This window comes from Caballeronia sp. Lep1P3 (genome assembly GCF_022879595.1).
In the GTDB taxonomy this organism is placed as follows: Bacteria; Pseudomonadota; Gammaproteobacteria; order Burkholderiales; family Burkholderiaceae; genus Caballeronia.
On the sequence record NZ_CP084265.1, the window covers coordinates 1,307,434 to 1,365,104 of the forward strand.

Annotated in this window: 47 protein-coding genes, 7 tRNA genes and 1 pseudogene (1 of these 55 running past the window's edge); 33 read left to right on the forward strand and 22 right to left on the reverse strand. The window is 63.8% G+C overall.

The genetic code is table 11. The features are described 5' to 3' along the window. Positions 1–35: 35 nt before the first annotated feature. The gene (locus LDZ27_RS06155; RefSeq protein WP_244815812.1) at positions 36–980 is read right to left on the reverse strand and encodes a patatin-like phospholipase family protein; all 945 of its coding nucleotides are present in this window, start codon (positions 978–980) and stop codon (positions 36–38) included. Positions 981–1,260: 280 nt separating this feature from the next. On the opposite strand from LDZ27_RS06155, the gene gltX reads away from it, so the two are divergent. The 7 genes from gltX (at position 1,261) to LDZ27_RS06190 (ending at position 4,216) form a co-directional block, all read left to right on the forward strand. Then, positions 1,261–2,667, forward strand: coding sequence for a glutamate--tRNA ligase (gene gltX, locus LDZ27_RS06160; protein WP_244815813.1), 1,407 nt, complete (start codon positions 1,261–1,263; stop codon positions 2,665–2,667). Positions 2,668–2,808: 141 nt separating this feature from the next. Next, a tRNA-Ala gene (locus LDZ27_RS06165) sits at positions 2,809–2,884 on the forward strand. A 165-nt stretch (positions 2,885–3,049) separates the two neighbouring features. After that, positions 3,050–3,125 (forward strand) — tRNA-Glu (locus LDZ27_RS06170). Positions 3,126–3,200: 75 nt separating this feature from the next. Further along, positions 3,201–3,277: transfer RNA gene (locus LDZ27_RS06175), tRNA-Asp, on the forward strand. Between the two features lie 73 nt (positions 3,278–3,350). Next, positions 3,351–3,426, forward strand: a tRNA-Glu gene (locus LDZ27_RS06180). Between the two features lie 73 nt (positions 3,427–3,499). Further along, positions 3,500–3,576 (forward strand) — tRNA-Asp (locus LDZ27_RS06185). Positions 3,577–3,751: 175 nt separating this feature from the next. Further along, positions 3,752–4,216 carry a GNAT family N-acetyltransferase gene (locus LDZ27_RS06190; RefSeq protein ID WP_244815814.1) on the forward strand — a complete coding sequence of 155 codons (465 nt, stop codon included), beginning with the start codon at positions 3,752–3,754 and terminating at the stop codon, positions 4,214–4,216. A 25-nt stretch (positions 4,217–4,241) separates the two neighbouring features. Here LDZ27_RS06190 and LDZ27_RS06195 read toward each other — a convergent pair whose 3' ends face one another. After that, positions 4,242–5,075, reverse strand: coding sequence for a helix-turn-helix domain-containing protein (locus LDZ27_RS06195; RefSeq protein ID WP_244815815.1), 834 nt, complete (start codon positions 5,073–5,075; stop codon positions 4,242–4,244). Between the two features lie 148 nt (positions 5,076–5,223). Here LDZ27_RS06195 and LDZ27_RS06200 point away from each other — a divergent pair, with 148 nt between their 5' ends. Then, positions 5,224–5,643, forward strand: coding sequence for a gamma-glutamylcyclotransferase (locus tag LDZ27_RS06200; RefSeq protein ID WP_244815816.1), 420 nt, complete (start codon positions 5,224–5,226; stop codon positions 5,641–5,643). A 97-nt stretch (positions 5,644–5,740) separates the two neighbouring features. On the opposite strand, the gene LDZ27_RS06205 is transcribed toward LDZ27_RS06200, so the two are convergent. Next, positions 5,741–5,983: a hypothetical protein gene (locus tag LDZ27_RS06205; protein WP_244815817.1), complete on the reverse strand. Its 243-nt coding sequence runs from the start codon at positions 5,981–5,983 to the stop codon at positions 5,741–5,743. 267 nt (positions 5,984–6,250) lie between these two features. Beyond that, the gene (locus tag LDZ27_RS06210; RefSeq protein ID WP_244815818.1) at positions 6,251–6,883 is read right to left on the reverse strand and encodes a YdcF family protein; all 633 of its coding nucleotides are present in this window, start codon (positions 6,881–6,883) and stop codon (positions 6,251–6,253) included. Positions 6,884–7,249: 366 nt separating this feature from the next. Between LDZ27_RS06210 and LDZ27_RS06215 the strand changes: the two genes are divergently transcribed. After that, a complete protein-coding gene (locus LDZ27_RS06215) occupies positions 7,250–7,561 on the forward strand; it encodes a hypothetical protein (RefSeq protein ID WP_244815819.1) in 312 nt (103 codons plus the stop codon). Between the two features lie 199 nt (positions 7,562–7,760). Here LDZ27_RS06215 and LDZ27_RS06220 read toward each other — a convergent pair whose 3' ends face one another. Next, the gene (locus LDZ27_RS06220) at positions 7,761–8,015 is read right to left on the reverse strand and encodes a hypothetical protein (RefSeq protein ID WP_244815820.1); all 255 of its coding nucleotides are present in this window, start codon (positions 8,013–8,015) and stop codon (positions 7,761–7,763) included. A 214-nt stretch (positions 8,016–8,229) separates the two neighbouring features. After that, positions 8,230–8,625 (reverse strand): annotated as a pseudogene (locus tag LDZ27_RS06225) (transposase); the annotation flags it as partial. A 427-nt stretch (positions 8,626–9,052) separates the two neighbouring features. Between LDZ27_RS06225 and LDZ27_RS06230 the strand changes: the two are divergent. The 9 genes from LDZ27_RS06230 to truB all read left to right on the forward strand — a co-directional run bounded on the left by LDZ27_RS06230 (position 9,053) and on the right by truB (position 21,493). Further along, entirely contained in the window at positions 9,053–9,955 is a 903-nt protein-coding gene (locus LDZ27_RS06230; RefSeq protein ID WP_244816052.1) for a LysR family transcriptional regulator, read from the forward strand. A 64-nt stretch (positions 9,956–10,019) separates the two neighbouring features. Then, the gene (locus LDZ27_RS06235; RefSeq protein WP_244815822.1) at positions 10,020–11,315 is read left to right on the forward strand and encodes a pyridoxal phosphate-dependent aminotransferase; all 1,296 of its coding nucleotides are present in this window, start codon (positions 10,020–10,022) and stop codon (positions 11,313–11,315) included. A gap of 333 nt (positions 11,316–11,648) precedes the next feature. Then, entirely contained in the window at positions 11,649–12,614 is a 966-nt protein-coding gene (scpB, locus tag LDZ27_RS06240) for an SMC-Scp complex subunit ScpB (RefSeq protein ID WP_244815823.1), read from the forward strand. Between the two features lie 127 nt (positions 12,615–12,741). After that, positions 12,742–14,673, forward strand: coding sequence for a 23S rRNA pseudouridine(2605) synthase RluB (gene rluB / locus LDZ27_RS06245; RefSeq protein ID WP_244815824.1), 1,932 nt, complete (start codon positions 12,742–12,744; stop codon positions 14,671–14,673). Positions 14,674–15,064: 391 nt separating this feature from the next. After that, the gene (gene rimP / locus LDZ27_RS06250; RefSeq protein ID WP_244815825.1) at positions 15,065–15,523 is read left to right on the forward strand and encodes a ribosome maturation factor RimP; all 459 of its coding nucleotides are present in this window, start codon (positions 15,065–15,067) and stop codon (positions 15,521–15,523) included. Next, complete coding sequence (gene nusA, locus LDZ27_RS06255) at positions 15,520–16,995, forward strand: transcription termination factor NusA (RefSeq protein ID WP_244815826.1); 1,476 nt, start codon at positions 15,520–15,522, stop codon at positions 16,993–16,995. Before rimP ends, nusA begins: the two co-directional genes overlap by 4 nt. 93 nt (positions 16,996–17,088) lie before the next feature. Beyond that, positions 17,089–20,088 carry a translation initiation factor IF-2 gene (gene infB, locus LDZ27_RS06260; protein WP_244815827.1) on the forward strand — a complete coding sequence of 1,000 codons (3,000 nt, stop codon included), beginning with the start codon at positions 17,089–17,091 and terminating at the stop codon, positions 20,086–20,088. A 94-nt stretch (positions 20,089–20,182) separates the two neighbouring features. Further along, positions 20,183–20,569, forward strand: a complete 387-nt coding sequence (gene rbfA / locus LDZ27_RS06265; RefSeq protein ID WP_244815828.1) for a 30S ribosome-binding factor RbfA — start codon at positions 20,183–20,185, stop codon at positions 20,567–20,569. Continuing rightward, positions 20,570–21,493, forward strand: coding sequence for a tRNA pseudouridine(55) synthase TruB (truB, locus tag LDZ27_RS06270; RefSeq protein WP_244815829.1), 924 nt, complete (start codon positions 20,570–20,572; stop codon positions 21,491–21,493). A gap of 63 nt (positions 21,494–21,556) precedes the next feature. On the opposite strand, the gene LDZ27_RS06275 is transcribed toward truB, so the two are convergent. The 4 genes from LDZ27_RS06275 to LDZ27_RS06290 form a co-directional block, all read right to left on the reverse strand. Beyond that, positions 21,557–23,116, reverse strand: a complete 1,560-nt coding sequence (locus LDZ27_RS06275; protein WP_244815830.1) for a DHA2 family efflux MFS transporter permease subunit — start codon at positions 23,114–23,116, stop codon at positions 21,557–21,559. A 24-nt stretch (positions 23,117–23,140) separates the two neighbouring features. Next, positions 23,141–24,403, reverse strand: a complete 1,263-nt coding sequence (locus LDZ27_RS06280) for an efflux RND transporter periplasmic adaptor subunit (RefSeq protein ID WP_244815831.1) — start codon at positions 24,401–24,403, stop codon at positions 23,141–23,143. A 54-nt stretch (positions 24,404–24,457) separates the two neighbouring features. Then, the gene (locus tag LDZ27_RS06285) at positions 24,458–25,993 is read right to left on the reverse strand and encodes an efflux transporter outer membrane subunit (protein WP_244815832.1); all 1,536 of its coding nucleotides are present in this window, start codon (positions 25,991–25,993) and stop codon (positions 24,458–24,460) included. 86 nt (positions 25,994–26,079) lie between these two features. Next, positions 26,080–26,589: a MarR family winged helix-turn-helix transcriptional regulator gene (locus tag LDZ27_RS06290; RefSeq protein WP_244815833.1), complete on the reverse strand. Its 510-nt coding sequence runs from the start codon at positions 26,587–26,589 to the stop codon at positions 26,080–26,082. A gap of 329 nt (positions 26,590–26,918) precedes the next feature. Here LDZ27_RS06290 and typA point away from each other — a divergent pair, with 329 nt between their 5' ends. From typA to LDZ27_RS06320, 6 genes are all read left to right on the forward strand, one after another. Beyond that, positions 26,919–28,745: a translational GTPase TypA gene (gene typA, locus LDZ27_RS06295; RefSeq protein WP_244815834.1), complete on the forward strand. Its 1,827-nt coding sequence runs from the start codon at positions 26,919–26,921 to the stop codon at positions 28,743–28,745. A 354-nt stretch (positions 28,746–29,099) separates the two neighbouring features. Continuing rightward, a complete protein-coding gene (locus LDZ27_RS06300) occupies positions 29,100–31,961 on the forward strand; it encodes a 2-oxoglutarate dehydrogenase E1 component (protein ID WP_244815835.1) in 2,862 nt (953 codons plus the stop codon). An 84-nt stretch (positions 31,962–32,045) separates the two neighbouring features. Then, a complete protein-coding gene (gene odhB / locus LDZ27_RS06305) occupies positions 32,046–33,347 on the forward strand; it encodes a 2-oxoglutarate dehydrogenase complex dihydrolipoyllysine-residue succinyltransferase (protein WP_244815836.1) in 1,302 nt (433 codons plus the stop codon). Positions 33,348–33,438: 91 nt separating this feature from the next. Beyond that, entirely contained in the window at positions 33,439–34,869 is a 1,431-nt protein-coding gene (gene lpdA, locus LDZ27_RS06310) for a dihydrolipoyl dehydrogenase (RefSeq protein ID WP_244815837.1), read from the forward strand. Positions 34,870–34,954: 85 nt separating this feature from the next. Next, positions 34,955–36,052: a cell division protein ZapE gene (gene zapE, locus LDZ27_RS06315; protein ID WP_244815838.1), complete on the forward strand. Its 1,098-nt coding sequence runs from the start codon at positions 34,955–34,957 to the stop codon at positions 36,050–36,052. Between the two features lie 144 nt (positions 36,053–36,196). Continuing rightward, positions 36,197–36,613 (forward strand): transposase, encoded by a 417-nt coding sequence (locus LDZ27_RS06320; protein ID WP_244815839.1) that lies wholly within the window; start codon positions 36,197–36,199, stop codon positions 36,611–36,613. A 61-nt stretch (positions 36,614–36,674) separates the two neighbouring features. Here LDZ27_RS06320 and LDZ27_RS06325 read toward each other — a convergent pair whose 3' ends face one another. The 7 genes from LDZ27_RS06325 to LDZ27_RS06355 all read right to left on the reverse strand — a co-directional run bounded on the left by LDZ27_RS06325 (position 36,675) and on the right by LDZ27_RS06355 (position 42,300). After that, positions 36,675–37,136, reverse strand: coding sequence for a DUF2147 domain-containing protein (locus LDZ27_RS06325; protein WP_244815840.1), 462 nt, complete (start codon positions 37,134–37,136; stop codon positions 36,675–36,677). 104 nt (positions 37,137–37,240) lie between these two features. Then, the gene (gene surE, locus LDZ27_RS06330; RefSeq protein ID WP_244815841.1) at positions 37,241–38,035 is read right to left on the reverse strand and encodes a 5'/3'-nucleotidase SurE; all 795 of its coding nucleotides are present in this window, start codon (positions 38,033–38,035) and stop codon (positions 37,241–37,243) included. Positions 38,036–38,108: 73 nt separating this feature from the next. Then, a complete protein-coding gene (locus LDZ27_RS06335; RefSeq protein WP_244815842.1) occupies positions 38,109–38,348 on the reverse strand; it encodes a hypothetical protein in 240 nt (79 codons plus the stop codon). A 185-nt stretch (positions 38,349–38,533) separates the two neighbouring features. Further along, positions 38,534–39,430, reverse strand: a complete 897-nt coding sequence (locus tag LDZ27_RS06340; protein ID WP_244815843.1) for a DUF1571 domain-containing protein — start codon at positions 39,428–39,430, stop codon at positions 38,534–38,536. 986 nt (positions 39,431–40,416) lie between these two features. Next, entirely contained in the window at positions 40,417–41,637 is a 1,221-nt protein-coding gene (locus LDZ27_RS06345) for an MFS transporter (protein ID WP_244815844.1), read from the reverse strand. A 353-nt stretch (positions 41,638–41,990) separates the two neighbouring features. Continuing rightward, positions 41,991–42,077, reverse strand: a tRNA-Leu gene (locus LDZ27_RS06350). Between the two features lie 136 nt (positions 42,078–42,213). Beyond that, positions 42,214–42,300, reverse strand: a tRNA-Leu gene (locus LDZ27_RS06355). Between the two features lie 254 nt (positions 42,301–42,554). Here LDZ27_RS06355 and rnr point away from each other — a divergent pair. The 5 genes from rnr to rpiA all read left to right on the forward strand — a co-directional run bounded on the left by rnr (position 42,555) and on the right by rpiA (position 47,878). Then, on the forward strand, positions 42,555–45,011 hold the full coding sequence (gene rnr / locus LDZ27_RS06360) for a ribonuclease R (protein ID WP_244816053.1): 2,457 nt from the start codon (positions 42,555–42,557) through the stop codon (positions 45,009–45,011). A 111-nt stretch (positions 45,012–45,122) separates the two neighbouring features. Then, the gene (rlmB, locus tag LDZ27_RS06365; RefSeq protein ID WP_244815845.1) at positions 45,123–45,866 is read left to right on the forward strand and encodes a 23S rRNA (guanosine(2251)-2'-O)-methyltransferase RlmB; all 744 of its coding nucleotides are present in this window, start codon (positions 45,123–45,125) and stop codon (positions 45,864–45,866) included. Between the two features lies 1 nt (position 45,867). Then, a complete protein-coding gene (locus tag LDZ27_RS06370; RefSeq protein WP_244815846.1) occupies positions 45,868–46,701 on the forward strand; it encodes an N-acetylmuramoyl-L-alanine amidase in 834 nt (277 codons plus the stop codon). 16 nt (positions 46,702–46,717) lie between these two features. Next, positions 46,718–47,113: a SirB2 family protein gene (locus tag LDZ27_RS06375; protein WP_244815847.1), complete on the forward strand. Its 396-nt coding sequence runs from the start codon at positions 46,718–46,720 to the stop codon at positions 47,111–47,113. A gap of 78 nt (positions 47,114–47,191) precedes the next feature. Next, complete coding sequence (rpiA, locus tag LDZ27_RS06380) at positions 47,192–47,878, forward strand: ribose-5-phosphate isomerase RpiA (RefSeq protein WP_244815848.1); 687 nt, start codon at positions 47,192–47,194, stop codon at positions 47,876–47,878. 71 nt (positions 47,879–47,949) lie between these two features. Here the strand turns inward: rpiA and LDZ27_RS06385 are convergent, their stop codons facing one another. From LDZ27_RS06385 to LDZ27_RS06395, 3 genes are all read right to left on the reverse strand, one after another. Further along, positions 47,950–49,350 carry an undecaprenyl-phosphate glucose phosphotransferase gene (locus LDZ27_RS06385; protein ID WP_244816054.1) on the reverse strand — a complete coding sequence of 467 codons (1,401 nt, stop codon included), beginning with the start codon at positions 49,348–49,350 and terminating at the stop codon, positions 47,950–47,952. A 29-nt stretch (positions 49,351–49,379) separates the two neighbouring features. Further along, positions 49,380–50,126, reverse strand: a complete 747-nt coding sequence (locus tag LDZ27_RS06390; protein ID WP_244815849.1) for a Crp/Fnr family transcriptional regulator — start codon at positions 50,124–50,126, stop codon at positions 49,380–49,382. A gap of 981 nt (positions 50,127–51,107) precedes the next feature. Next, the gene (locus LDZ27_RS06395; RefSeq protein WP_244815850.1) at positions 51,108–52,142 is read right to left on the reverse strand and encodes a DUF1839 family protein; all 1,035 of its coding nucleotides are present in this window, start codon (positions 52,140–52,142) and stop codon (positions 51,108–51,110) included. A 387-nt stretch (positions 52,143–52,529) separates the two neighbouring features. Here LDZ27_RS06395 and LDZ27_RS06400 point away from each other — a divergent pair, with 387 nt between their 5' ends. From LDZ27_RS06400 to LDZ27_RS06415, 4 genes are all read left to right on the forward strand, one after another. Further along, positions 52,530–53,063: a GNAT family N-acetyltransferase gene (locus LDZ27_RS06400; RefSeq protein ID WP_244815851.1), complete on the forward strand. Its 534-nt coding sequence runs from the start codon at positions 52,530–52,532 to the stop codon at positions 53,061–53,063. Between the two features lie 127 nt (positions 53,064–53,190). Further along, positions 53,191–54,342 (forward strand): glycosyltransferase family 4 protein, encoded by a 1,152-nt coding sequence (locus LDZ27_RS06405; protein WP_244815852.1) that lies wholly within the window; start codon positions 53,191–53,193, stop codon positions 54,340–54,342. Positions 54,343–54,864: 522 nt separating this feature from the next. Continuing rightward, positions 54,865–55,617, forward strand: a complete 753-nt coding sequence (locus tag LDZ27_RS06410; protein ID WP_244815853.1) for a FadR/GntR family transcriptional regulator — start codon at positions 54,865–54,867, stop codon at positions 55,615–55,617. Between the two features lie 144 nt (positions 55,618–55,761). Continuing rightward, the gene (locus LDZ27_RS06415) at positions 55,762–56,733 is read left to right on the forward strand and encodes a Gfo/Idh/MocA family protein (RefSeq protein ID WP_244815854.1); all 972 of its coding nucleotides are present in this window, start codon (positions 55,762–55,764) and stop codon (positions 56,731–56,733) included. 20 nt (positions 56,734–56,753) lie between these two features. Here the strand turns inward: LDZ27_RS06415 and LDZ27_RS06420 are convergent, their stop codons facing one another. Both LDZ27_RS06420 and LDZ27_RS06425 read right to left on the reverse strand, forming a co-directional pair. Continuing rightward, a complete protein-coding gene (locus LDZ27_RS06420) occupies positions 56,754–57,413 on the reverse strand; it encodes an amino acid ABC transporter permease (protein WP_244815855.1) in 660 nt (219 codons plus the stop codon). A 149-nt stretch (positions 57,414–57,562) separates the two neighbouring features. Next, positions 57,563–57,671, reverse strand: the 3' portion of a protein-coding gene (locus tag LDZ27_RS06425) for a transporter substrate-binding domain-containing protein (RefSeq protein WP_244815856.1). The gene runs 692 nt beyond the window's last position; only the last 109 of its 801 coding nucleotides appear in the window; its start codon lies beyond the right edge, outside the window — the gene reads right to left on this strand; its stop codon occupies positions 57,563–57,565.

The window sequence follows — 57,671 nt, forward strand, 5'->3', positions numbered from 1 at the left end:
CACGCATTTGCGTGGCCTTCGTGCTTTCGCCGGGTTCAAACGCGCATGCCGCGCTCGGCGAGTTGCCGCTGCAGCGTCGGCCACATCTTCGCGACCGCTTCCTCGCCCGCGAGGATCGCCGCGTTGCGCTGGCTGAAGTCGCTGCTGCTCATTGCGTTGAGATTCGGGCGGATGACCGCGTTCGCGTACTTGTCGAGTTCGTAGGCCTTGATGGACTGGCCCATGATCGTGAAGGTCTGCATCAGCACGTCGAAGGAACTTTGCGTGAGTGCGGTCTCGGGCCGCGCCGAAATGTCCACGGCGATCACGAAATCCGCGCCCATCTTGTGCGCGAACGCGGCCGGAACCGGACTGACCAACCCGCCGTCGACGTATTCGTGGTCGCCAATTCTCACTGGTTCGAAGATCGACGGCACGCTGCAGGACGCGCGCACCGCGACGCCCGTATTGCCGCGCTGAAAGAGAATCGGCTGGCCGCTTCGCAGATCGGTCGCGACGATGCCGAGCGGCTTCACCATCTTTTCGATCGGGCGATTGTCGAGCGTCTTGTTGAGATAGTTCTGCAGCGCGACGCCTTGCAGGATGCCGCGCGCGCGAAAGGGCATCGCCCAGTCGCTGATGGACGCTTCGTCCATCGTCAGCGCGAGCTTGTTGATCGCGATGCCGTTCATCCCCGATGCATAGAGCGCCGCGATGACCGAGCCCGCGCTCGTGCCCGCGACGAGGTCCACGCGCACGTTGCGCGCTTCGAGCGCCTTGATGACGCCGATATGCGCGAAGCCGCGCGCCGCGCCGCCGCCGAGCGCAAGCCCGATGCGCGGCGGGCGCTGCGATTCGGTTTTCAGCGCGGTGTCGGCATTGGAGTTGGCGTTGGCGGGCGCAACGTTGCCGCCGCCGGTGCTCGTGCACGCGGCAAGAACGGACGATGCCGCCGCGAGCGAAAACGCGCGGCGCGAAAGGCGAGGTGACGATGATTTCAAGATGCGGCTCCAGCGATGCGGCGAGTGCGCGGCGGACGGTTTTCGATGCGTTTTTCCGTGCGGTCCGCGCGTGTCGAGAAAACGGCGCGCACATCATAAAACAAAAGGCGCGCGGGCCGGCACGAAGCGCCCGGCGAGTATAATTTCGTCTCATTTCAGGCGGCGCTCGCCGCGCTCTCGTGCCGGCGCCATCGGGCGTCCGGGCGATCGGTTCAAGCGCTTCCGGCGCACGCGGCGGCTCTCGCCAGCGCCAATCATCGAGTCCATCGAGAACACAGCAATGACCCAAGTCCGTACACGCTTCGCTCCCAGCCCGACCGGCTTCATCCATCTCGGCAACATTCGCTCCGCGCTTTATCCGTGGGCGTTCGCCCGCAAGATGAAGGGAACCTTCGTGCTGCGTATCGAGGATACGGACGTTGAGCGTTCGAGCGAAGCATCGGTCGATGCGATTCTGGAAGGCATGGCGTGGCTCGGTCTCGATTTCGACGAAGGTCCTTTCTATCAGATGCAGCGCATGGACCGCTATCGCGAGGTCGTCGCCCAGATGATGGAGAAGGGACTCGCGTACCACTGCTATATGTCGACCGAGGACCTCGACGCGCTGCGCGAGCGTCAGCGCGCGGCAGGCGAGAAGCCGCGCTACGACGGCACGTGGCGTCCGGAGCCGGGCAAAGTGCTGCCGCCGGTGCCCGAAGGCGTGAAGCCCGTGGTGCGCTTTCGCAATCCGCTCGCGGGCGTCGTCGCTTGGGACGATGCCGTGAAGGGCCGCATCGAAATCTCGAACGAGGAACTCGACGACCTCGTGATCGCGCGTCCCGACGGCACGCCGACGTACAACTTCTGCGTGGTCGTCGACGATCTCGACATGGAGATCACCCACGTCATTCGCGGCGACGATCACGTCAACAACACGCCGCGTCAGATCAACATCCTGCGCGCGCTCGGCGGCGAGGTGCCTGTCTATGCGCACCTTCCGACCGTGCTGAACGAGCAGGGCGAGAAGATGAGCAAGCGGCATGGCGCGATGAGCGTGGTCGGTTATCGCGATGCGGGCTATCTGCCGGAGGCCGTGCTCAACTATCTGGCGCGGCTCGGCTGGTCGCACGGCGATGCGGAAATCTTCTCGCGCGAGCAGTTCGTCGAATGGTTCGACCTGGAGCATCTCGGCAAGTCGCCCGCGCAGTACGACCACGACAAGCTCAATTGGCTGAACGCGCATTACATCAAGGAAGCCGACAACGCGCGGCTCGCGGAGTTGACGAAGCCGTTCCTGCACCAGGCGGGCATCGACGCGGCCGCAATCGACGGCGGCGCGCCGCTCGCCCAGGTCGTCGCGCTGCTGAAGGACCGCGCATCGACGGTAAAGGAAATTGCCGAGAACGCCGCCATGTTCTATCGCGAGCCGGCGATCGATCCGCAAGACTACGCGCAGCATGTCACCGACGCGGTTCGTCCGGCAATCGCGGAGCTTCGCGCGACGCTGGAGGGCGCGGAATGGGCGAAGGAAGCGATTTCGGCGGCGCTGAAGGCGACGCTCGGCGCGCACAAGCTCAAAATGCCGCAACTGGCGATGCCGGTGCGCCTGCTCGTCGCGGGAACGACGCATACGCCGTCCATCGACGCGGTGCTGATGCTCTTCGGCCGCGAGACGGTGTTGCGCCGGCTGGAAAAAGCAGCCGCATGATCGCGAGTTGCACGCAAGGGAATGCGGCAGAGCATCCCTTGCCGCCGACGCGTGAAGCGAGGTAAAAAATTTTGCTTCACGCCGCATGAGGGTATTTACAACTTCGAAAATGGCCTATAGAATCTCGTTTCTGTTCTGCAAGGGGGTATAGCTCAGCTGGGAGAGCGCTTGCATGGCATGCAAGAGGTCAGCGGTTCGATCCCGCTTACCTCCACCAAAGAACGGATGAAGTGATTGCGAGCGTAGTAGCTAAGTTTCGAAAGTCGCAAAAAATACTTCACAAGATTCGGGAAGTTGTTTAAGATCTCGGTCTTCGCTGAATTGCGGTGCGAAAGCAGCGAGTTCGGCGGGAAAAGTGGTAAAGACGGAAGCACAAGTTTCTGTCCCCTTCGTCTAGAGGCCTAGGACATCACCCTTTCACGGTGAGTACAGGGGTTCGAATCCCCTAGGGGACGCCAGAACATCGGCGGCTGCTAGTCAAGCGCTGCGAGTTTCGCGAGGTGGCTAAACCCTCGCGAAACAATGAAAAAGCTGGAGCGGTAGTTCAGTTGGTTAGAATACCGGCCTGTCACGCCGGGGGTCGCGGGTTCGAGTCCCGTCCGCTCCGCCAACATGTTGCGAGCAGGAATCATCCGGCTGATCAGCCGGTTTTTTTTCGCCGCAGGGTAGCAAAAGAAGTTTCTGTCCCCTTCGTCTAGAGGCCTAGGACATCACCCTTTCACGGTGAGTACAGGGGTTCGAATCCCCTAGGGGACGCCAGAACATCGGCGGGTGCTAGTAACAGCGCTGCACATCGCGGGGGCCTGAAGTTTCCGCGAACGATGAAAGAGTTGGAGCGGTAGTTCAGTTGGTTAGAATACCGGCCTGTCACGCCGGGGGTCGCGGGTTCGAGTCCCGTCCGCTCCGCCAGCTCATTAAAAAAATCCAGCCTTCAGGCTGGATTTTTTTTGCCCGTTTTTTGCCGGTATTCTGCTGTCGCTTCCGTTCGTCGGGTGTCGCCATTGCTGCGACATCGCATTTTCCATTGCCAGCGCGCCCGCGCTGTCATAGTGTTGAGGCACTGTCCCGTGCCTGCACGCGTGCGATGCTCGACCCGACCGAAGATCTCTCGCTTTACCAACTCCGCCAGGCGACGATGGCCGACTTCGCCTTCGCCGAATCCCTCACGCACGACAACATGGTCGGCTATTACCGACGCCACAATCTCGTATGGCGCGGCGATCTCTTTCTGTCGAGCTGGCGCGAGTCCGAAAACTTCATCCTGCAGGCGGACGGCGTGCCGATCGGCGTGATGCGCGTCACCGAGGAAGACGATTCGCTGCATATCCGCGACGTTCAGATCGCGCAGGGCTATCGCGGGCGCGGAGCGGGTACGTTCCTGCTGAGCACCGCCCACCGCTGGGCGCGCGCGCGTGGCCTCGCCGAGTGTCAGTTGCGCGTGTTCGTCGATAACCCCGCGGCGCGTCTCTATCTGCGACTTGGCTATCGTCCGGCGGGGCCGCGGCTCGCGCAGCTTGGCGCCATCCGGCATATGGTTCGGCGCGTCTGACGCGCTATCGGCAGGCTGCGGCGCATCAGGCATTGCCGGCGTCGGGTTCATCGCTCGAATCGCGCGCGAAAAAGGCGCGAGGACTCTCGCCGAAGGCACGGCGAAACATCGCCGAGAACGCGCTCTGACTTTGATAGCCCAATTCCAGCGCCACTTGCGCGAGCGGCCGGCCCTGGCTCAATAGCGGAATGGCGCGCGCGAGCACCGCCTGTTGCCGCCATTGCGAGAAGCTCACGCCGAGTTCGCGTCTGAAAAGGCGCGCGATCGTGCGCGTGCTTGCGCCCGCCTCGGACGACCAGCGTTCGAGGTCCGAATGAGACGGATCGGCAAGCACGGCGTCGCAAAGCGCGCGCAGGCGTTTCTCGTTGGGCATCGGCACGGAAAGAGGCAGCGGCTGCGAGCGGATGATTTCGTCGAGCGCGAGTGTCCCGAGCAGGCGCTCGCGCTCGCGCGTGATCGGCTCTTCGTCCAGCGACGCGATCACTTCGCGCAGCAGCGGCGACACCTCGACGACCCGGCAAGCGCCGAGGCCCGCCGGCACGACGCTCGCGTCGACGTAGAGCGTGCGCAAGTACGCATCCTCCACAATGACCACTTCGTGCGTGACATTGGGCGGAACCCAGATGGCGCGAGAGGGCGGCACCATCCAGGTCGAGTCGGCCGTCGCGACGCGCAGCACGCCGCGCGACGTATAGGCCACCTGCGCCCACGGATGCGTATGCAACGCGATGCGAACGCCATAGGGCACTGGCCGCGAGCGCACGCGGATCGGATGCTCGAGCGTCGGCGAGTGCTCGACGGGAATGTCGAGATGCTCGACCTGCTCGACGTGCGGCAGTGAATCGGCGAACGTAGCCATGTCGGTTGAAGGCCTGCGCACATGTTTGACGGCGGCGCGACGCTGGCGCCGCAATTCGCCGATGTTAATCGACGGCTCCAAGCGCAGCAGCTTTTTGAGCGGCGATAATGCGCGCCTATCCACGTTCGTTGGAAGGAGCACTCAATCGATGCAACACGTCTTTGTCTACGGCACACTGCGCGCCGGTGAGGTGAACGACATCAACCGCGCCGCCGAGCGTCACGCGATTGCCTCGCCGACCTTCATCGGCACGGCGCACGTTCGCGGCTGGCTTTTCGATTTCGGGAAGTATCCCGGCCTCGTGCTCGATGCCGCGGGGTCGCTCGTCATCGGCGACGTCTACCGGATCGAAGATTCGCTCGTCCCCGTTCTCGATGAGATCGAAGAGGTGTATCCGGGTGTGGAGGGACTATTCCGCGCGCATCGGCTGCACGTCGAAGTACAACTGGACGGCGAAGCGCCGCACGTCGATTGCCTGGTGTACCCGGTCGAGGCGAGCGCCGTCGAGGGACTGCCGCGCATCGAAGGCGGCGATTGGGTCGCGCATCGTTTCGCGCGATGTGCGTGACGCCAATGCGTCGCAGGACAGGGAAAGATCGAGCAAAACCGGTCACGCCGCCATCGCGATGCGGTGGCGGCGTTAGCACGCCGAAGCGCTCTCGCCTTTACTCGGCGGACTGCTTCGATTTGCCGTGCGACTTCCTGTGATGGCCCGACTTGTGCATCGTCGATTGATCCATCTGCATGTTTTGCATGTTGCTCTGCTGGGATTGCAAGTTCTGCGCGCGCGATTCGATGTCGGAGATCCGTTGCGGATCGGTGCTCATCGTCACGCCGCCTTCGCTCTGCGCGTAAGCCGATGCCATCGCGCTCAAGGACAAAAGAACAGCCAGGGACACTTTCTTCATTGTTAGCTCCTAATAGCAGTTGAACCCGGGAATCGCCTGTCCGATCCGGTTGGAAAGACAATGGGCAAACAGCAAGAATCGCTCCCGATTCAGCCGGCGCGGTTCGCTTCGCAGAAGGCGATCGCGCGCACGTCTGATAACGCATCATAGGCCTGGAATCGGTCAACCATATGTCCGGCGACATTTCCGGTTCCGGCATTTCCGACCGGAGCCGCATGATACCGGCGCCCGGCGATAGTTTCCACTCCTGATCAATTCGATGCGCGGCTAGTACAGATGCAGCCAGCGCCAGACGTAGAAACGCGCAAGCCCGATGAGTTCGTGCAGCGCGAGTTCGCTATTCACGAAGTTCCAAAAGCGCGGAATCACCGTCATGGGCGTGCTCCGCACGTTCGAGACGTAGGGCTGCGGTTCATAGCCGAACGCCTCGAAGGCCCGGAGCGAGCGTCGCATGTGATAAGCGGACGTCACGACGATCAAAGCGCTGTCATGTGCGTTCCCTAGTATGGCGGCTACGTTTCTCGCGTTCTCGTAGGTGTTGTAGCTCGTGTTTTCCCGCGTGAGATCGGCGGACGGCACGCCCCGGGCCAGTACGTAAGGCGCGTAGTTATCGGCTTCCGCCTGTCCGTGATGCTCCGGATCGCCGCCGCTCAGGATCACGCGGCACGACGCGCCCGCGTCGCGGCATTGTCTGTAGAGGAGGGCGACGGCGGCGATGCGCGTCATCGAGTCATGCTTAGGCACGAGCGTCCCTTGGCGGCGATCCGTGCCGCCGCCCATTAGGATGATGGCAGTCCTGGGTGCGAACGAGGGCGGTATCGTCTGCTCATAGCCACGCTGCGCGAGACCGAGCAGCGGGCGCGCGAACCAGCCGGTGCCGAATCCCCAGATCAGCAGCAACGCGGCAATGCCAATAGGTTTGCGGCGACGCTTGCAAAGCGCAAACAATGCAAAAAAAAGCAGCAATAAAGTAAATAGAACCAATTTAATTGGGGTAACGTATTGGTTTGAAGGCAATTAGCTCCGTCATCGCGTATTCAGAGCGCATCGGCGGGCGTCGCAGTAAAGCGCGCGATCAGCGCGCTCTCAACGGGGGCTTTTAATAGAAAGCAGCACCTAACGCAAGCGGCGGCCAAACATTCGGGCTGCGATCGGCTGTAGCCGATTCGTCAGCGCAAAATTCGGCGCGCCGCGTTTAGTCGACGTCGCGGACCGTCTTGCGATAGTCACGAGCGTCGTCATGGCTGCATAGGAAGAAAGAACGAGATGACCACGTATTCCAACGAAGCGGTACTCGAAGCACTCCGCCGAGCGCAGTATCGCCAGGTTCCGTGGGCGAAACGCCCCAACGTCTTCGACCGTCTTCGCGCCCTCGGGCTGCTCGAGCTTGCGCGGCAACGCACCGTGGCACCAGCGCCCGGATTTCACGCTCCGGTCGATATCGCCGTCGTCACCGAGCGCGGCAAGCAGGAATTCTCACGGCTGTCGCGCGACGAGCGTTCCAATGACTGGGATTTGCGCCGCGCCGAACCCTACGCATTCGGCGGTCACGAGGCGGTTCTCGAAGCGAGAGTCTAGGGGGGCGCAACGTTCCCGCGGCGACATGCGGATCGGCGCACGGCCGAGGGAACGGCGTCGTCGCACGGCCCGACAGCTTCAGGCGAAAAAAAGCCCGCGTCCGGGGACACGGGCAGACCGGATCTTACTGTTGCCATGCAGTGCTCATGGCACCTTGTCTGACTGACGCGCACGCGTTGGGTTCCGCCGGCGGCGATTATCAATGATGCGGCGGTCGTTCGTCGCGTTCGTTGTCGGGGCGTGCGTGCGCGTTACTCGCGATATCGCTGCGCAAGTCTCCTCGCGGCGCCGGTGGCCCAGCGCCGTGCGCCCGGGCGATGTCCGGTGGCGACGGCGCCGGTGTTTTCGCGCTCAATCGCAGATCGGTTGCCGCGGGCGGCTGCGCCTGGACCGCTGCCGTCATGCCAGCGAGCGCCGCGAGCGCGCCTTGGACGACCAGGGTCGATGCCTTCATGCAAGTTCCTCAAGCCACGTTGGGGCGTGTCGAGTCACTCACAAGCTATGCCTGCTTGCGGCGAGCCGCTGTAAGCAATAGTAAAGAGTTGTTTCGCGCTGGCTGCGCGCGTGGAAGGCTGATGCGGAGGACAGAGCGGACGCGGTGAGCGCCCGCGATGGGGAAGCGAAGCCGGATACGCCCGGCTTCGATCAGGCGACTTGAGGCGACCTCAGGCCATCTTGACCGGCGCGCGCCACGATTCCGGATTGGTCCAGAACGCGCCGCGCAGACGGTCGCGGCTCGGCGGCGCAGGCGGTTTGACCGCGCTCGAACCGATACGCCCGCGCAACGACACTTCGCGGCCGTTGCTCGACAGACGCTTCACGATTTCCGCGAGCGTGCCGTCGGCTTGCCACTCGTCGAAGCGGCGGCGGCAAGTGGGCGGCGAGGGATAACGGCCCGGCAGCTTCGACCAGCCTTCGCCCGTCGACAAGACCCACAGCACCGCATTGACCACCGAGCGGGCTTCGACGCGCGGACGGCCGCGCCGTTCGCTGCGCGCCGGCTCCGAACAGAACAACGCCTCAACCAGCGCCCACTCGTTATCTCTCAAATCGTCGAACAGCACCATATCTCACCTCAGCGAAGCTAACCCCGGTGCGCTGCCCCGCGCCGCGCACTCTGGTCGAATCCGATGTACGAATACCAGGGAAGGCCGAAGCGACAGCGCCGAACGATGTTTCATGTATCCGCGCGTTGGCTCCGACCTCTGTGCGCAATGAAATGCGAGAACCGTGCCATGCGAGTGGTGAATCCCCGGAGAGCCGCATGGCAGTAGGCTGACGCGATGCCAGCATGGCCCGTATCAGACCCGAAACGGATTGATTAAGAAATCGGGACAATCACCAATCCTGTGCGGCAGGCCCGTCGGACGTGCGCTCGCCCGTCATGTTGCACCGCAGCGAAACGGGCGTTCGCGGGCGCGGCATCGGGCGCCGGTGTTTATACTCACGCATGAATCCGGCAATTGATGAGAAGCGTGAATGAACGCCCCCCTGAATGTGACGTTGCGGCAACTCCGCGTTTTTATCGAAGTGTCGCGGCTGCGCAGCTTCAGCCGCGCGGGCGACGAGATCGGCCTCACGCAATCGGCAGTGAGCCGTTGTGTGCGTGAGCTGGAAGGCGAGATCGGTATCAAGCTGATCGACCGGACGACGCGCGAAGTGCAGTTGACCGATGTCGGCACGAATCTCGTCGGCACGGTGTCGCGTCTTCTCGCCGATCTCGACGAAGCCCTGCGCGAGGTGCGCGACTTAGGCCAGCAGCGCCGTGGCCGCGTGATCGTCGCGGCGAGCCCGACCATCGCGTGCCGCCTGATGCCGCGCGTGATCGCGTCGTGCTCGCGCCAGTTTCCGTTGATCTCGCTGAGTCTTCGCGACGACGTCCAGTCCGACGTGCTGCGCAAGGTCAAGTCGGGCGAGGTCGATTTCGGCGTCGTGATCGGCCCGTTTTCCGCCGACGACCTGCACGGCGAACCCGTGACGACGGATTCCTTCTGCCTCGTGGCCCGGCGCGACCATCGGCTCGCGCAGGAGCGCGCCGTGCCGTGGGACGCGCTCGCGGGCGAGCGGCTCGTGATGCTCGATTACGCTTCCGGCAGCCGTCCGATCATCGACGCCGTCATGCAGCAGCACGGCGTCGAGGCGGATGTCGTGCAGGAACTCGGGCATTCCGCGACGGTGTTCGGGCTCGTCGAGGCGGGCGTCGGCGTGAGCGTGCTGCCCTGGCTGGCGTTGCCGCTGCCGGCGGATTCGTCGCTCGTGGCGCTGCCGCTCGAGCCGCGCGCCGAACGCACGGTGGAACTGGTGCGCCGGCGCGACCGCTCGTTGTCGCCGGCGGCGGAATCCGTGTGGTCGCTGATCGCGGCGCTTCCGCGGCGCGCCGAGGAACTCGACTGAGCGGCGCGTCATCTCGAAATGCGCGCCGTCGCGTTAGACTTGCCTCTTTTCGACGGAGCGGGCGATGAGTGAATCGGAAGGCGCGGTGACAGCGGAATTGAGCGGCTTATCGGGTGCCCACGCGGGTGCCCACGCGGGCGCACACGCGGACGTACATGCGGACGCGCATGCAGCCGGGCGCGGCGCGCCGAACGCGCGCGACGCGGTGCGCAGCTTGCGGCCGTCGCAGATTCGCGAGGTCGCGAACGCGGGTTTCGGCGTGCCGGACGTGCTGCCGTTCTGGTTCGGCGAGTCGGATCGCGTGACGCCCGAGTTCATCCGCGATGCGGCCGCCCGCGCGCTCGCCGATGGCGCGACGTTCTACACGCACAATCTGGGCGTCGCGCCGCTGCGCGAGGCATTGAGCCGCTACGTGAGCGGGCTGCACGGCGCGACGCCGGCCGCCAACATCGCGGTGACGAGCGCCGGCGTGAATGCGCTGATGCTGGCGGCGCAGCTTGTCGTCGGCGCGGGCGATCGGGTCGTCGCCGTGACGCCGCTCTGGCCGAACCTCGTCGAGATTCCGAAGATTCTCGGCGCGACCGTCGAGACCGTGTCGCTCGACTACGGCGCGCGCGGCTGGACGCTCGATGTCGACCGGCTGCTCGCCGCGCTCACGCCGTCGACGCGCATGTTGATGATCAATTCGCCGAACAACCCGACCGGCTGGACGATGACGCGCGAGCAACAGCGCGTCGTGCTCGACCATTGCCGCCGTCACGGAATCTGGATCGTGGCCGACGAGGTCTACGAGCGGCTGTATTACGGCACGGGCGCGAGCGTGGCGCCGTCCTTCCTCGATCTCGCCGCGCGCGACGAGCGCGTCATCGCGGTAAATTCGTTCTCGAAGGCGTGGCTGATGACCGGCTGGCGGCTCGGCTGGATCGTGGCGCCGGCCGCGCTGATGGACGATCTCGGCAAGCTCGTCGAATACAACACCTCGTGCGCGCCGTCGTTCGTGCAGCAGGCGGGCATCGTCGCCGTCGACGAGGGCGAGCCGTTCACGCGCTCGCTCGTCGCGGATTTGCGCGCGAGCCGCGACCACCTGGTGAACGCATTGCAGACGATCGAGGGCGTCGACGTCCGCGCGCCCGACGGCGCGATGTATCTGTTCTTCTCGCTGCCGGGCGCGGAGCGCAGTCTGGAACTGTGCAAATCGCTCGTGCGCGAGGCGGGCGTGGGCCTCGCGCCGGGCAGCGCGTTCGGCGCGGAAGGCGAAGGCTTCGTGCGCTGGTGCTACGCGTGCGATCCGCTCCGGCTCGACGAAGGCGTCGAGCGTCTGCGGCGTTTTCTCGACGCGCGCGGCCAATCGCGGCAATAAGTGAATGACTGTGCTGGCGAAGTGAGGCTCGGGGCGGAAGAGGGTTCACCTTTACGCCCCGAATCTTTTTGCGTAATATGGCGCTCAGTCACGCGCTTTCGCCTAGGAAAGCGCCACCTCGTCCGGCTGGATGGCCCGGCGGTTCGCTCACCGATCGCCCATTGTCGCCTCTCCCCGGTGCGTGCTCCCAATCAATATGACCGATTAGAATCGGGCGAGCGCGTCTTGAAACTCCGCGTCCAGCTTTATCGTGCGCCCGCTTCGGTGGCGCGCGAACACGCTCAGGTTCGATTCGACTTCGATCATTGACCAAACAGGGTTGGCCCAAGCTGCATGAATACTCTAGAGGCGAAAATCGTCCTCGAGACTGCTTTGATCTGCGCGCAGGAACCGCTGCGGGTGAGTGAGTTGCGCAAGCTGTTCGCCGATGACATTTCGGCGGATACGCTGCGCACGCTGCTCGAAGCGCTGCAGGCGGACTGGTCGGGCCGCGGCGTGGAACTGGTGGCGCTCGCGTCCGGCTGGCGCTTCCAAAGCAAACCCGCCATGCGGACGTATCTGGACCGGCTCAATCCGGAAAAGCCGCCAAAGTATTCGCGCGCGGTGCTTGAAACGCTGGCGATCATTGCGTATCGGCAGCCGGTGACGCGGGGCGATATCGAAGAGATTCGCGGCGTGACGGTCAATACACAAGTGGTCAAGCAGTTGGAGGATCGCGGCTGGATCGAGGTGATCGGCCATCGGGACGTGCCCGGCCGGCCCGCGCTCTACGCGACCACGAAGCAGTTTCTGGACGATCTCGGTCTGACAGCGCTCGATGAACTGCCCGCGCTCGACAATCCGTCGGCGCAACTCGAAGCGTCGCTGCTCGCGCAACATTCGATGGACTTCCCGGCCGGCGCGCAGCCGGACGCGTCGTCCGCGAAAGGCGTGCCCGATGCCGCCGATTCGGGCGGCACTGAATCCGCGCATCCGGCGGACTCCGCGAGCGACGTCACCGGCGGCGGAACGGATAATGCGAGCGAAGTCGCCGACGCCGGCAAAAGCGCACGCGCTGACGACGCGGAAGGGGCAGAACCCGCCGCTGCGCCGTCTTCCGGCGCCCGCGTGCAGCCGCTCAAACCGGCGCACGAGACGACAGCCGCGCCGGAGTCCGGGGAAAGACCTGCGTCAGCCGAATCGGGCGACGCTATCGAGCCGCAACGCGCTGACGGCGATCAGACCGATACGCACCCGTCCAGCGACGTCGAACTGAACGGCGACGACTCCGAAGAAGAACCGAGGGCGCGCCGCGCCTGATGCAATTGCATGGCCCCTGATCCGCACGGCTCTCGATAAAACATCACGTCGAAGACGACGAGCCGGACCGATCAGCGGAATTTTTGACGCGCCCGCCCAGGGCGCGCATTCGACATTTGAGGTTGTTTTGACACACTCCCACGACAGCGATTCGCCCGAATCCGCGCGGCCCGTGCATGCCGCGGACGTCCATGAGTCGGCCGATGCCGGCGAACGCACGCGCATCGACGAGAGCGCCGACGGCGAAGATCGTCCGCGTCGCGGCCTGCGCCGCGGGCCGCGCAGCCTGATCGCGCGTCGCCGCGCTGTCGCCAAGACCAAGGGCGATGCCGCGCCGGACGCAGTCGCCGAGGCACCGCCAGAAGGCGTCGCCGCCGCGCAGCCGCGTGCGTCCCGCAAAGACGCGGGCGCGAAGGCGCCGCGCAACGCCGCCGCGAGGCGTGACGCCGGTGGCGCCGACGAGGGTGCCGCAAAGCAGGGCAGGCGCAAGCAGCCGCGCCGCGACGACGGCGAGCAGGGCGCGCAAGGTGCGCAGGCGGCGGATGCTGCGGCCGCACCGCGCGATGGCGCTCGACGCAAGAATGCGCCGCAAAAACGCGACAAGGGCGGCCGGCAGAACGCGCGCAACGACTCCGGGCCGGCGACGGTCGAGAGCGCGGCAGCCGCCGCCGTCGACGACGTCTTCGCCTACGTCACGTCTCCCGCATTCGACGCGGACAACGGAGCGGCCGGCGTGCGCGCGCCGATGCTGCGCCGCGGCCGCAGCGCGCCGCAGCAAAAGCGCGTGCTCGAGCCGGACGAAGACGCGCCCAAGCTGCACAAGGTTCTCGCCGATGCCGGCATGGGTTCGCGGCGCGACATGGAAGAGCTGATCATCGCCGGACGCGTGTCGGTGAACGGCGAGCCGGCGCATATCGGCCAGCGCATCATGCCGACGGACCAGGTCCGCATCAACGGCAAGCCGCTCAAGCGAAAGCTCGCGAGCAAGCCGCCGCGCATCCTGCTGTATCACAAGCCGATGGGCGAAATCGTCAGCCACGCGGACCCGGAGGGCCGTCCCTCGGTGTTCGACAAGCTGCCGTCGATGAAAACGGCGAAATGGCTCGCGGTCGGGCGGCTCGACTTCAACACCGAAGGCCTGCTGCTGCTGACGACGTCGGGCGACCTCGCCAACCGCTTCATGCATCCGCGCTACAGCGTCGAGCGTGAGTACGCGGTGCGCGTCGTCGGCCAGTTGTCGGAGGCGATGAAGCAGAAGCTGCTGAAAGGCATCGAACTCGACGACGGCCCCGCCAACTTCCTGCGTATTCAGGACGGTGGCGGCGAGGGCACGAATCACTGGTATCACGTCGCGCTCGCGGAAGGCCGCAATCGCGAAGTGCGCCGGATGTTCGAGGCCGCCGGCCTGATGGTGAGCCGGCTGATCCGCACGCGCCACGGCCCGATCGCATTGCCGCGCGGACTGAAGCGCGGGCGCTGGGAGGAACTCGAGGACAACCAGGTGCGCAGCCTGATGGAATCGGTCGGCCTCAAGGCGCCCACGGCCGAAAAGGGCGCGCGCAATTCGGCCCCGCGCGTGCAGCCCGATCCGATGCAGACGTCGATGGGCTTCATCACGCGCGAGCCGGTGCTGAGTTCGCACTCGCGCATGGCACAGACGCCGGGTCGCGGCGGTCGTCGGGGCGCGGCGGCGGGCGGCTTGCCCGGCGCGTTCGGAACGGGTGGAATGGGTGGGATGGGTGGAATGGGCGGCGCGGGCGGAATGGGTGGCTTCGGCGGAAACGCGGGCGGCACCGGCGGCACAGGTCGCCGCGGCCCCCGGGAGCCGAACGGCAACCGGATCGGCAACGAACCGAACGGCAATCGCGCGAACGGTGGCCGTGCCGGTCAGCGCGGCGTGCGGGGACAGGCGCCGCAGGCCGCGAACGGCCCCGCCAAGCGCGCCGCGAACGGCAACGCCCCGCGCGGCGGCAATCGTCAGGGCGGCGCGCAGCAAGGCGCGGGACAGGGCAAGGCGGGCGGTGCCCGCGGTCAACGCAATCGCTCTCGCGGGCGCTGACGCATCGGCCAAAGCGTGGCGTCTGATCGCTGCGCGCGAGGCGCGTCAAGCTCGCGAGCGGAATCATCGAGCCCGACGCGCGCCGATCTGCAGCACAGCGCAAACGCATGCGAATCGGCGCGAAACAGTGCCGATCGCGCGCGTTACGTTTGCGTTTATCCTGAAAAATGGCTAAAATCACGGAGTCGCTGGGCACATAGTTTTCGCGCTGCCCGGGTGCGACCTCGGTTGAAGAAGATGGGCGTTGCGCCCATTTTTTTTTGGCTTTTTGGTTCGGCATCTCGGGAGCAGGGGTGCGCGCCCGGTCGAGGCGCTCGCCCGCAGGTGTTTTCGCGGCGTTGAGTGCGGCGTGGAGTCCGATACGCGATTCGCGAAACACCTTGGAGTTACTGTGCAACTGACGGAATTGATTGAAACCACGGTCTCGAGCCTGGGCTACGAGCTTGTCGATCTCGAACGTTCGGGAGGCGGCATGCTGCGTATTTATATCGACCAGCCGGCCGGTATTGCCATCGAGGACTGCGAGAAAGTCACGCGTCAGCTTCAGTATGTGCTCGAAGTCGAGCATGTCGACTACGACCGCCTCGAAGTATCGTCGCCGGGGCTCGACCGTCCGCTTAAGAAGCTGGCGGACTTCGAGCGCTTCGCGGGAAGCGAAGCCGCCATCACATTGAAAAAGCCGCTGGACGGACGCAAGTCGTTCCGCGGCATCCTGCACGCCCCGCAAGGCGAAACGATCGGATTGGAATTTGAAGGGAAGGACGGCGCCGCGATGCTTGATTTCACGCTCGCGGACCTCGATAAAGCACGTCTCGTCCCCAAAGTTGACTTTAGGAGCCGCAAACAATGAGTCGCGAAGTTTTGATGCTGGCGGATGCGCTGGCGCGCGAAAAGAACGTCAACAAGGACGTGGTGTACGCAGCCCTGGAAGCTGCGCTTGCTTCGGCAACGAAAAAGCTGTTCGAGGAAGATGTCGATATTCGCGTCGCGATCGACCGTGAAAGCGGCGAGCACGAGACGTTCCGCCGCTGGCGCGTAGTGCCGGACGAGGCCGGCCTGCAGGAGCCGGATCAGGAAATCCTGTTGTTCGAAGCGAAGGAGCAAAAGCCCGACGCGGAAGTGGACGAGTTCATCGAAGAGCCGATTCCGTCGATCGAATTCGGCCGCATCGGCGCACAGGCCGCGAAGCAGGTCATTCTGCAGAAGGTGCGCGACGCCGAGCGCGAACAGATCCTGAACGACTTCCTCGAGCGCGGCGAAAAGATCATGACCGGCTCGGTCAAGCGTCTGGACAAGGGAAATTTCATCGTCGAATCGGGCCGCGTCGAAGCGCTGCTGCGCCGCGACCAGCTTATTCCGAAGGAAAACCTTCGCGTGGGCGACCGCGTGCGCGCGTACATCGCGAAGGTCGACCGCACGGCGCGCGGCCCGCAGATCGAACTGTCGCGCACCGCGCCCGAATTTCTGATGAAGCTCTTCGAACTCGAAGTGCCCGAAATCGAACAGGGGCTGCTGGAAATCAAGGCAGCCGCGCGCGATCCCGGCGTGCGTGCGAAAATCGGGGTGATCGCCTACGACAAGCGTATCGACCCGATCGGTACGTGCGTGGGCATCCGCGGTTCGCGCGTTCAGGCAGTGCGCAACGAGCTCGGTGGCGAGAACGTCGACATCGTGCTATGGTCGGAAGACCCCGCGCAGTTCGTGATCGGCGCCCTTGCGCCGGCAGCCGTCCAGTCGATCGTCGTCGATGAAGAGAAGCATTCGATGGACGTCGTGGTGGACGAAAGCGAGCTCGCGGTCGCCATCGGCCGCAGCGGCCAGAACGTCCGACTCGCCAGCGAACTCACCGGCTGGCAGATCAATATCATGACGCCGGACGAATCGGCGCTGAAGCAGAACGAAGAGCGTGGCAAGCTGCGCGACCTGTTCATGGCGCGTCTGGATGTGGACGAGGAAGTCGCCGACATCCTGATCGACGAAGGCTTCACGAGCCTGGAAGAGATCGCCTACGTGCCGCTCAACGAGATGCTCGAAATCGAAGCCTTCGACGAAGACACCGTGCACGAGCTGCGCAACCGCGCGCGCGACGCGCTCTTGACGATGGCGATCGCCAATGAGGAGAAGGTCGAAGGCGTCGCCCTCGACTTGAAGAGCCTCGAAGGAATGGACAACGAGCTTCTCGCGAAGCTCGCGGAACACCAAATTCAGACCCGCGACGACCTCGCGGAGCTGGCTGTAGATGAACTGGTCGAAATGACCGGTATGGAAGAGGATGCCGCTCGGGCATTGATCATGAAAGCACGTGAACACTGGTTCCAGTGAGAAATGACCATGGCGCACTGAAATATCGCGGCCAGTTCGGCCGCATGACCCCGATCTAACCGCAAGGATTGGTCCTTGCATCAAGAGGAATGAATGGCGAGTAACAACGTAGCCCAATTTGCCGCGGAACTCAAAATGCCTGCGGGCGTCCTGCTCGAGCAGTTGCAGGCGGCTGGCGTCCAGAAAGCGAGCGCGAACGACGACCTGTCCGAGACGGACAAGGCGCGTCTGCTCGATCATTTGCGCAAGTCGCACGGTTCCGCCGAAGCCGACAAGCGCAAGATCACTTTGACCCGCCGGCATACGTCGGAAATCAAGCAATCCGACGCAACGGGTAAAGCTCGCACCATTCAGGTCGAGGTGCGCAAGAAGCGTGTTTTCGTGAAGCGCGACGAAACCGGCGTGGAGCAGGCGGCCGAGACGCCGAATCACGTCGAGGAGCCGGAAGTCGACGAGGCCGAGCTGCAGCGCCGCGAGGAAGAAGCGCGCCGCGCCGCCGAACAGCTCGAGCGCGAAGAGCGCGAGCTGAAGGAGCGTCAGGCCCAGCTCGAACGCGAGGAAGCGGAACGCCGCGAACGCGAGGAAGCGGCCGAAGCCGAGCGTCGCCGTCAGGAAGCTGAGGCGGAGCGCCGTGCGGCGGCTGCCGCTCAGGCAGCGGAAATCTCGCGTGCGGCTCAGGCGGCACGCCAGGAAGCGCGTACGCAGGTCACGGCCGAAGCGAAGGCCGAAGTCAAGCCGGAGAAGCAGGACAAGCCCGACGACAGCGCCCAGCGCGCCGCCGCCGAAAAGGCAGCGGAAGAAAAGGCCGCGAGCGAGCGCGCAGCGCAACGCGAAGCCGCCAAGAAGGCAGAAGATGCCGCGCGCGAGGCTGCCGAGAAGACACGTCTCGAACAGGAAGCCATCGCGAAGCGCCGTGCGGCGGCGGAAGCCGAAGCGCGCGCCATCCGCGAGATGATGAATACGCCGCGCAAGGCGCAGGTGAAGGCGCCGGAACCGGCGCCCGTCGCGAAGCCGGCGGAAGCCGCGAAGGCCGCCGAAGCGAAGGGCACGCTGCACAAGCCCGCTAAGCCGGAAGGCGCGCAGGCCGCGCGTCCGGCAGCCGCGAAGAAGCCGGCGGCAGGCGGCGCCGCTGCGCCCGCGACCACGGCGCCGGCTGGCGACAAGAAGAAGGCTGGCGGCAAGGGCGGCTGGCAACAGGACGATGCAGCAAAGCGCCGCGGCATCAAGACGCGCGGCGACACGAGCGGCGGCGTCGATCGCGGCTGGCGCGGCGGTCCGAAGGGCCGTGGCAAGCATCAGGAACAGACCACGTTCCAGGCGCCGACCGAACCGATCGTCCGTGAAGTGCACGTTCCGGAAACCATCTCGGTGGCCGACCTCGCGCACAAGATGTCGGTGAAGGCTTCGGAAGTCATCAAGGTGATGATGAAGCTCGGCCAGATGGTCACGATCAACCAGGTGCTGGACCAGGAAACGGCGATGATCGTCGTCGAGGAACTGGGCCATCGCGCGGTCGCGGCGAAGCTGGACGATCCGGAAGCGCTGCTGATCGAAGGCGAAACCACCGAGGAAACGGCAGAGCGTCTGCCGCGTCCGCCGGTCGTGACGGTCATGGGTCACGTCGACCACGGCAAGACGTCGCTGCTGGACTACATCCGTCGCGCGAAAGTGGCGGCGGGCGAAGCGGGCGGCATCACGCAGCATATCGGCGCGTATCACGTCGAAACGCCGCGCGGCGTCATTACCTTCCTCGACACGCCGGGTCACGAGGCCTTCACGGCCATGCGTGCGCGCGGTGCGAAGGCAACGGACATCGTCATTCTGGTGGTCGCAGCGGATGACGGCGTGATGCCGCAGACGAAGGAAGCGATCGCTCACGCGAAGGCGGGCGGCGTGCCGATCGTCGTCGCGATCAACAAGATCGACAAGCCGGACGCCAACCCCGACCGCGTGAAGCAGGAACTCGTCGCGGAAGGCGTGGTGCCGGAAGAGTACGGTGGCGATTCGCCGTTCCTCGAAGTGTCGGCGAAAACCGGCAAGGGCATCGACGATCTGCTGGAAAACGTGTCGTTGCAGGCCGAAGTGATGGAACTGACCGCGCCGGTCGAAGCGGCTGCGAAGGGTCTCGTCATCGAAGCCAAGCTCGACAAGGGCAAGGGTCCGGTCGCGACCATTCTGGTTCAGTCGGGCACGCTCAACCGCGGCGACGTGGTTCTGGCGGGCAGCGCCTACGGCCGTGTCCGCGCAATGCTGGACGAAACGGGCAAGCCGACGAAGACCGCGGGTCCGTCGATTCCGGTCGAGATTCAGGGTCTGTCGGAAGTCCCGGCAGCGGGAGAGGAAGTCATCGTCCTGCCGGACGAGCGCAAGGCCCGCGAAATCGCGCTGTTCCGTCAGGGCAAGTTCCGCGACGTGAAGCTCGCGAAGCAACAGGCCGCGAAGCTGGAAAACATGCTGGAGCAGATGGGCGAAGGCGAAGTGCAGAACCTGCCGCTCATCGTCAAGGCGGACGTGCAGGGCTCGCAGGAAGCGCTCGTGCAGTCGCTGCAGAAGCTGTCGACCGGCGAAGTGCGCGTTCAGATCGTGCACAGCGCGGTCGGCGCGATCAGCGAGTCGGACGTCAACCTGGCGACGGCGTCGAAGGCGGTCATCATCGGCTTCAACACGCGTGCGGATGCACAGGCGCGCAAGGTGGCCGAGGCGAACGGCATCGACATCCGTTACTACAACATCATCTATGACGCAGTGGATGAGGTGAAGGCGGCAATGTCCGGCATGCTCGCGCCGGAGAAGCGCGAGACGGTGACGGGCACGGTCGAGGTGCGTCAGGTTATCCGCGTGCCGAAGGTCGGTCTGATCGCGGGTTGTATGGTGACGGACGGTGTGGTCAAGCGTTCCTCGTCGGTGCGCGTGATTCGCAACAACGTCGTGATCCATACCGGCGAGCTGGATTCGCTGAAGCGCTTCAAGGACGACGTCAAGGAAGTGCGTCAGGGCTTCGAGTGCGGTATGTCGATCAAGAACTTCAACGACGTCGCCGAGGGCGACCAGTTCGAAGTCTTCGAAGTGACGGAAGTGGCTCGCACGCTGTAACGCATCATTGCGCTGAGCCTCGAGGCGGAGCGGGCCTGTCGGCTGCTCCGCCTTTTTTCTTTTGGCGCGGCCAAGCAAGAATGGACAGAACATCATGGCTAAAAGACGTACCTCCGCGAACCGCAACGTGCAGATCGCCGATCAGATCCAGCGCGATCTTTCCGAACTGATGCGCGAGGTGAAAGACCCGCGCATCGGTCTCGTGACGATGCAAAGCGTCGAACTCACGCCCGATTACGCGCACGCAAAGGTCTATTTCACGACGCTCACGGGCGACCCGAAGGCGACAGAGGAAGCGCTGAATCACGCGGCGGGCCATCTACATAATCAGCTCTTCAAGCGCCTGCACATTCATACGGTGCCTACGCTGCACTTCCACTACGACAAGACCATCGAGAAGGCCGTCGAGATGTCGCGCCTCATCGAAGAAGCGAACGCGACGCGCGCGAAAGATGCGGCGGATGACGAAGAAGGCGCGTAAGTGAAAGGCGGTCCGAAGATTCCGCGCCGCGCGCTCGACGGCGTACTGCTTCTCGACAAGCCGCTCGGTTTGTCCAGCAACGACGCGCTCATCAAGGCGAAGCGCCTCTACCTGGCGAAGAAGGCCGGCCACACGGGCACGCTCGATCCGCTTGCGACCGGTCTGCTGCCGCTTTGCTTCGGCGAGGCGACGAAGTTCTCGCAAGACCTGCTCGACGCCGACAAGACCTACGAAGCCACGATGCGCTTGGGCGTTCGCACGACGACGGGCGATGCCGAAGGCGAGGCCATCGAGTCGCGCGAGGTAGCATGCGACGAAGCGGCCGTCGAAGCGGCGATTGAGCGGTTCATCGGCGAAATCGTGCAGATACCGCCGATGTACTCGGCGCTCAAGCGCGACGGCAAGCCGCTCTACGAATACGCGCGCGCGGGGCAGACGGTCGAGCGCGAAGGACGCCAGGTGACGATTCACGCGCTCGCGATGATCGCGTGCGCGCTGCCGCTCGTGACGTTTCGCGTGACGTGCAGCAAGGGCACGTATGTCCGCACGCTCGCGGAAGACATCGGCGAGGCGCTCGGTTGTGGCGCGCATCTGACCGCGCTGCGGCGCACGGGCGTCGGCGCGCTGACGCTCGAAAACGCGGTGACGCTCGATGCATTGGCGGCCATGACCGAAGCGGAGCGCGACCAAACGCTCCAGCCGGTCGACGCGCTATTGTCCACGTTCCCCGCTATCCGGCTCGACGACGCCGCGACCGCGCGCTTTCTTCATGGTCAGCGCCTGAAGCTCGCGGAGGTATCGTCCGCCGGACTCGAAGCCGGGCGCGTCCGTGTGTATGCGCAGGAGGGCGGCCGCTTGCTGGGCGTCGCGAAAGCGGGTGAGGGCGTGCTCGCGCCGGAGCGCCTGGTCGTCACGGCGAACTGAAACAAAAAAGCCTGGAATCGCAAGATTCCAGGCTTTTTTTTACGATCACGCGCTTCTAGCCGATCAGTGCGCCGCCGATGCCGCCGCCGCCGAGTCGCCGCCCGACGTCCGCTCGGGCCGCGTGATCCAGATCAGCGCAATCAGCGCGACGAAAATCCCCGCCGAAATATAGAACATGTCGTTCACGCCCAACTGCGCGGCCTGCTGCGTCGCCATGCTGTTGAACAGGCCGTAAGCCTGCTGCTGCGACATGCCGAGCGCGCTCATCTGCTGCACGGAATTGGCGAACGTCGGATTGAACGAGTTCGCCTGCTCGACGAGTTGCGCGTGATGCACGATCGAGCGATGCTCCCACGCCGTCGAAAAAATCGACGTGCCGATACCGCCGCACATGATCCGCACGAAGTTCGACAAGCCCGACGCTGCCGGAATGCGATGCCCCGGCAATCCTGACAACGTGATGGACACGAGCGGAATGAAGAAGCCCGCCATGCCGATGCCCTGAATGAGCGTCGGCAGCGTCAGCGACCATGTGTCGACGCCCGTCGTGTAGCGTGAACGCATCCAGAAGCACAACGCGAAGACGAGGAACGCAGCCGTCGCGATGCGTCGCGGATCGGTGCGCGGCAGGAACTTGCCGGTGAGCGGCGAGAGCAGGATCGCGAACACGCCGACCGGCGCCATCACGAGACCGGCGTTCGTCGCCGTATAGCCGATATCGGTTTGCAGCCACAGCGGCAGCAGCACGAGATTGCCGAAGTAGAGCCCGTAGCCGATCGAAAGCGCGATGGTGCCGCCCGTGAAGTTGCGCAGTTCGAAGAGCGACAGATCGACGACCGGATGCTCCGCCGTCAACTCCCACACGATGAAGAACGCGAACGAAATCACCGCGATCAGCGCGAGCACGACGATGGTGGTCGAGTTGAACCAGTCGAGGTCCTTGCCCTTGTCGAGCATGACCTGCAGCGAGCCGACCCAGACGACGAGCAGCCCGAGACCGACGGTATCGATCGGCGCCTTGCGAATCACGCTGTCCCGGTCGCGGAAAATAGCGAAGGTGGCGAGCGCTGCCGCAAACCCGACCGGAATGTTCACGTAGAAGATCCACGGCCAGGAGATGTTGTCCGAGATCCAGCCGCCGAGCACCGGCCCCGCGACCGGCGCGATAAGCGTGGTCATCGACCACATCGAGAGCGCCATCGGCGCCTTTTCGCGCGGATAGCTCGCGAGCAGCAGCGTCTGCGAAAGCGGAATCATCGGGCCGGCGACCGCGCCTTGCAGCACGCGCGCGGCGAGCAGGAACGGCAGCGTCGGCGCGAGTCCGCACAGCCACGACGCGAGCACGAACAAAATAATCGAGCCGAGAAAGAGGCGCACTTGCCCGAAGCGCTGCGTGAGCCAGCCGGTGAGCGGCACCGAGATCGCGTTGGCGACCGCGAACGACGTGATGACCCACGTGCCCTGATCGGACGAGACGCCGAGATCGCCGGAGATCGACGGAATCGAAACGTTCGCGATCGACGTGTCGAGCACGTTCATGAACACGGCGAGCGAGACCGCGATGGTCCCGACGACGAGCTTGCCGCCCGAAAGCGGCGGATGGACGACGTTAGCTTGAGACATGTGTCGAGTGTGCGAGGGTGCCGCTTACATCAGCTTGGCGGCCGACGCGGACTTCGTCGCGTTGCCGCGCGAGGTCGACGACGAAGCCGAAGGCGCCGACGTGCCTTGCGTACCCGCGCCGCTGCCCGCGTTCTGCTGAATGATGCGCGCGATTTCTTCGTCGGCCTGTGCGCCGTACTTGTCGAACACGTTCGTCTGATACACCGTGTTCTGCGCGGCGCCGAGCTGGCCGCCGCTCTCGTCCTTGATGGTGACGTCGACGTTCATCGAGAGGCCGATACGCAGCGGATGCTGCTCCAGTTCCTTCGGATCGAGCTCGATGCGAACCGGCAGGCGCTGCACGACCTTGATCCAGTTGCCGGTCGCGTTCTGCGCGGGCAGCAGCGAGAAGGCAGAGCCCGTGCCTGCCGAGAAACCGATTACCTTGCCGTGGAAGACGACGCCCGAACCGTAGAGGTCGGCCGTCAGTTCGACCGGCTGGCCGATGCGCATGTGCTTCAGCTGCACTTCCTTGAAGTTCGCGTCGACCCACACGCCATTGAGCGGCACGATCGCCATCAGCGGATTGCCGGGCGCGACGCGCTGGCCGACCTGCACCGAGCGCTTCGCCACATAGCCCGTGACCGGCGCGGGCAGGGTGTTGCGCGCGTAGTTGATGTACGAATCGCGGACCTTCGCGGCGGCGGCGAGCACGTTCGGGTGATCCGCGATGGTCGTATTCGCCGTCAGCGACCGGTTCGACGCCAGTTCCTGCTGGGCGGCGTCGAGCGCGGCCTGCGCGCTGCGCACGGCATCGCGTGCATGCGAGATTTCTTCCTGCGATACCGCGCCCGTCTGCGCAACCGTCAGGCGGCGGCGAAGGTCGTCCTGCGTACGCGAAAGATCCGACTTGCGCAGCGCGACTTGTGCTTCGTACTGGTTGTTGTTGACGAAGAACGTGCGGACCTGGCGCACGGTCTGCGCGAGATTCGCCTCCGCCTGATCGAGCGCGACTTTCGAATCGGCGGGATCGAGCGCGACGAGCGGATCGCCGATCTTCACGGTCTGCGTGTCGTCGGCATTCACCGAGATCACCGTGCCGACCACTTGCGGCGTGATCTGCACGACGTTGCCGTTGACGTAGGCGTCGTCGGTCGCCTCGTGGAATCGCGCGACGAGGAAGTAGTACAGGCCGTAGGCCACGGCCGCGATGATGATGACGAGCACGATCAGCGTCATCAGCCGGCGGCGTTTGCCGTTGTTCTGCTTCGGCGCGGCGGCGGCGGCGTTTTGTTGAGGGTCGCTCATGAATGGGCTCCGAATAATCCGTATTGGTCTTGGTGCGTGTTTTTTTCAGACGGCTCAGTTGGACGGCGCGGCTTGATTGTCGGCCTGGTTCGCGGCCTGGCGCTGTCCGCTGCCGTCGATGGCGAGATTGGTGCTCGTCGCGTCGAAGCCGCCGCCGAGCGCGCGGATCAGCGCGATCTGCAAGTCGCTGCGCTTCAGGCGCAGGTTCGTCACGGTCTGCTCGTTCGCGAGACGGTTCTGGTCGGCCGTGAGCACCTGCAGTTGCGGCGACAGGCCAGCCTTGTAGCGGATCACTGCGAGCTGATACGCGCTCGTCGCGGCGGCGAGGGCGCGCTGGGCGTCGGCCATTTGCCTGTCGAGCGAGCGGATCGCGGCGATGTTCGTGGCCACGTCGTTCAGCGCGTTGACGAGCGTCTGGTTGTAGTTCGCGACATCGCCTTCGAGATCGGCGTAGCGGCCCTTCAACTGCGCGCGCAGCGCGCCGGCGTCGAAAATCGGCAGGTGGATTGCCGGGCCTGCCTGAATCTGCCGGCTGCTCGCCTGCAGGAAGCGGCCCCAGCCGAAGGCGTCGAAACCGAAGCCCGCCGCCAGATTGATGTCGGGGAAGAATTCCGCCTTCGCTTCCTTGATGTTGTGCGTCGCCGCTTCGACCTGCCAGCGCGCGGCGACGATGTCCGGGCGGCGCGAGATGAGGTCGGCGGGCACGTTATCCGGCAGCGTAACGTTGACGTTCGGATCGATCACCGGATTGGCAATCTGCAGGCCACGGTCCGGCCCCTTGCCGAGAAGCGCTGCCAATTGATAGCGCACCGACTGGATCTGCCCGTCGAGCTCGCTCAGGTTCGTCTGGCTCGTCGCCACGTTGCCTTCGGCGGTGCGGCGTTCGACGTTGGTGTCGAGACCCGCGCTCACGCGACCGCTCGTAATGCGTCCGACATTCTCGCGATTGGCGATCTCGCGCTGCGTGACATCGCGAAGCGCGTAGAGGAGAGCGAGCTGGTTATAGCTGCGCGCCACCGACGCGGCGAGCGTCACGCGCGCCTGCTGCATGTCCGCTTCGGCCGCCTTCTGCTGCGAAACGGCCATGTTGAGCCGCGCGCGGTTCTTGCCCCACAGGTCCAGATCCCATGACGCGCTCGCGAGCACGTTGTTCTCGCTGAACCAGGTGCCGCCATACGGAGGCGGGAAGAGCGCATTGCCGGAATAGAGTTCGCGCGTCCACGAATATGAGCCGTTCACATGCGGATACAGTGTCGAGCGCGAGCTTTCGATATAGGACGACGCCTTCGCGATGCGCGCCTGCGCCTGCGCGATGCTCGGGTTGTCCGCGAGCGCTTCGTCGATCAATTGCGGCAGTTGCGGATCGCCGAACTGCTTCGCCCAGTCGAGGCTCGGCCATTGACCGCCTTGCCCCGGCACGCTTTGCGTGGACTCGAGTGCGTCGGGCGTGGCGATCTGCTTGTCGCTCGAGATGCCCGCATAGTTCGCGCAGCCCGCGACCGCCAGCGCGGCGACGGCGGCCGCCACGGCGCTTCTCGCGCGGCGCAGCGAAGGCGCAGGCCTGCGTGCGGACAAGGAAAGGTGTTTCATCGCGCGTCTCTTGAGATGAATGTTGAAGATGGACGTTGCAATCATTTCGTCGGTGGCGGGAGGAGAATGCGGGCCCGATTTGCTTGTCAGCGCAACGACGCGCCGGGCTTGTCGCCCACCGCCGGACAGATGGCGGGATCGCAGGTGTTGGCCAGGATGCGCCTGAGCATGCTCTTCAGGAAGCCGACTTCCTCGGGCGTGAAACCCGCGAGGAGGGCGTCCAGCACCCGCGTGAAAATGGCGGGAACCTTCTCGGCCATCGCACGGCCGTCGGCGGTAAGCGCGAGGCGCACGACGCGCCGGTCTTCCTCGCTGCGCACGCGCGACAGCAGTCCGCGCTTCTCCAGCCGGTCGATGAGCCGCGTGACCGCGCTCGCGTCGATGCCGTATTCGCGCGCGATGTCCGCCGCCGTCAGGCACTTGCCGACGGCCAGCATGAACACGATGCTCGCCTGCGTGCTCGTGATGCCCAGTTCGGACGTCGTGTGCTGCGTCACCATGTTCCACAGGGTCGAACGCACGCGGCTCAGCAGATAGCCGACGCTTTCGCTGAGCACGTAATTGTCGATCGCCGTGGGGTTGGGAGCGTCGCTCATGGAAGTTTTAGGTGCGGGAGCAATAGTTGACTAGGCAGGATTATAGGCGCGGCCATCTGACGCTGCAACAGTGTTTTCCGAAGACGCTTAACAATCGTCCAGGGCGTCTACTTCGCCGAACCGCTTGCGCGTGGCGCCCTTCGATGCTGAAACGCACGCGTGCTATAATTTACGGTTCTCACCGCGCCGGGCCCAGAAGAGTCATCCCCAAACAGTCACGCTAAGCGAATGCGTGACGTGACGCTTACCCGAGGGTCTGCCGAGCCATCAGCCACCGAGCTTACTGCTTCGCGGCCCTCGCTCCACGGCGCACAACCAAGATACCGCTTATGACTCGCGCCCTCCGCAATATCGCCATCATTGCCCACGTCGACCACGGCAAGACCACGCTCGTCGACCAGCTGCTCCGCCAGTCGGGCACGTTCCGTGAAAACCAGCAGGTCGCCGAGCGCGTCATGGACTCGAACGACATCGAAAAGGAACGCGGCATCACGATTCTCGCGAAGAACTGCGCGGTCGAATACGAAGGCACGCACATCAATATCGTCGATACGCCGGGACACGCCGACTTCGGCGGTGAGGTCGAGCGCGTGCTGTCGATGGTCGACTCCGTGCTGCTGCTCGTCGATGCCGTCGAAGGCCCGATGCCGCAAACGCGCTTCGTCACGAAGAAGGCGCTCGCGCTCGGCCTGAAGCCGATCGTCGTTATCAACAAGGTGGATCGTCCGGGCGCGCGTATCGACTGGGTGATCAACCAGACGTTCGATCTCTTCGACAAGCTCGGCGCGACCGAAGAACAACTCGATTTCCCGATCGTCTACGCGTCGGGTCTGAACGGCTATGCCGGACTCGACCCCGAAGTGCGCGAAGGCACGATGCGTCCGCTGTTCGAAGCCATTCTCGAACACGTTCCGGTTCGCCCGGCCGATCCGGACGGTCCGCTGCAACTGCAAATCACGTCGCTCGACTACAACTCGTATGTCGGCCGTATCGGCGTGGGCCGTGTCGCGCGTGGCCGTATCCGTCCCGGCATGCAAGTGGCCGTGCGTTCCGGTCCGGATGGCGCGATCCTGAATCGCAAGATCAATCAGGTGCTGTCGTTCCACGGTCTGGAGCGCGTGCAGGTCGAAGAAGCGCAAGCAGGCGACATCGTGCTGATCAACGGCATCGAGGAAATCGGCATCGGCGTGACCATCTGCTCGCCGGACAATCCGGAAGCGCTGCCGATGATCACCGTCGACGAGCCGACGCTCACGATGAACTTCCTCGTGAACTCGTCGCCGCTCGCGGGCAAGGAAGGCAAGTTCGTGACGAGCCGCCAGATTCGTGACCGCCTCACGAAAGAGTTAAATCACAACGTCGCGCTGCGCGTGAAGGATACCGGCGACGAAACCACGTTCGAAGTATCCGGTCGCGGCGAACTGCACCTGACGATTCTCGTCGAGAACATGCGTCGCGAAGGTTACGAGCTTGCGGTGTCGCGTCCGCGCGTGGTGCTGCAGGAAATCGACGGCGTGAAGCACGAGCCGTATGAAAACCTGACGGTCGACATCGAAGACCAGCATCAGGGCGGCGTGATGGAAGAACTCGGCCGCCGCAAGGGCGAAATGCTCGACATGACGTCGGACGGCCGTGGTCGCACGCGTCTCGAGTACAAGATTTCGGCGCGCGGCCTGATCGGTTTCCAGAGCGAGTTCCTGACGCTCACGCGCGGCACGGGCCTCATGAGCCACACGTTCGATTCCTACGCGCCGGTGAAGGAAGGCTCGGTGGGCGAGCGCCGCAACGGCGTGCTGATCTCGCAGGACGACGGCGCCGCTGTCGCCTACGCGCTGTGGAAGCTGCAGGATCGCGGCCGCATGTTCGTGTCGCCGGGCGATGCGCTGTACGAAGGCATGATCATCGGCATTCACAGCCGCGATAACGACCTGGTCGTGAACCCGATCAAGGGCAAGCAGTTGACCAACGTGCGCGCCTCGGGCACCGACGAAGCCGTGCGTCTCGTTCCGCCGATCCAGCTTTCGCTGGAATACGCGGTCGAGTTCATCGACGATGACGAACTGGTCGAAGTCACGCCGCAGTCCATTCGCCTGCGCAAGCGTCATCTGAAGGAACACGAGCGCCGTCGCGCGAGCCGCGAAGCCTCTGCCGACTGAGCAGCGCAAGCCGCGTTCAAGTGAAAAGCCGCCTTCGGGCGGCTTTTTGCGTTCATGTCGCGAAAGCGTTAAAGATTCCTTGAACGAGGCCGACAAAGAAACGCAGACGACGCTCTTGCACAGAGCGTGGAACGCCCGCACATGCCCGCTGTAGAAGGGTGAACGCGAGCGCAAAGGTGCGACCGCCGGTCATATGACGAATGGTTCTGTGCTATGCTAGTCGGATTAGCTGTCGCTTTTTAGGTCCTTCCAAGCAGACTTGATTCGCGCAATCCGCTAAACGGTCAGGCCGTGGCGCGGAAGGTTTCGTAACCCGCACTTCCTCGAGAAACTCGAAGAAAGGTGAGCGTAAAAATGATGAAGCAATTCCAGTCGAACTCCTATCTGTTCGGCGGTAATGCTCCGTACGTCGAAGAGTTGTACGAAGCATATCTCGATAATCCCGCGTCAGTGCCCGAGACCTGGCGAGCCTATTTCGATGCGTTGCAGAACGTGCCCGCATCGGACGGCACGAATCACAACGACGTGGCCCACGGCCCGATCGTCGAATCGTTTGCCCAGCGCGCGAAGGCGAACGGCTTCATTCCCCGCGAAGGCGCGACCGAAGACCTCGCCACCGCGCGAAAACAAGTCTACGTTCAGTCCCTCATCGGCGCATATCGCTTCCTCGGCTCGCAATGGGCCAATCTCGATCCGCTCAAGCGCCGCGAGCGTCCGCATATCCCCGAACTCGAACCTGCGTTCTACGACTTCACCGAAGCCGACATGGACCAGACGTTCAGCGCCACGAACCTGTATTTCGGTTTCGAGCGCGCGACGTTGCGCGAGATCGTCAAGGCATTGCGTGACACGTATTGCGGCACGATCGGTGCCGAATACATGTACATCAGCGATCCCGAGCAGAAGCGCTGGTGGAAGGAACGCCTCGAGTCGATCCGCTCGACGCCGAATTTCTCGAACGACAAGAAGAAGCACATCCTGAACCGCCTGACGGCCGCCGAAGGCCTCGAGCGCTTCCTGCACACCAAGTACGTCGGCCAGAAGCGCTTCTCGCTGGAAGGCGGCGAGAGCTTCATCGCGTCGATGGACGAAGTCGTGCGTCACGCGGGCAAGAACGGCGTGCAGGAAATCGTGATCGGCATGGCGCACCGCGGGCGTCTCAACGTGCTCGTGAACACGCTCGGCAAGATGCCGGCCGACCTCTTCGCCGAATTCGAAGGCAAGCACGTCGATGACCTGCCGGCCGGCGACGTGAAGTACCACAAGGGCTTCTCGTCGGATGTGTCGACCGAAGGCGGCCCTGTTCACCTGTCGCTCGCGTTCAATCCGTCGCACCTGGAAATCGTGAATCCGGTGGTCGAAGGCTCGGCCAAGGCGCGCATGGATCGTCGCGGCGACGACGAAGGCCTGCAAGTGCTGCCGGTGCAGATTCACGGCGACGCGGCTTTCGCGGGCCAGGGTGTCGTGATGGAAACGCTGAACCTCGCGCAGACGCGCGGCTACGGCACGCACGGCACGCTGCATATCGTCATCAACAACCAGATCGGCTTTACGACGTCGGACCCGCGCGATTCGCGCTCGACGCTGTACTGCTCGGACGTCGTCAAGATGATCGAGGCGCCGGTGCTGCACGTGAACGGCGACGATCCCGAAGCCGTCGTGCTCGCCACGCAGCTCGCCATCGACTTCCGCATGAAGTTCCATAAGGACGTGGTCGTCGATATCGTCTGCTTCCGCAAGCTCGGCCACAACGAGCAGGACACGCCGGCGGTCACGCAGCCGCTGATGTACAAGACCATCGCGAAGCATCCGGGCACGCGCGCGCTGTACGCGGAAAAGCTCGTGCAGCAGGGCGTGATCAGCGCCGAAGACGCCGACAACTTCGTCAAGGCGTACCGTCAGGCGATGGACGAAGGTCATCACACGATCGATCCGGTGCTCTCGAACTACAAGAGCAAGTACGCGGTCGACTGGGTGCCGTTCCTTAACCGCAAGTGGACGGACGCGGCGGACACAGCCGTGCCGCTCGCCGAATTGAAGCGCCTCGCTGAGCGCATCACGACGATCCCGGAGAACTTCAAGGTTCACCCGCTCGTCGAGCGCGTCATCAACGACCGCCGCGCGATGGGCCGTGGCGAAGCGAAGCTCGATTGGGGCATGGGCGAGCATCTCGCGTTCGCGTCGCTGGTTGCGTCGGGTTACGCCGTGCGTCTCACGGGCCAGGACTCGGGCCGCGGCACGTTCACGCACCGCCACGCCGTTCTGCACGATCAGAACCGCGAGCGCTGGAACGACGGCACGTACATCCCGCTGCAGAACATCGCGGACGGCCAGGCGAAGTTCACGGTCATCGACTCCGTGTTGTCGGAAGAAGCGGTGCTCGGCTTCGAGTACGGCTATTCGACCGCCGAACCGAACACGTTCGTCGCGTGGGAAGCGCAGTTCGGCGACTTCGTGAACGGCGCGCAAGTGGTGATCGACCAGTTCATCTCGTCGGGCGAAGTGAAGTGGGGCCGCGTCTCGGGCCTCACGATGATGCTGCCGCACGGCTACGAAGGCCAGGGTCCGGAGCACTCGTCGGCACGCATCGAGCGTTTCCTGCAACTGTGCGCGGATCACAACATGCAAGTGGTCCAGCCGACGACGCCCGCGCAGATTTTCCATCTGCTGCGCCGCCAGATGATCCGCCTGTTCCGAAAGCCGCTCATCATCGCCACGCCGAAGTCGCTCCTGCGTCACAAGGAAGCCGTGTCGGACCTGTCGGAACTGGCGAAGGGCTCGTTCCAGCCGGTCATCGGCGAAGTGGACGAAAGCATCGACGCGAAGAAGGTCAAGCGCGTGGTCTGCTGCTCGGGCCGCGTGTATTACGACCTCGTCGCGCATCGCCGCGAAGCGAAGGCGAACGACGTCGCCATCGTGCGTATCGAACAGTTGTATCCGTTCGCGCACAAGCAGTTCGACGCGGAACTCAAGAAGTACGAGAACGCAACCGAAGTCGTGTGGGTGCAAGACGAGCCGCAGAACCAGGGCGCCTGGTTCTACATCGAGCATCATCTGCGTGAAGGCATGAAGGAAGGGATGAAGCTGGCGTACAGCGGCCGTCCCGCTTCGGCATCGCCCGCGGTCGGCTATTACGCGAAGCACTACGAGCAGCAGAAGGCGCTCGTGGAAGGCGCGTTCGGCCGCCTGAAGGGTGCGCAAACCATCGCGAAGTAATCGTTGCCTGATCGGGACCGGCGCGCGCGGCGCGCCCGGCTCCCGACGCTCGAACACACAGACACGCATTAGGACAATACAGAAATGGCTATCATAGAAGTCAAGGTTCCCCAGCTTTCCGAGTCGGTTTCGGAAGCGACCATGCTGCAATGGAAGAAGAAGCCGGGCGAGGCTGTCGCCCAGGACGAAATCCTGATCGAAATCGAAACGGACAAGGTCGTGCTCGAAGTGCCCGCACCGTCCGCTGGCGTGCTCGCGCAAGTCATCAAGCATGACGGCGATATCGTCACCGCCGACGAAATCATCGCGAAGATCGACACCGAAGCAACGGCAGGCGCAGCGCCCGCCGCCGTCGCCGCTGCCGGCGACGCGGAAGTGAAGCCCGCGCCGCAAGCCGAACCGGCGGTTGCATCGTCGTCGGCTGCCGCGCAAGCGAGCGCGACGGCCACGGGCGGCGCGACGTCGCCGGCTGCGACTAAGATTCTGGCCGAGAAGGGCGTGTCGGCGGATCAGGTGTCCGGCACGGGCCGCGACGGCCGCATCACCAAGGGAGATGCGCTCGCCGCTTCAGCATCGGCTCCGGCGCCTGCTGCAAAGCCCGCCCCGGCGGCCGCGCCCGCGAAGGCCGCGAAGCCGTCGCTGCCGCAAGTCGGCGCACCCGCATCGGCCGACCAGTGGCTCAAGGATCGCCCGGAACAGCGCGTGCCGATGTCGCGCCTGCGCGCGCGTATCGCCGAGCGTCTGCTCGAGTCGCAGCAAACCAACGCCATCCTGACGACGTTCAACGAAGTCAACATGGCGCCGGTCATGGACCTGCGCAACAAGTACAAGGACCGCTTCGAGAAGGAACACGGCGTGAAGCTCGGCTTCATGTCGTTCTTCGTGAAGGCTGCCGTTCATGCGCTCAAGAAGTTCCCGCTCGTGAACGCGTCGATCGACGGTAACGACATTGTCTATCACGGTTACTTCGACATCGGTATCGCGGTCGGTTCGCCGCGCGGTCTGGTCGTGCCGATCCTGCGTAATGCAGATCAGATGAGCCTCGCCGACATCGAGAAGAAGATTGCCGAATTCGGCGCGAAGGCGCGCGACGGCAAGCTGTCCATCGAAGAAATGACGGGCGGGACGTTCTCTATCTCGAACGGCGGCGTGTTCGGCTCGATGCTCTCGACGCCGATCATCAACCCGCCGCAGTCCGCGATTCTCGGCGTGCACGCGACGAAGGAACGCGCGGTCGTCGAAAACGGCCAGATCGTGATTCGCCCGATGAACTACCTCGCGCTGTCGTATGACCACCGCATCATCGACGGCCGCGAAGCCGTGCTGTCGCTCGTCGCGATGAAGGACGCGCTGGAAGATCCGGCTCGTCTGCTGCTCGATCTGTAAGACACACAAGTGCCTTTGGTGCGCGCGATAGGCTCGCGCGCACCATCACCAAGGCGTCTCCGCAAGAGCGGAGGCACGATCAAGGAAAGTCATGTCCAAAGAATTTGATGTCGTCGTGATCGGCGCGGGCCCTGGCGGCTATATCGCGGCGATTCGCGCAGCGCAGCTCGGCAAGACGGTTGCGTGTATCGAGAAGTGGAAGAACCCGGCCGGCGCGCTGAAGCTCGGCGGCACGTGCCTGAACGTGGGCTGCATTCCGTCGAAGGCCCTGCTGGCGTCGTCGGAAGAATTCGAGAACGCGTCGAAGCATCTGGAAGATCACGGCATCAGCGTGTCGGATGTGAAGCTCGATGTGTCGAAGATGCTCGCGCGCAAGGATGGCATCGTCGAGAAGATGACGAAGGGCATCGAATTTCTGTTCCGCAAGAACAAGATCACGTGGCTCAAGGGTCACGGCAAGTTCGCCGGCAAGACGGGCGCCGGCGTGCAGATCGAAGTGTCGGGCGAAGGCGAAGCGGAAGTCGTCACCGCGAAGAATGTGATCATCGCGACGGGTTCGAAGGCGCGTCATCTGCCGAACATTCCGGTCGACAACAAGCTGATCGCCGACAACGAAGGCGCGCTCTCGTTCGATTCCGTGCCGAAGAAGCTCGCCGTCATCGGCGCGGGCGTGATCGGTCTGGAACTCGGCTCGGTGTGGCGGCGTCTGGGCGCGGAAGTCACCGTGCTGGAAGCGCTGCCGCAATTCCTCGGCGCGGCGGATGAATCGCTCGCGAAGGAAGCAGCGAAGCAGTTCAAGAAGCAAGGTCTGGACATTCACCTCGGCGTGAAGATCGGCGAAGTGAAGACCACGGCTAACGGCGTATCGATCGCGTACACGGACAATGCGGGCAACGCGCAGACGCTGGACGCGGATCGCCTGATCGTGTCGATTGGCCGCGTGCCGAACACCGATAACCTCGGTCTGGAAAGCATCGGCCTGAAGGCGAACGAGCGCGGTTTCATCGACGTGGACGATCACTGCGCGACGAGCGTGCCGGGCGTGTACGCCATCGGCGACGTGGTGCGCGGCCCGATGCTCGCGCACAAGGCGGAAGACGAAGGCGTGGCGGTGGCGGAAATCATCGATGGCCAGAAGCCCCATATCGACTACAACTGCGTGCCGTGGGTCATCTACACGGAACCGGAAATCGCGTGGGTCGGCAAGACGGAACAGCAGCTCAAGGCCGAAGGGCGCGAGATCAAGACCGGCCAGTTCCCGATGATGGCGAATGGCCGCGCGCTCGGTATCGGCCGTGCCGAAGGCTTCGTCAAGATGATCGCGGACGCGAAGACCGACGAGATCCTCGGCGTGCACGTCATCGCAGCGGACGCGTCGGATCTGATCGCGGAAGCGGTCGTGGCGATGGAGTTCAAGGCGGCGTCGGAAGACATCGGCCGCATTTGCCATCCGCATCCGTCGCTCTCCGAAGTGATGCGCGAAGCGGCGCTCGCGGTCGACAAGCGTGCTTTGAATATGTAAGACGGCTCGGCTTCGGGCATTAAGGCATCGCACACGAAGGCGAGCGGGTCAAACCGCTCGCCTTCGTCACTTCGAACGGCAGAAGATGAACGTCACCGAATACTACGAAAACGAACTGCGCACGCGGGGCTATCAATCGGACGAGGCGCAACTCGCGGCCGTCGCGCGCCTGCAGCGCTGCTACGAAGAATGGGTCGCGTACAAGGCGCGCCGCTCGAACGCGTTCAAGAAGCTGCTCGTGCATCCGGACCTGCCGCGCGGCGTCTACATGTGGGGCGGCGTCGGGCGCGGGAAGAGCTTTCTGATGGACAGCTTCTACGCGGTCGTGCCGGTGCAGCGCAAGACGCGCCTGCACTTTCACGAGTTCATGCGCGAAGTGCATCGCGAACTGGAAGAGCTGAAAGGCCAGGCCGATCCGCTCGACGAACTCGCCCGACGCATCACCAAACGCTATCGATTGATCTGCTTCGACGAATTCCACGTCTCCGATATTGCCGACGCGATGATTCTTTATCGCCTGCTCGACCGTCTTTTCGACAACGGCGTGCAGTTCGTGATGACCTCCAATTACGAGCCGGACACGCTTTATCCCGAGGGCCTGCATCGCGACCGCCTGCTGCCGGCCATCGAGCTCATTAAGAAGAATCTCGACGTGCTGAACGTCGACGCGGGCACCGATTACCGCAAGCGCACGCTGTCGCAAGTGAAGGCGTATCACACGCCGCTCGGCGCGGCGGCGGACAAGGCGCTGCGCAAGGACTATGCGAAGCTCGCCGCAGTGCCCGACGAAAGCCCGATCCTGCATATCGAAAAGCGCGAGATCAAGGCGCTGCGCAAGGCGGATGGCGTCGTGTGGTTCGACTTCGCGACGCTGTGCGGCGGCCCGCGCTCGCAGAACGACTATCTGGAGATCGCGAACCGCTTTCACGCGGTCATCCTGTCGGACGTGCCGCAGATGTCGCCTCGTATGGCGTCGGAGGCGCGCCGCTTCACTTGGCTCATCGACGTCTTTTACGACCACAAGGTCAAGCTCCTGATGTCGGCGGCGGTGCCTGCCGAGGATCTGTACGTCGAAGGGCCGATGGCCAACGAATTCGCGCGAACGGTGTCGCGCATCGTCGAGATGCAGTCGCAGGAATATCTGGAGACGCCGCGTCGCCAGGCGAGCGTCTCCCTCACCTGAATACGAGAATCAAAAAGAAGCGATTAGCCAAACGGCATAAGGCTTTCGCGGTGTTTTCAAGATTCGGACCTCTCCGATTTGCCGGCTCGCCGGCGCTCGGTATCGTTCTCGCCAGTTTTCAGTCAGAACATTGGAGAGAATGCCGTGAAGCCTTACCGCGATATGTCCGACGAAGAGTGGCAGATGGTCGCGCCGTTGCTGCCCGAACTGCGCCCGCGCTCCGAATTGCGTGGCCGTCCCCTGGCGAATACCCGCGCCGTGCTGAACGGCGTGCTGTGGGTCATGTACAGCGGTGCTTCGTGGTCCACGTTGCCGCGCAAGTATCCGTCGTATCAGACGTGCCATCGCCGCTTCAAGGCGTGGCATGAATCCGGCGTACTTCTGCGCGTGATGACGCAGTTGTTCGGGACGGCGGGCGAATCGCTGTATGCGCTCATGACCTCGCGCATGCGCGTGCCGGCCGAGTTGCCGATCGCAGCGGCGCAAGCCATTGCGGATGTCCAGGAAATCGCGGCTGCGCGCGTGGAGCATGCAGCGGCATCGGTTCGTCGCGCGGCGTAATTCAACGCGCGTTGCGGCTCAAAAGCCGGCGGGAGACTCAGGTCGCCCGCCGGCTTTTTGTTTACTGCTGGCGCAGCCACGTTTGCGACCGCCCCAGCAGCGACACGCCGATATAGCCGCGCACCACGAGCTTTCGCCCGCCGTCTTCGAGCGTCATCCTGCATTTGTAGAGCTTGCCGTTGTCGGGATCGAGAATCTGCCCGCCGTCCCACGCGTCGCCGTCGGGCTTCGTGCCGGTGATGATCGTCATGCCCTTGATGAGCTGATCCTTGCGCTCGTCGGTGCAGGCGGTGCAGCGGCGCTCCGGATGGTCGAACTCGCCGATGCCGCGCACGACCTTGCCCGAAAGCTGCCCGTTGCCCTCATCGGCGATCTGGATGATGGCGCGGGGCTTGCCCGTCGCGTCGTCGATGGTTTGCCAGGTGCCTGCGGGCGTCGCCGCCTGCGCAAACGCGCTCGCGGCGGCCATTGCGCAGAACGCGCCCAGCGCCCCGCGCGCCAAGCGGCGGATGGAATGATTCATGTCGCCTCCACTTTTATGATTGCTTTTCGATAGCGCGGACTCAACGATGCCGCGCGCCGACGCAGCATACGAGAAAGCGCCGACCGCGTTTGCGAGGAAACGCTCTAGCGCGCGGCGTCGGCGCGCAGTCCCGCCTGAAGCGTCGCGAAGGTCTCGGCGGCGGTGCGATCGAAATGCAGCGGCGTGACCGAGATGCGCTTCGATGCGACCACGGCCGTTTCGCTATCGGGCGCGTTCTCGCGCGGTCCGCGCTGGAAGCGCAACCAAAAATAATCGATGCCGCGCGGATCGGTTTCCTCGAGCACGTCGATGCCTTCCACGAGCCCGACGCCTTGCCGCGTGACCGTGAGCGGACCGGCGGAGGAGGCGTCGCAGTCGGGGAAGTTGACGTTCAGACAGGTGGGCGCGTCGTGCGACACGGCGAGCAACTGACGGATCACGCCCGGCGCGAGCGCGCGCGCGGTATCCCAGCGCACGGAGTCGCGGTCCGAGAACGTCTGACTGAGCGCGATGGAAGGCAGGCCGAGCAGCAGGCCCGTCATCGCCGCGCCGACGGTGCCGGAAAACATCGTTTCGACGCCGAGATTCGCGCCGCGGTTGATGCCGGACAACACGAGCGTCGGCGGCGCGTCTTTCATGAGATGACGCGCGGCCATCACGACGCAGTCGCCGGGCGTGCCTTGCACGCCGAAGCGCCGCTCGCCCTGACGCGAGATGCGCAACGGCGAATGCAGGCTGATCGAGTGCGATGTCCCGCTCTGGTCATGCTCCGGCGCGACGACCCACACTTCATGCGCGATTTGCGCGGCGACGGCTTCGAGGACGGCCAGGCCCGGCGCGTCGATGCCGTCGTCGTTGGTGAGCAGCACACGTTGAACGATGGGTTCGATAGCGGGCATCGCGAATCACTCCTCGGTCGGTGATGAAAGTATCGACCGATTATTACAGACTTCGCGATGGCGGGCGGCGCGCTTACTTGACGCCGAGGCCACGCAGAACGGCGTTGCCGTCATCGGTCAGCCGCACTTTCGGGCCGCTCGCATCGGGCGAGACGATTTCGACGTAACCGTATTCCTGCAGCGAGGCGACATCGGGCGTGGCCGCGATTGCGTCGATCGGCGCGTGCATCAAGAGAAGCAGCGTGGCGATTTCGTGATGGCTCAGAAGCCGTTTGAGAGCTCGCACGGGAGCCGAGGCCGGACGGAGGTTCATGAACCGAACTCCTTTTTGCATGACGATGTGGGCCGCTTTCGCGCATTGCCGCGCAGCCGCGTTGATGTCGATGATGACGAAGCCGCCCAAGCGTAGCGGCGCAATCTTAGGCGGAGCTTAAATCCCGCGCCGCGAGCGTGAAGCGCGCGTTACACCGCATGTCGCGGATTCGGCGGTCGCTTCATTCAAAACCGGTAGCCGGGATTGCCGGGATCGAACGTCAGATTGTCGAAGGACTTCGGCTCGATGCGCTCGAAAACCACGCTTTCGAAGCGCACGCCGTCGTTGTCGAACGATTCGACCGTCCGGAAAAGCGGCTGTTCGAGATCGAGACCGAGCACTTCGCGCTTTGCATAAAACGTCGGCTGACCGGCCGGCGCCATATACGTGAGAGCGAGCACGCGCACGCCGTCGACGGTTGTCACTTCTATGTTCGACGGCCGCGTGATGCCGGCATCCGCGAACTTGCGCCCTTCGTCGATGAAGCGCTGCGTGATCGCGCCGATGCTCAGTTCGCGGATCGAGTGATTCGACTGCGCGCGGGCGAGCGGGCCGTCGACCGACGCCCACATCGGCAGGAAGCCGAGAAGCCCGCCGAGATGCCCGTAGAGTTCGCCGGGGCGCCGGGTGTCGTCGTAGATGACTTCCTGGCCCGCGTGCGCGCCATCGGGCAGCCACCGCGCATAGATGCGCAGCGGCTCGCGCGTTGTGCGCACGAGCATGTGGTCGGGGCGCCCGGGCCATTTTCCGCCGATGCGCTCGCGTCGCAGGATCGTGAATTCGCACGACGCGTATCGCCGCAGCCCTTGCTCCAGATAGCGTGGCAGCGTGCGCGGGTCGAGCGCGCGGAAGACGGCGACGAGCGCGTCGTCGGGCAGGCTGGCGAGCGTGCCGCTGGCGGCGGCGTACGAGAGCCAGCGCACTTGTTGAGCGACGTTTTCGTTGAGCGTGGTTGTTGTGGATGGAGTCGGGTCGATGCTTTGCGCATGTGCGGCGCATGGGGCGACGAGCGTCGCTATGAGCATGGCAAACGCGCGGGCTGTCTTGCCGTGGCGGAAGTGCTTCGGTGGCGCGCGCGACATCGATGAGTTCTCCGCGGGGAAGCGAGTGCGGCGCCGGCCGGGAAGGGCGTCGACGAGGCGGGGATGACAGGCGGCGCTAAGGGTTAAACGCGTTAGGCGCGACGGTTCTTCCACGTGTGAACCATTCAGTGGCTCGGTTAAGTGTGCGACGGTTGCGATGCCGCCAAGAGTCACTCCCGCCTCAGATGGTTGTTACGCGATGGCGAGACGGCGTGCGCTGACGTGGCTAAGACACGACGTTAATGCGGCGGCCATGGAGCAGCGTCACTGCGGCATGGAATGCGTTGCGAGAATGCCGCGCAAATAGGAGAAGTCGTAGTGACACTTTCCACTGTCTGCGATAAATTTTGCCAGAACGAGGGGCTTTATTGCTACCCGCCAAAGCGGGCAGCAAAAGGATGCTGTTGGGAGCAGCAAATCGACAAAGACCGGCTTTTGTGATCACCTACCAACCTCGGAGAGGTGGCGACAGGAGCATACAGAGTTTTGGAGCGCATAGATAAATTAGTCAGGCTAAACATCGTTAAGCGAACGCGCCAGGAAACAATGCCTGGAGGCACGGTTATCGTTGCGGACCTGAGGTTTTCAAAGATTGTCCAGAGTGGGAACGGGCAAAAGCTGGCTGTGCCGCTTGATCGATCAATGCACCGCAGCTTGCGCGCGGCTAAAACCGAAAATAGCCGTTCCCTGTATCGCGACCGCAGAGGGCGGTTCACACAAGCCGCGAAGAATATCGCATGGTTTATTATGGCAAACGGGGTTCCGAGCGATCTGGTTTCGCTCGAGTTCGGGACAAGTGAGCGGACCGTTTCGCGATGGTATCGCGACCGCAGGGACGCGATACTTGAGGAACACAGAGCGCTTGAAACTGAAGTCGTATATCGCCTCAGTAGTTCTCGACGCAAATGCCGCTGATTTGGCGCGCGGGGGCGAGCCGCTTCGACGTTCGGCTCTCCGTGCGAGAGCCGAGTGTCAAAAGCGCGCCGTTACCCCGTTGCCCCCACTTCCTGCGCCGACCGCGTCATATCGATCCCACGTCGTTCGCGGCTAAAGAAAATCAATGCAGCTATGACCACCGCGACAGTCCCCGCGACAATCGCCATCGCCATGCCGTAGTTGTTTCCGTGCGATGTCGCGATTGACGCCTGCATCGTCGCATTGATGGCCGCCAGAAGATTGCCGAGCTGATAGACGAGTCCCGGAAACGTCGCGCGGATTTCGTCGGGCGAGATTTCATTCAAGTGCACGGGAATCACGCCCCAGGCGCCTTGTACCGAAATCTGCATTAGAAAAGCGCCGATCGCGAGTGCGACCGGACCCGCAGAAAATGCCCAGAGATACAGAACCGGCAACGCAATCAACGCCGCAATGAAAATCGCGAGGCGCCGCCCGATCCGCTCGGAAATGGAGCCAAAGAACAGGCCGCCGACGATCGCGCCGATGTTGAGCACGATCGTAATGATGGAAACGGTATGCGGATCGAAGTGGTGTTGTTCGCGCAGGAACGTCGGATAAAGATCCTGTGTGCCGTGCGAGAAGAAGTTGAACGCGGTCATCAAAATGATTGCGTAGAGCGAAAGCGTCCAGTTTCGCTTGAGCGTTGCAATGAGACTGGGCCGCGCGCGTTTCTCCATTGCACGCCAGGCAGGCGATTCGGGCACATGCGCGCGCACGTAAAGCACGAGCAGCGCCGGCGCGACGCCGACAAAGAACATTCCGCGCCAACCGACGAATTGATAAAACACGCCGAACACGATCGATGCGAGCAAATATCCGCTGGGATAACCCGCCTGCAAAAGCCCGGAGACGAAGCCACGCGCCTTCGGCGGCACGGTTTCCATCGTAAGCGCTGAACCGACTCCCCATTCGCCGCCCATCGCGATGCCGAAAAGCGTGCGAAGAATCAGCAGCGTCGTGAGATTCGGCGACAGGCCCGACAGCAATTCGAGCAGCGAATAACACGCGATATTGATCATCAGCGTCGGACGGCGCCCGAACTTGTCCGCGAGCCGGCCAAATATAAGTGCACCAACGGGACGTGCGGCGAGCGTGAGCGTAATGGCAAATGCGACTTCCGGAATGTTGGTATTAAACTCGGTGGCAATATCCTTCAGTACAAAGACCATCAGGAAAAAGTCGAACGCATCCAGCGTCCAGCCGAGATATGCAGCAATCGTTACGTTTCTTTGTTCTCGCGTCCAACTCATCGCCTCGGTCTCCGATTCGGTTATTGATCAGTTAGCGTTGCTGGGGTTGCGATCCGGTCCGCGCGACGCGCGAAACCGCATCGACGCGCGCGGCCAAGTAGCTAGGGATTGCGGTCGCGCGGGCAGGGACGAGTGTACGCCGCCAGTTAATAACGTGCTGGCGGGCAGATGAACGGCAAGGGATTAGCAGTGCATTTACTTCATTTCGCTTTAATTCGGCCAAAAGGCGAATAACAAACGAAAGGAAAATGAAGAGCGATTGAAAATGTTGACCGCAGAAAACAAAAAGCCCCACGGATTGCGTGGGGCTGATTGCGGCGCTCAGTGCACGATGCACGGCGCGAGAGGGACCTTGGTGCCCAGGAGAGGACTCGAACCTCCACGGTGTTGCCACCGCTAGGACCTGAACCTAGTGCGTCTACCAATTCCGCCACCTGGGCCAAGGGTACAGCAAGCCCGCTATTCTAGCGGGAAGCCAGAACGTGTCAACCGAAGAGTCTCGCGTCCGGCCGAAGACCAGAACGAGGTCTCCGCATAAAAAGAAAACGCCACCCGAAGGTGGCGTTTTCTAACATCTGGTGCCCAAGAGAGGACTCGAACCTCCACGGTGTTGCCACCGCTAGGACCTGAACCTAGTGCGTCTACCAATTCCGCCACCTGGGCAAGGGTGCGTTACTACTTGTCTCGCCGCTTCATTCAGCAGCAAAGAACGCCATTATAGCGCCCCGAAAGCGGCTGTCAAGCGTTTCGGATACAGATTCGGCGGGACCGCCGTTTGCACGCTCGGCATGCTGCAAGCCCGTCCAGCCGGGCGGAGCGCATGTGGTGCGGTGTTAGAATGATTTCAACGATTGCCGCTCGACTGGCGGCAAAACACGGCGAAAGTCCAGTTCAACGAGAAGAACACTATCAAGCCCTTGAGCAAATATCCGTATCCGATTCCCAGCCGCGAAGAGATTCTCGGCGTGCTGCGCACGAGCGAAACTCCGCATTCCGCGAACGACATCGCCGAGGCGCTGTCGATCAAGCGCCAGGAGCGCGAAGGATTCTTCAAGCGACTGGCGGCCATGGAACGCGACGGGCAAATCCGCCTCGACAAGCGCGGCCATTATCAGCTCACGCATCCGTCGAATTTCGTGGCGGGACGCGTGCAAGGTCATCGCGACGGCTTCGGCTTTCTCATCCGCGACGACGGACAGGACGACCTCTTCCTCCCCAACGGCGAAATGCAGAAGGTCATGCACAACGATCGCGTGCTCGCGCGCATCGTCGGCTATGACCGGCGCGGGCGGCCGGAAGGCCATATCGTCGAAGTGACGGATCGCGCGAACAAGCGCATCATCGGGCGGCTCGTCAACGAGAACGGCGCGCTCATTCTCGTGCCGGAAGACAAGCGCATCGGTCACGACATTCTCATCACGCAGAATCCGAAGAAGGCGAAAGTCGGCCAGGTCGTGTCCGTCGATGTGACGGATTTCCCGAGCCGCCATTCGCAACCGCTCGGGCGCGTGGCCGAAGTGATCGGCGATATCGACGATCCCGGCATGGAGATCGAGATCGCCGTGCGCAAGTACGGCGTCCCGCATGAGTTCAGCGATGCCGCGCTGGCCGCAGCCGCGAAGCTGCCGGACGAAGTGCGGCCGGTGGACATTCGCCATCGCGTCGATCTGCGCGACGTGCCGCTCGTGACGATCGACGGCGAAGACGCCCGCGATTTCGACGACGCCGTCTATTGCGAGCCGGTGACGGTCGGCCGGGGACAAGGGTTCCGGCTGCTGGTCGCCATCGCCGACGTGTCGCACTACGTGCGCCCGAACGATCCGCTCGACGTCGATGCGCTCGACCGCAGCACGTCCGTGTACTTCCCGCGCCGCGTCATTCCGATGCTGCCGGAGAAGCTCTCCAACGGCCTCTGTTCGCTGAATCCGGAAGTCGACCGCTGCGTGCTGGTGTGCGACTTGGTCATCACCGCGCGCGGCGAGATCAAGGCGTATCAGTTTTACCCGGCCGTGATGCATTCGGCGGCGCGTCTCACGTACACCGAAGTCGCCGCGGTGCTGACCAACACGAAAGGCCCCGAAGCCGCGAAGCGCGCCGATCTGCTGCCGCAATTGCAGAATCTGCATGGCGTATTCAAGTCGCTGCACGCGGCGCGTCAGAAGCGCGGCGCGATCGACTTCGATACGACCGAGACGTATATCGTCGTGAATTCGCAGGGCAAGATCGAGCAGATCGTGCCGCGTCATCGCAACGACGCGCATCGGCTGATCGAGGAATGCATGCTCGCGGCGAACGTCTGCGCGGCGGATTTTCTGAAGCGCAACAAGCATCCCGGCTTGTACCGCGTGCACGCGGGGCCGACGGAGGAAAAGCTCGAGAATCTGCGGCAGTTTCTGCGCGGCGTCGGCCTCACGCTCACGGGCGGTGACAAGCCGCACGCAAGCGACTACGCCGCGCTCATCGCGCAAATCCGCGACCGGCCCGATGCCCAGATGCTTCAGTCGATGGTCCTGCGCTCGATGCAGCAAGCCGTCTACAGCCCGGACAACATCGGCCATTTCGGGCTGGCATATGAGGCATATGCCCACTTCACGAGCCCGATTCGCCGTTATCCCGACCTGCTCACGCATCGCGCCATCTACGCGATTCTGCAGGGCAAGAAGTATCTGCCGGACATCGGTCACGACGTTTCGCTGAGCACGGGCCTGACCAAAGCCGCGCGCGAGACGCAGAAGGCCGACGACACCGCGCGTGGCCGTTCGCGCAATAGCGTCGCGATCTGGGAAGAACTCGGTCTGCACTGTTCGTCGAACGAGCGCCGCGCCGACGAAGCCTCGCGCGACGTCGAAGCCTGGCTCAAGTGCTACTTCATGCGCGACAAGCTCGGCGAGGAATATGGCGGCATGGTGAACGGCGTGACGTCGTTCGGCATCTTCGTGCAGCTCGATTCGCTCTTCATCGAAGGCCTCGTGCACGTCACCGAACTCGGCTCCGACTATTTCCAGTACGACGAGATCAAGAACGAGCTGCGCGGCGAGCGCACCGGCATCCGCTACCGGATGACGGACCGCGTGCGCGTGCAGGTGGGCCGCGTCGATCTCGATGCGCGCAAGATCGACTTCCGCCTCGTGCGGGATACGCCGGTCAAGCCGTCGCCGCGTCCGCCGGCGGGCGGCGGCGAGCACGCGGCGGCGCTCGGCAACGGCGCGGCCGGTCCGCGCGTCCGCTCGCTGAGCGACGACGACACGCCCGGCATGCGTCAGCGCGGCGGCTCGAAGAAGGGCGCGCCGAACGCGGCGGCGCGCGGCGGCGCGGCGAAGAAGCGCGGCGCGGCGTCGAAGTCCGCGGCGCGGCCCGCGCGCAAGAAGCGATAGAAGCGCTCGGCGAAGGCGCCCGATAGCGTCAACGAATACGCGCGGTCCGATGCGTTGTGCGTCGGGCCGCGTCGTGCTTTTCATGGTTTTCAGCGAAGGTTCGAATCAGTCATGTCACGTCTCAAGGTTCTCTACGGTTTTCACGCGGTGACGGCGCGCCTGCGCGCGGATGCATCGTCGATCGAGGAGGTGCTGTACGACCCCTCGCGCAAGGATCGGCGCATGCAGGACTTCCTGCGTACCGCGAAGGAGGCGGGCGTGCGCCTGATCGCCGCCGACGAATCGCGCCTGTGGGGTCTTGCGGGCAACATCCAGCATCAGGGTGTGGTCGCGCGCGCGAACGACTTGCCGCTCGCGCAAAACCTGGCGGAACTGCTCGACGGCATCTCCGGCACGCCGCTGTTGCTCGTGCTCGACGGCGTCACCGATCCGCACAATCTCGGCGCGTGCCTGCGCGTGGCGGACGCGGCGGGCGCGCATGCCGTCATCGCGCCGCGCGACCGGTCGGCGGGTCTCAACGCAACCGCCGCGAAAGTGGCGAGCGGCGCGGCGGAAAGCGTGCCGTACATCACGGTGACGAATCTCGCGCGCGCCCTGCGGGAATTGAAGGACGCGGGCGTGTGGGTGATCGGCACGGCGGGCGAAGCAAGCGCGAGCCTCTACGAGACGAAGCTGGACGGCCCCGTGGCGATCGTCGTCGGCGCGGAAGGGGAGGGCATGCGACGCCTCACGCGCGAAACCTGCGACGAGATCATGAACATTCCGATGGCCGGCGCGGTGGAGAGCCTGAACGTGTCCGTGGCGAGCGGGGTGTGCCTGTTCGAGGCGGTGCGGCAGCGGGGGCTGAAGAAGTAACGTGCGCGCGTCGTTCCGTCTCTGCGCGCTGGCGTTCGCCTGCGCCTTCATCACTGCCTGCACCACCACCATGCTCAACCGCGGCACCTACCAGGCCGACACGCAATACCAGGCCAGAAACGCCGATTCGCGCGTGCGCTTCCTCGTCATGCATTACACGGAGATCGACGAAGCGCGCTCGCTCGCGGTCCTCACCGGCGACGAAGTCAGCGCGCATTACGTCGTGCCCGATGCGCCCCGCATCCAGAACGGCGAGCCGGTCGTCTATCAGCTCGTGCCGGAAGACAAGCGCGCCTGGCACGCCGGCCAGAGCTTCTGGCAAGGCGCGACCGAACTGAACGCGTCGTCGATCGGCATCGAGAACGTGAATCTCGGCCCCATCGATACCCCTTCGGGCCGCATGTGGCAGCCATATCCGCCCGCGCAGATCGATGCGCTCATCAAGCTCTCCCGCGATATCGTCGAGCGCTATCGCATTCCGCCGACGCGCGTGGTCGGCCATAGCGATATCGCGCCGCAGCGCAAGATCGATCCCGGTCCGCTCTTTCCGTGGCACGCGCTCTACGAGGCGGGCATCGGCGCCTGGCCCGACGATGCGGACGTCGCGCGGCATCTCGCCGGCCGCGATGCCAAAGCGCCCGCCGACGTGCGCGCGCTGCAGGAAAAGCTCAAACGCTACGGCTACGACGTCGCGACCGACGGCGTGCTCGACGAGAAAACGCGCCGCGTCTTCAGCGCCTTTCAGATGCACTTTAGGCCGTTCGACTACGCGGGCAACGCGGACGCCGAAAGCGACGCGATCGCCGCCGCGCTGCTCGACAAATACTTCCCTTAAAAGCACGAATCCTCGAATGGGCGATTACTTCCTGCCGTTGCGCGCGGTGCACATGACCTGCGCGGGATTGAGCATCGCGGGCTTCGTGCTGCGCTGGATCTGGATGCTGGCGGATTCGCGCCTGCTCGCCGCGCGCGCAACGAAAATTGTCCCGCATATCGTGGATACGTTGCTGCTCGCAAGCGCCATCGCACTCGTCGCGATCATCGGCTTTCAGCCGAATGCGGCGTGGCTTTGCGCGAAGATCGCGGGCCTCGTCGTCTATATCGTGCTCGGCACGCTTGCGCTCAAGCGCGGTCGCACGAAGCGCTCGCGCGCCGTCTTCGGCGTGCTGGCGATTGTCGTCTTCGCGTTCATCGCGTCGGTGGCGCGCACGCACGATCCGCTCGGCTTTCTGCACGCGATGTCCTGAGAAACGCGCGCGGAACGCGAGGGGAGGGCGCGCGCTCCGATAAAATCGCGGTTTCTCCTCACGCGCAGCACCACTTCCATGACTCAGGACGAACTCAAGCAACTGGTCGGCCAGGCCGCCGCCGACTACGTGAACGCGCAAGTGCCGGAAGGCTCGATCATCGGCGTCGGAACCGGATCGACGGCCAATTGCTTCATCGACGCGCTCGCGCAATCGAAGGCGCGTTATCGCGGCGCGGTGTCGAGTTCGCTCGCCAGCACCGCGCGGCTCGAAGCGCACGGTTTCAAGGTCTTCGATCTCAACGACATCGAATCGCTGCCGGTCTACGTCGACGGCGCGGACGAAATCGATGCGAGCGGCGCCATGATCAAGGGCGGCGGCGGGGCGCTCACGCGCGAGAAGATCGTCGCGTCGGTGTCGGACGTATTCGTCTGCATCGCCGATGCAAGCAAGCGCGTCGAGGTGATGGGCGCGTTCCCGCTGCCCGTCGAAGTGGTGCCGATGGCGCGCACCGCTATCGGCCGCAAGGTCGCGGCGCTCGGCGGCGTGCCCATCGTGCGCGTCACGAAGGACGGCCTGCCTTTCATCACCGATAACGGCAACGAGATCATCGACGTAAAGGGCCTGTCGATTACCGATCCGCGCGCGCTCGAAGCGCACATCAACGCGTGGCCGGGCGTGGTGACGGTCGGCCTCTTCGCCGCGCGCGGCGCCGACGTGTGTCTGCTCGGCACGGAGAAGGGCGTCGAGCGCATCGACTATTGATCGACGCATGGCAGCCCGTAGAAGCGCAAAGGCCCGGCAAACAAGCCGGGCCTTTTTTCATGCGCGTTCGTTCAATACGCGTTACGTCCGATGAATCCCTTGAACATGGTCATCGCGACGATCTTGATGTCGAACCAGAACGACCAGTTGTGAATATAGAAGAGGTCGAACTTCACGCGGCTCTGCATCTTCTCGACCTTTTCCGTCGCGCCGCGATAGCCGTTCACCTGTGCCCAGCCCGTAATGCCCGGCTTGATGCGATAGCGGAACATGTAGCCATAGACGAGATCCTTGTAGAGATCGTCGTGTTCGAGCGCATGCGGACGCGGTCCCACCACCGACATATGCCCGAACAGCACGTTGAGGAACTGCGGCAGCTCGTCGAGGCTCGTGCGACGCAGGAACGCGCCGATCTTCGTCACGCGCGGGTCATTGCGCTTCGCTTGCGTGACGTGACCCGTGCTCTCGTGATGCACCGCCATCGAGCGGAACTTGTAGATGCGAAACGGCCGTCCGTCCGCGCCCTTGCGTTTCTGCGTGAAGAACACCGGCCCCTTCGACGTCGCCTTGATCGCGATGGCGATGCCGATCAATAGCGGCGACAACGCGAGCAGTGCGCCGGCCGCGAAACAGCGGTCGAAGAGCAGCTTCGGCCACATCTGTAGCGTGCTGACAGGCGAGGTCGTCAGGTTGATGGTGGCGAGGCCCGCGACATCGGTCATCGAATGGTTGAACAGCGAGATGCTGCGCGTGTCCGGAATCAGCCGCAGATTCACGAAATCATGCCGCAGCGCATGCACGAAGCGATAGATCGTGTGCTCCTGCGAAAGCGGCAACGCGAGCCACACTTCGTTGATTTCCTCGGCGCGCACCTTTTCGACGAGCGCGTCGAAGTCGTTCAGCACCGGCAGTCGCGTGGACGCACCGGGACGGCTGCCGACGCCGCTTGCATGCAGTTCTTCGTCGCCGGTCGTATCGAACAGGCACACCGGCGTGAAGCCCTGTTCCGGCGTGCTGCTCAAGTGCGCGAGGAGCGTGCGCGCAAAGCCCTGCGCACCGACGATCGCGACCGTGCGCTGATTGAGGCCGTGCGAGCGCATCACCCGCAAGCAGTAATACACCGCGCATTTCGCGCAGACGATCAGCGCGCCGGATATGAGCGTCGAGTACCCGAACCACAAGCGCGACACCCGATCCATGCGATGCAGCGTGAACGCGAGCAGCAGCGCTGCCGCGGCGACGGCGATCCACGCGAGCGCGACGCGCGCGAGCATGACGGGCAGCGGCTTGCCGCGCCATGTGTCATACACGCCGAACGCCGGGAACAGCAACAGCGCCAGCACGCTGTTGAACGCGATCAACAGCTTCTCGATGTCGAAAAAATTGAGCGAGGAGTAGCGCATGGAATGCGCGATCACCCCGCCCGCGACGATGAGGAATACGTCGAGGCAACGTGCCGTCCAGCCGAACATGTCGTGGTTTTTTGTCTGCATCTGCATCATCAGACACTGGATGCCGATGCCACTTCCTGAGCACGCAGACGCGGCAGCAGGCGATCGAACTCACGCTTGACAAGACCGTAGCACTCGCATGCGCGCGCTTCGAGCCCTTCGCGATCCACCACCTTGATACAGCCGCGGCTGTGATGGATGAGACCCGCGTCGTGCAGCTTGCCCGCCGCTTCGGTCACGCCTTCGCGACGCACGCCGAGCATGTCCGCGATCAGTTGCTGCGTCACTTGCAGTTCGTTCGACGCGGTGCGGTCGATCTCGATAAGGAGCCAGCGGCAGAGCTGCTTGTTGAGCGAGTGATGACGATTACACGCCGCCGTTTGCGCGACTTGCGTGAGGAGGGCTTGCATATAGAGCAGCATCAGGCGGCGCAGGAAGTCCGAGCGGCCGAACTGTTCGCGAAGCGCCTGGGCGCTCATGCGATACGCGAAGCCGGGGCATTGCACCTGCACGCGCGTCGGCATGGTTTCGCCGCCCGTGAGAACAGGCACGCCCGTCATGCCTTCGCGGCCGACTGCGGCGATCTCGACGGAGCCGCCATCTTCCATCGTATGCAGCAGCGAGATGATGGCCGTCGTCGGGAAGTAGACGTGATGAATGCGTTGGCCCGAATCGCAAAGAAGTTGTTCGGTGCGGAGTTGAACGAGTTCGAGATGCGGAGTAAGCGCTTGCCATTCGTGCGCCGGAAGCGCGCCGAGCAGGTGATTGCCGTGCAGGTCGGACTGGAGGGTCAGCATGATTGTTCTCTCGTAACTTCGCGCGTTGCGCTTCACTTTTTATTTACTGGTGTGATCGTTCTCATCGAAAACGTCTCACACCAGCCCCGTTGAGCCGCCCGGCGTCGCATGAGTTGATCTGGTTAATCGCGTCGCTTCGGGTTGCGCGACTCTTTTAGCGAGGACTGTGCCAATGCGCCCAACGTCAATGCTGGTGGGGCCTCACCGTACGACGGCACTTCTTGATGCGGCGCAGCGTCGCGATTTTGTTTCAGTCTTGAACATGGGTGGTCTTAGGAATGTCCGCGCGCCCGAAGGCGTTTCCTCAGCGCAAACGCGCAAAGTACCGGCGCGCGCTTCGACGATCACCGTGCGATAAGCCCCGCAGAGACGCATCCCACCGACGGAATGCCTCCTTTCGTAGGGACATTGCAAATTGATTCATCCGTGTTCCATCCGATTAGTGGGCAAACGAACGTGCGATCGCGCCGCGTCGTCTTGCGTGCCGCGAGCGCCTTTGTTCATAAGGCTTTGCGGCCAACCGCAAGCGTCTTCGACAGCTTTTTCGTGAAACCCTAAACGTTACGCCGGTTGCACGTAATGAAAAGTCGGTGTGTCATGCCGCGCAAGTTTGCGCGTCGAGCGTGCGCGAACGCTCGTGCGATCCGCCGCACAGCCGTTGCAGACGCGCGTGCATTGCACGGGCAGATGCGTGTCGCGCGTCAAACGTTTGCGCTTTGTGCATGCGACAGGCGGCTTCCAAACGTCTGAACAGCGAGGCAGGCGGCAGGCGGAAATGTTTCATCGCGGACATTCGCGTGCGCGGGGTGCGCGTCGCGCCTCGCATCGTGATGGCAAGCGCCAAACGAGCATCTCATCACGCGCAGATGAAACGCGCGTGACGCCATGCATGGACAAGCGCAGAACGAATGCGTTCAACCGATGCATGACGTCGCTCACGTCAACGCGTCATGCGCCGATCAAGAGAACATCAACAGACCATCAACAGACGATATCGGCAAGCGTCGGCACGACGCGCTCATAGGCATCCTCCATTGCGACGAAGGAAGCCTCGCATAAGTCCCGTTCGGATCGCGAGAGCGCGCGTGCGAGCCGGCATTGCATGACCATCGCTTCGCTTGCGATCTTGCGCGCGCTCGCAAGGGTCGTCACCGGAATGTCGAAGCCCTGCTCGCGCATCCATTGAAGGTAATGCGCAAGCAGTTCGAAATTCGCGCCTAGCTGACGCATCACATTCGATGCATAGCCATTCGCATAGCCTTCACCGCGCGCGAGCATGGTATCGACATGCTCGGGAAACGCGGCATGCCATCGCGTAATCGGGTTGCGCATGGGACGCCGCAAGAGATGCGCGCACAACAGGTCCGCCGATACTTCGGCGAGGGCCGTCGAAGAGAGCGGCTCGCGCACGCGCTTGACGAACTCGGCGTGCGGGAACAGGACTTGCCCCTGCGCTGTGTCCGCATGGGTTCCGATCACGCCGTCGTAATCGTCGCCATCGAGAAGGTGATAGCCGTTGTCATGAAAGTAGCCGAGGCGCCGCGCATCGGGATCGATCACGTCGATGGCGATGCTCGCTCTCGCATGCTCGCGCCGATAGGAAAGCGCGCGCATGTGGGGCAGAAAGAATGCATCGGTATCGAGAAGCACCGTATTGGCGCGACGCGTCTGCACGAGCGCGCGTGCCTCGAAGGAATCGAAAACGGCGAGTTCATGCACCTGCAGGCCATAGAGCTTTTCGATGTCTTCACACGGTATGCGGCCAAGCGTGAACTGATCGTCTTCGAAGTCTTGCGTGACGGTGAAGGCAAGCGCTGCACGCGGCTCGAATGCGTTGCCATGCAGAAGCTCGATCCAGAGATCGACTGAACCCGCGCCATCGCGCCATATGCGCTCACCGCGATGCAGCGCATGAGGGCGATGACGCTTCGCGCGCATGCGCAAGGGGTCGAGTGAGACGACGCGTGAACGACTGACGCCGGAACTCGTCATACCGCTGGTATGGAACGCGCTCATGGGCTACCTCGGGCTCAAGAAGCCGGCAACCGATATCGCGTGCGCGCCGAAGCATTCGTTATTTTTGTACGAGCCTTTATCGCCTTCGATGGCGTCGCCCTGGATGGCGGTTTGCATTCTGATTTTCCCATGAAGGTGCCAGACGAAGCGAGCGCTTTTGACGCGTGCAGGCGAGCCCATGCGAGAGATCGCAAGGGCTCGGTCGAGTCGTGATCGCTATCGTGAAGACGGTCCTTTTCCCCGAGGACGTCTTTCGTGTGGTGGGCCTTATTTGACGGGCCCGCAAGCCCTGGAGTCGGTGCGCCCGCGCACTGAAGCCTTGTTTCGCGGGACGTAACGTTCAATCGTCGCAACGCTGGCATTAACCGGCAGCAAGGAGAACAAGAAATGAATTGGAAGACCCTGGATTTCGAACAGCTCACTGCGCGCGAGCTTTACCTCATTCTGCGTGCGCGCAGTGCGGTGTTCGTCGTCGAGCAGTCCCATGTGCATCTCGATGCGGACGGGCGCGATGAAACCGGCGTGCACGTCTTCGCAACCGATGACATGACGCGCTCGATGCCGGTCCTCGCTTATGCCCGCATTCACGAGGGCGATATCGAAGACCCCGAAGTCGTCGTCGACAAGATCTTGACGAGTCCGCTGCGTCGTGGCGACGGCACCGCGCATGCGCTCATCGAACGGGTGCTCGCGGTGTGCGCGGAGCGCTGGCCGGGCCGCGCCGTGCGTCTCACCGCGCCCGTCAGTCTTCGCGGCTTCTATGAGGGCTTCGGCTTTCGCAAGACCGAAGGACCGTTCCTCGAACATGGCATGCCGTATATCGGTCTGACGAGAAAGGGAAGGCAGACGCGCGAAACGAGCGCGAGCAAGCTGTATCCGGCGGGCGCGAGCGCGTTCGCCAGTACCTACGAACTGCTTTGAAACACCGTGCTTCACGCGCCGCAGTCGACGCGGCGCGCGCGTCATCCGCGGTCTTCACTCAAAACGATAACGAACCACGCGGCGGGCCCGGCGTCTTAAGCCCGCACGCGTGCAACCCGCACCCTTCATGCGAATAGTCCACCTCGCCAATCATGCGCAGACCATAGGCAACGGCACCGTCAACATGATGGTCGACCTCGCCTGCATGCAGGCGAGCATGGGGCAGGACGTGGTCGTCGCATCATCGGGCGGCGGCTTCGAGCCGCTTTTGCGGCGTCATGGCATCACGCACATTCCGCTGCAGCAATCGCGGCAGCCGTGGCGCGTGCCGTCGATGATCGCGGGCTTCAACCGGCTCGTCGAACGTTTCGATCCCGACATCGTTCACGCGCACATGATGACGGGCGCGCTCATTTCGCGCTTCGGTAGCATGCGGCGACGCTTCGCGCTCGTGACGACGGTGCATCACGAACTGCAGAAGAGTGCGTCGCTCGTGCGCGCGGGCGATCGAATGGTCGCGGTGAGCGATGCCGTCGCGCTCACGCTCGACGCGCGCGGCATCGGACGCGAGCGCGTGTCGGTCGTGCTCAACGGCGCCGCGCGTGCGCCGCGACTCGTTTGCCGGCCCGCGCCGAGGCCCGTGTTTCTCAAACATCCGAACATCGTCTGCGTCGCGGGGATGTATCGGCGCAAGGGCATCGCCGATCTGCTGAAGGCGTTCGCGCTTGTGCGCGACCAGTCGGCGCATCAGCGCGAATTCATGGCGGAACCGCACTTGTATCTCGTCGGCGAAGGCCCCGAGCGCGAGTCGATGCAGGCGCTCGCCGGCGAACTGGGCGTCGCCGCGTTCGTGCACTTCGCGGGCTTCGTGCTGGATCCGCGCCCGTATCTCGCCAGCGCCGATGTGTTTGCGCTCCTCTCGCATCAGGACCCGTGTCCGCTCGTCATCGCGGAGGCGCGCGAGGCGGGCTGCGCGATCGTCGCGACGAACGTGGGCGGCATTCCCGATCTGCTCGACGGCGGCGCGGCCGGCGTGCTCGTGCCGCCGAACGATCCGGCGCAGGCGGCGGCCAAACTGCGGTGGCTCCTGCTGGACTCGCAAGCCCGCGCGCAGTACGCGTCGCGCGCGAGAGAAAACATCGAGCGGCTTTCGGTCGAACGCGTGAGCGCCGATTACATCGCCATTTATCAGCACACGCTCGCCGAGCGCGAATCGCTGCGGCAACGCGAGATACGCATGAACGCACGACGCACGCGCGCCCCCGACGGCGCGGTCTGATCCGCCGGCTGCATCGCATTCGTCGGTGGAATGTACTAAGTAGTGCAGTACGATTTGACGCATCGCGTCATACAATACGCCGCCCCAATCGGGCGAGCGTTCGCGTTCGCACAGAAAGCATACGAGATGCTTGCTCAAATGACTGCATGACCGGCCCGCGATTTCGGCCGGAGAAAAACAAACGCCAGCGCCGCGCTGCGAGGATGCCATACTTCAGTTTCCCTGACGAATGGCGGCTCGCGCGCGGCGCTAGCGCAGGTGAGCGGCAGGCGAACAAACGGCGAACACTTTAGCTGACGAATAGCGGCGGCGGGAAACGGGTCGGGCCGCGGCGCGATTGTCAGAGGGAATACCCTGTCGGGAAAATTCCTCACTGGTTTTCGGCGCTGCGAAGACGCAACGTGGAGTGCGGCGAATGGTTGTTTGGAAAATTCGCCGCGCCTTGCCGCCACGGGACGCGCGAATGCGACGCGCACAGACACACACACATGGCTACGGACAGGCGGAAAGGGGAGAAGCGTGATGGATGAAAACAAAGAGCGGTCGCTGGTGGCGAAGGTCATGGACGGACTCGTCTCTGGGATCGTCGAGCAGAAATACGGCGCGATACTGCCGCCGCAAGACATCCTTTCGAAAGAGTTCGACGTGAGCCGCACCGTCATGCGCGAGGCGCTCTCGATGCTGCTCGCGCGGCACATGCTCGACGTGCGGCCAAAAACCGGCACGCGCATCCGGCCGATGAGCGACTGGCGTCTGATCGACGAGGACGTGGTTTCGTGGCGTTTTCGCGCGAAGCCGGATCAGACTTTCCTGCGCGATGTAATCGAATTCCGCATGCTGATCGAGCCGCGCGCCGCGGCGCTCGCCGCCGCACGCGCGACGCCCGACGAGATCGCCGGCATCCGCGACGCATACGACACGCTCTCGCGTCTGCAAGTGGGCGAGCCGGAGTATCAGGCCGCCGACGAAGTGCTGCACACGCGCATCGTGGCCGCGAGCGGCAACCAGTTCTTCCGCCAGATGACGGCCATCGTGCGCGGGGCGCTCGTGACGGTGAACCCGATCGTGGACGGCATCGAATCGGTGCGCGAGGCGACGCTTGCGGCGCAGCAGAGCGTCGTCGAGGCGATCGAGGCGAAGGATCCGTCGGCGGCGGAACGCGCGACGCGCGAACTCGTCGATCTCGCGGCGGAGGAAGTGGGCCGCGCGTTCTCGCTCGAACGCATGGGCGAGCGCGCCACGCCGCCGGACGTGAACGCTTCCGCCGGAGCCTGATCGAAGCGGCCTCGATAAGCGGCGCCGCACGCTGTCCGAACGAAGCCGGGACTCGTCCCGGCTTCGTGCTTTTTCGCGCCGCCGGGCCGGGCGAAATGCAGGCACAATGCCTCGCACGAAATATTCGCTAAAAGGCCACATCTGATGGAAACAATACGCTGGGGCATCGTCGGCGCGGGACGCATCGCGTGGCGCTTCGCCGAGAGCCTGCAACACGTCGAGGGCGCGTCGCTCGCAGGCGTCTGGTCGCGCCGCACGGAGCCGGCCCGCGCGCTCGCCGCGCCGTTCGGCGCACGCTCGTTCGACGATTTCGACGCCTTGCTCGCCAACATCGACGCGCTCTATATCGCGACGATGCAAGACAGCCACCCGCACTATGCGTTGCGCGCGTTCGCGGCGGGCATTCCCGTGCTCTGCGAAAAACCCGCCGCGGTCAACGCGCGCACGTTGCAGCAGATGATCGACGCGGCGCGCGCCGCCGGGCTGCTCTACATGGAAGCAATGAAGCCGCCGTTCTATCCGCTGTACCGGCGCCTGCGCGAGCATCTCGCGCGCGATCCGATCGGCGAGATCGGGCTCGTGCGCGCCGGCTGCTCGATGGCCGGCGTGCCGGCGGATCACCCTTCGTTTTCACTCGACGCGGGCGGCGGCGCGCTGCTCGACATCGGCATCTACGAGGCGTTTCTCGCCGTCGACTGGCTCGGCGAAGCGCTCGACGTGCAGACCATCGGACGCGTCGGCGCAACGGGCGTCGACGTCTTCGCGAGCCTGAACGTGCGGCACGAGCGCGGCATCGCGCAGATCTTCTGCGGCCTGGACTTGCAGGGACGCGGCGACGCGCTCATCGGCGGATCAAAGGGCGCCGTGACGATTCACGAGAATTGGTGGAATCCGGCGCGCGCGACCATCGCGTATTCGGATGGCCGCACCGTCGAACTCGACGAGCCGTTCTCAGGCGGCGGCCTAAACTACGAAACCGCGCATTTTTGCGAGCTAATGCGCGCCGGCGCGCTCGAAAGCCCGGTGATGCCGCACGCCATGTCGATGCAGATGATGGCGATCATGGACGCCGCGCGGCGCGATCTGGGCGTGCGCTTTCCCTTCGAGGACGACTGAATCCCGCGCGAGCCGCGTATTCAGTGCCGTCCCGGCAGCGCGAGGCGTCGCTCGAACGCGCGCTGCACCACTTCGAGCACGCTGCACAGCACCCAGTAGACGAAGGCCGCCGCCAGATAGAGCGGCAGCGGCTGATACGTCGACGCAATCACTTCCTGCGCGCTTCTCAGCAATTCCGTCACGGTGATGACCGACACGAGCGACGTGTCCTTGATGAGGCTGATGAGACTGTTCGACAAGCTCGGCACCGCGATGCGCAGCGCCTGCGGCCCGATCACGTAGCGCAGGGTCTGCGCGCGCGAGAGGCCGAGGCTGTACGCCGCGAGCCATTGGCCGCTGTGGATGCCGAGAATCGCGCCGCGCATGCTTTCCGAGAGATACGCCGCCACGTTCGCCGACAGCGCGATCACGCCGGCGGGCGTCGGATCGAGCGAAATCCCGAGACTCGGCAAGCCGTAATAGATCACGAAGATCTGCACGAGCAACGGCGTGCCGCGCATCACGCTGACATAGCAGCGCCCGATGGCGACGAGCGCCCGATTGCGGCTGATGCCCATCAACGCCAGCACGACGGCCGCGATGAGGCCGAAGAACATCGAATAGAGCGCGAACTTGATGGTCAGAAGCGCGCCTTGCGCCAGAACCGGCGCCGATTGAACGAGCAGGGAAGTCGTGGACATTGACGAGTGAGCGGCCGAGGCGCGCGGATCGGAACGGAACTGGAAACGGAGAGCGAAACAATCGGCACATCATAAACCGCAGGCCGAAAAGAGAAGGGCGGCACCGCGAGACGATGCCGCCCAACGTGCAACGCCCGGATCGGCGCGGCTTACTTCGCCGGCTTCGTCACGTCGATGCCGAACCACTTGTCGGAGATCTTCGCGAAGGTGCCGTCGTTCTCGAGTTGGGTCATCGCGTCGTCGATCGCCTTCGCGAAC

What these genes read in the sequence shown, in the direction of transcription:
- LDZ27_RS06335 (WP_244815842.1), bottom strand. Translation starts at nt 38,348, where the DNA reads ATGAACCTCCGTCCGGCCTCGGCTCCCGTGCGAGCTCTCAAACGGCTT.
- LDZ27_RS06390 (WP_244815849.1), bottom strand. Translation starts at nt 50,126, where the DNA reads ATGCTGACCCTCCAGTCCGACCTGCACGGCAATCACCTGCTCGGCGCG.
- LDZ27_RS06410 (WP_244815853.1), top strand. Translation starts at nt 54,865, where the DNA reads ATGGATGAAAACAAAGAGCGGTCGCTGGTGGCGAAGGTCATGGACGGA.
- LDZ27_RS06285 (WP_244815832.1), bottom strand. Translation starts at nt 25,993, where the DNA reads ATGAAACACCTTTCCTTGTCCGCACGCAGGCCTGCGCCTTCGCTGCGC.
- infB (WP_244815827.1), top strand. Translation starts at nt 17,089, where the DNA reads ATGGCGAGTAACAACGTAGCCCAATTTGCCGCGGAACTCAAAATGCCT.
- gltX (WP_244815813.1), top strand. Translation starts at nt 1,261, where the DNA reads ATGACCCAAGTCCGTACACGCTTCGCTCCCAGCCCGACCGGCTTCATC.
- LDZ27_RS06415 (WP_244815854.1), top strand. Translation starts at nt 55,762, where the DNA reads ATGGAAACAATACGCTGGGGCATCGTCGGCGCGGGACGCATCGCGTGG.
- LDZ27_RS06235 (WP_244815822.1), top strand. Translation starts at nt 10,020, where the DNA reads ATGAGTGAATCGGAAGGCGCGGTGACAGCGGAATTGAGCGGCTTATCG.
- scpB (WP_244815823.1), top strand. Translation starts at nt 11,649, where the DNA reads ATGAATACTCTAGAGGCGAAAATCGTCCTCGAGACTGCTTTGATCTGC.
- zapE (WP_244815838.1), top strand. Translation starts at nt 34,955, where the DNA reads ATGAACGTCACCGAATACTACGAAAACGAACTGCGCACGCGGGGCTAT.
- rbfA (WP_244815828.1), top strand. Translation starts at nt 20,183, where the DNA reads ATGGCTAAAAGACGTACCTCCGCGAACCGCAACGTGCAGATCGCCGAT.
- LDZ27_RS06205 (WP_244815817.1), bottom strand. Translation starts at nt 5,983, where the DNA reads ATGAAGAAAGTGTCCCTGGCTGTTCTTTTGTCCTTGAGCGCGATGGCA.
- LDZ27_RS06405 (WP_244815852.1), top strand. Translation starts at nt 53,191, where the DNA reads ATGCGAATAGTCCACCTCGCCAATCATGCGCAGACCATAGGCAACGGC.
- LDZ27_RS06215 (WP_244815819.1), top strand. Translation starts at nt 7,250, where the DNA reads ATGACCACGTATTCCAACGAAGCGGTACTCGAAGCACTCCGCCGAGCG.
- rlmB (WP_244815845.1), top strand. Translation starts at nt 45,123, where the DNA reads ATGTCACGTCTCAAGGTTCTCTACGGTTTTCACGCGGTGACGGCGCGC.
- LDZ27_RS06345 (WP_244815844.1), bottom strand. Translation starts at nt 41,637, where the DNA reads ATGAGTTGGACGCGAGAACAAAGAAACGTAACGATTGCTGCATATCTC.
- LDZ27_RS06375 (WP_244815847.1), top strand. Translation starts at nt 46,718, where the DNA reads ATGGGCGATTACTTCCTGCCGTTGCGCGCGGTGCACATGACCTGCGCG.
- surE (WP_244815841.1), bottom strand. Translation starts at nt 38,035, where the DNA reads ATGCCCGCTATCGAACCCATCGTTCAACGTGTGCTGCTCACCAACGAC.
- LDZ27_RS06300 (WP_244815835.1), top strand. Translation starts at nt 29,100, where the DNA reads ATGATGAAGCAATTCCAGTCGAACTCCTATCTGTTCGGCGGTAATGCT.
- nusA (WP_244815826.1), top strand. Translation starts at nt 15,520, where the DNA reads ATGAGTCGCGAAGTTTTGATGCTGGCGGATGCGCTGGCGCGCGAAAAG.
- LDZ27_RS06200 (WP_244815816.1), top strand. Translation starts at nt 5,224, where the DNA reads ATGCAACACGTCTTTGTCTACGGCACACTGCGCGCCGGTGAGGTGAAC.
- typA (WP_244815834.1), top strand. Translation starts at nt 26,919, where the DNA reads ATGACTCGCGCCCTCCGCAATATCGCCATCATTGCCCACGTCGACCAC.
- LDZ27_RS06400 (WP_244815851.1), top strand. Translation starts at nt 52,530, where the DNA reads ATGAATTGGAAGACCCTGGATTTCGAACAGCTCACTGCGCGCGAGCTT.
- lpdA (WP_244815837.1), top strand. Translation starts at nt 33,439, where the DNA reads ATGTCCAAAGAATTTGATGTCGTCGTGATCGGCGCGGGCCCTGGCGGC.
- LDZ27_RS06290 (WP_244815833.1), bottom strand. Translation starts at nt 26,589, where the DNA reads ATGAGCGACGCTCCCAACCCCACGGCGATCGACAATTACGTGCTCAGC.
- LDZ27_RS06385 (WP_244816054.1), bottom strand. Translation starts at nt 49,350, where the DNA reads ATGTTCGGCTGGACGGCACGTTGCCTCGACGTATTCCTCATCGTCGCG.
- LDZ27_RS06220 (WP_244815820.1), bottom strand. Translation starts at nt 8,015, where the DNA reads ATGAAGGCATCGACCCTGGTCGTCCAAGGCGCGCTCGCGGCGCTCGCT.
- LDZ27_RS06395 (WP_244815850.1), bottom strand. Translation starts at nt 52,142, where the DNA reads ATGAGCGCGTTCCATACCAGCGGTATGACGAGTTCCGGCGTCAGTCGT.
- LDZ27_RS06195 (WP_244815815.1), bottom strand. Translation starts at nt 5,075, where the DNA reads ATGGCTACGTTCGCCGATTCACTGCCGCACGTCGAGCAGGTCGAGCAT.
- odhB (WP_244815836.1), top strand. Translation starts at nt 32,046, where the DNA reads ATGGCTATCATAGAAGTCAAGGTTCCCCAGCTTTCCGAGTCGGTTTCG.
- LDZ27_RS06275 (WP_244815830.1), bottom strand. Translation starts at nt 23,116, where the DNA reads ATGTCTCAAGCTAACGTCGTCCATCCGCCGCTTTCGGGCGGCAAGCTC.
- LDZ27_RS06420 (WP_244815855.1), bottom strand. Translation starts at nt 57,413, where the DNA reads ATGTCCACGACTTCCCTGCTCGTTCAATCGGCGCCGGTTCTGGCGCAA.
- LDZ27_RS06190 (WP_244815814.1), top strand. Translation starts at nt 3,752, where the DNA reads ATGCTCGACCCGACCGAAGATCTCTCGCTTTACCAACTCCGCCAGGCG.
- LDZ27_RS06340 (WP_244815843.1), bottom strand. Translation starts at nt 39,430, where the DNA reads ATGTCGCGCGCGCCACCGAAGCACTTCCGCCACGGCAAGACAGCCCGC.
- LDZ27_RS06325 (WP_244815840.1), bottom strand. Translation starts at nt 37,136, where the DNA reads ATGAATCATTCCATCCGCCGCTTGGCGCGCGGGGCGCTGGGCGCGTTC.
- rpiA (WP_244815848.1), top strand. Translation starts at nt 47,192, where the DNA reads ATGACTCAGGACGAACTCAAGCAACTGGTCGGCCAGGCCGCCGCCGAC.
- LDZ27_RS06280 (WP_244815831.1), bottom strand. Translation starts at nt 24,403, where the DNA reads ATGAGCGACCCTCAACAAAACGCCGCCGCCGCCGCGCCGAAGCAGAAC.